At 64.9% G+C, this 57545-nt stretch carries 50 protein-coding genes and 3 pseudogenes (2 of these 53 cut by a window edge); 20 read left to right on the top strand and 33 right to left on the bottom strand.

What is annotated here, in order from left to right; genetic code table 11:
• The 11 genes from I5731_RS19300 to I5731_RS19350 form a co-directional block, all read right to left on the bottom strand.
• Window positions 1-1339, bottom strand: partial view of a sodium-translocating pyrophosphatase gene (locus I5731_RS19300; protein WP_197313045.1) — the 5' portion only. It extends 800 nt beyond the left edge of the window; 1339 of the gene's 2139 nt are visible here — the first part of the coding sequence; its start codon is at window positions 1337-1339; its stop codon lies beyond the left edge, outside the window.
• Window positions 1340-1549: 210 nt separating this feature from the next.
• Window positions 1550-2785 (bottom strand): MFS transporter, encoded by a 1236-nt coding sequence (locus I5731_RS19305; protein WP_197313046.1) that lies wholly within the window; start codon window positions 2783-2785, stop codon window positions 1550-1552.
• A 34-nt stretch (window positions 2786-2819) separates the two neighbouring features.
• Complete coding sequence (thiL, locus tag I5731_RS19310; protein WP_328839250.1) at window positions 2820-3824, bottom strand: thiamine-phosphate kinase; 1005 nt, start codon at window positions 3822-3824, stop codon at window positions 2820-2822.
• A complete protein-coding gene (gene nusB, locus I5731_RS19315; protein ID WP_197313047.1) occupies window positions 3821-4360 on the bottom strand; it encodes a transcription antitermination factor NusB in 540 nt (179 codons plus the stop codon). Before nusB ends, thiL begins: the two co-directional genes overlap by 4 nt.
• Window positions 4361-4365: 5 nt before the next feature.
• Window positions 4366-4818 carry a 6,7-dimethyl-8-ribityllumazine synthase gene (ribH, locus tag I5731_RS19320; RefSeq protein ID WP_197313048.1) on the bottom strand — a complete coding sequence of 151 codons (453 nt, stop codon included), beginning with the start codon at window positions 4816-4818 and terminating at the stop codon, window positions 4366-4368.
• A 120-nt stretch (window positions 4819-4938) separates the two neighbouring features.
• Window positions 4939-5571: a riboflavin synthase gene (locus I5731_RS19325; protein ID WP_197313049.1), complete on the bottom strand. Its 633-nt coding sequence runs from the start codon at window positions 5569-5571 to the stop codon at window positions 4939-4941.
• Window positions 5572-5575: 4 nt separating this feature from the next.
• Complete coding sequence (gene ribD / locus I5731_RS19330; protein WP_197313050.1) at window positions 5576-6745, bottom strand: bifunctional diaminohydroxyphosphoribosylaminopyrimidine deaminase/5-amino-6-(5-phosphoribosylamino)uracil reductase RibD; 1170 nt, start codon at window positions 6743-6745, stop codon at window positions 5576-5578.
• A 1-nt stretch (window position 6746) separates the two neighbouring features.
• On the bottom strand, window positions 6747-7244 hold the full coding sequence (gene nrdR / locus I5731_RS19335; RefSeq protein WP_197313051.1) for a transcriptional regulator NrdR: 498 nt from the start codon (window positions 7242-7244) through the stop codon (window positions 6747-6749).
• Window positions 7245-7271: 27 nt separating this feature from the next.
• Entirely contained in the window at window positions 7272-8570 is a 1299-nt protein-coding gene (gene glyA, locus I5731_RS19340; RefSeq protein WP_235981965.1) for a serine hydroxymethyltransferase, read from the bottom strand.
• 218 nt (window positions 8571-8788) lie between these two features.
• Complete coding sequence (locus tag I5731_RS19345; RefSeq protein ID WP_197313053.1) at window positions 8789-8980, bottom strand: DUF6898 family protein; 192 nt, start codon at window positions 8978-8980, stop codon at window positions 8789-8791.
• A gap of 247 nt (window positions 8981-9227) precedes the next feature.
• Window positions 9228-10496, bottom strand: a complete 1269-nt coding sequence (locus tag I5731_RS19350; RefSeq protein WP_328839252.1) for a L,D-transpeptidase family protein — start codon at window positions 10494-10496, stop codon at window positions 9228-9230.
• A gap of 280 nt (window positions 10497-10776) precedes the next feature.
• On the opposite strand from I5731_RS19350, the gene I5731_RS19355 reads away from it, so the two are divergent.
• Window positions 10777-11601, top strand: coding sequence for a DUF1295 domain-containing protein (locus tag I5731_RS19355; protein ID WP_197313054.1), 825 nt, complete (start codon window positions 10777-10779; stop codon window positions 11599-11601).
• A 96-nt stretch (window positions 11602-11697) separates the two neighbouring features.
• Here I5731_RS19355 and ldtR read toward each other — a convergent pair whose 3' ends face one another.
• Both ldtR and I5731_RS19365 read right to left on the bottom strand, forming a co-directional pair.
• Window positions 11698-12207, bottom strand: a complete 510-nt coding sequence (ldtR, locus tag I5731_RS19360) for a transcriptional regulator LdtR (protein WP_197313055.1) — start codon at window positions 12205-12207, stop codon at window positions 11698-11700.
• Between the two features lie 198 nt (window positions 12208-12405).
• Window positions 12406-12840 (bottom strand): DUF6163 family protein, encoded by a 435-nt coding sequence (locus I5731_RS19365; RefSeq protein WP_197313056.1) that lies wholly within the window; start codon window positions 12838-12840, stop codon window positions 12406-12408.
• Between the two features lie 252 nt (window positions 12841-13092).
• On the opposite strand from I5731_RS19365, the gene I5731_RS19370 reads away from it, so the two are divergent.
• Both I5731_RS19370 and copM read left to right on the top strand, forming a co-directional pair.
• Complete coding sequence (locus I5731_RS19370) at window positions 13093-13446, top strand: hypothetical protein (RefSeq protein ID WP_197313057.1); 354 nt, start codon at window positions 13093-13095, stop codon at window positions 13444-13446.
• A gap of 107 nt (window positions 13447-13553) precedes the next feature.
• Window positions 13554-13994 (top strand): CopM family metallochaperone, encoded by a 441-nt coding sequence (gene copM / locus I5731_RS19375; RefSeq protein WP_235981906.1) that lies wholly within the window; start codon window positions 13554-13556, stop codon window positions 13992-13994.
• Window positions 13995-14046: 52 nt separating this feature from the next.
• Here the strand turns inward: copM and I5731_RS19380 are convergent, their stop codons facing one another.
• The 4 genes from I5731_RS19380 to I5731_RS19395 form a co-directional block, all read right to left on the bottom strand.
• Window positions 14047-14631, bottom strand: a complete 585-nt coding sequence (locus tag I5731_RS19380) for a DUF2155 domain-containing protein (protein WP_197313058.1) — start codon at window positions 14629-14631, stop codon at window positions 14047-14049.
• 137 nt (window positions 14632-14768) lie between these two features.
• On the bottom strand, window positions 14769-15713 hold the full coding sequence (locus I5731_RS19385) for a nucleoside hydrolase (RefSeq protein WP_197313059.1): 945 nt from the start codon (window positions 15711-15713) through the stop codon (window positions 14769-14771).
• Window positions 15714-15817: 104 nt separating this feature from the next.
• On the bottom strand, window positions 15818-16204 hold the full coding sequence (locus tag I5731_RS19390) for an NADH:ubiquinone oxidoreductase subunit NDUFA12 (RefSeq protein WP_197313060.1): 387 nt from the start codon (window positions 16202-16204) through the stop codon (window positions 15818-15820).
• A gap of 75 nt (window positions 16205-16279) precedes the next feature.
• Window positions 16280-17146: a response regulator gene (locus I5731_RS19395; RefSeq protein ID WP_197313061.1), complete on the bottom strand. Its 867-nt coding sequence runs from the start codon at window positions 17144-17146 to the stop codon at window positions 16280-16282.
• Window positions 17147-17681: 535 nt separating this feature from the next.
• Here I5731_RS19395 and I5731_RS19400 point away from each other — a divergent pair.
• Complete coding sequence (locus I5731_RS19400) at window positions 17682-21428, top strand: vitamin B12-dependent ribonucleotide reductase (protein WP_197313062.1); 3747 nt, start codon at window positions 17682-17684, stop codon at window positions 21426-21428.
• Between the two features lie 301 nt (window positions 21429-21729).
• Here the strand turns inward: I5731_RS19400 and I5731_RS19405 are convergent, their stop codons facing one another.
• Entirely contained in the window at window positions 21730-21996 is a 267-nt protein-coding gene (locus I5731_RS19405; RefSeq protein WP_268926591.1) for a helix-turn-helix domain-containing protein, read from the bottom strand.
• Window positions 21997-22154: 158 nt separating this feature from the next.
• Between I5731_RS19405 and I5731_RS19410 the strand changes: the two genes are divergently transcribed.
• The 3 genes from I5731_RS19410 to I5731_RS20100 all read left to right on the top strand — a co-directional run bounded on the left by I5731_RS19410 (window position 22155) and on the right by I5731_RS20100 (window position 24488).
• A complete protein-coding gene (locus I5731_RS19410; RefSeq protein WP_197313064.1) occupies window positions 22155-22499 on the top strand; it encodes a DUF6634 family protein in 345 nt (114 codons plus the stop codon).
• A 9-nt stretch (window positions 22500-22508) separates the two neighbouring features.
• Complete coding sequence (locus tag I5731_RS19415) at window positions 22509-24053, top strand: AAA family ATPase (RefSeq protein ID WP_197313065.1); 1545 nt, start codon at window positions 22509-22511, stop codon at window positions 24051-24053.
• A 66-nt stretch (window positions 24054-24119) separates the two neighbouring features.
• Window positions 24120-24488 carry a metallophosphoesterase gene (locus I5731_RS20100; RefSeq protein WP_197313066.1) on the top strand — a complete coding sequence of 123 codons (369 nt, stop codon included), beginning with the start codon at window positions 24120-24122 and terminating at the stop codon, window positions 24486-24488.
• Window positions 24489-25244: 756 nt separating this feature from the next.
• Here I5731_RS20100 and I5731_RS19425 read toward each other — a convergent pair.
• The 11 genes and pseudogenes from I5731_RS19425 to I5731_RS19475 all read right to left on the bottom strand — a co-directional run.
• Complete coding sequence (locus I5731_RS19425) at window positions 25245-27077, bottom strand: DUF262 domain-containing protein (RefSeq protein WP_197313067.1); 1833 nt, start codon at window positions 27075-27077, stop codon at window positions 25245-25247.
• Window positions 27070-27561: a hypothetical protein gene (locus I5731_RS19430; RefSeq protein WP_197313068.1), complete on the bottom strand. Its 492-nt coding sequence runs from the start codon at window positions 27559-27561 to the stop codon at window positions 27070-27072. The genes I5731_RS19425 and I5731_RS19430 overlap by 8 nt, the downstream gene beginning before the upstream one ends.
• A complete protein-coding gene (locus I5731_RS19435) occupies window positions 27561-29492 on the bottom strand; it encodes a coiled-coil domain-containing protein (RefSeq protein WP_197313069.1) in 1932 nt (643 codons plus the stop codon). Before I5731_RS19435 ends, I5731_RS19430 begins: the two co-directional genes overlap by 1 nt.
• Window positions 29493-29675: a bromodomain-containing protein gene (locus tag I5731_RS19440; protein WP_197313070.1), complete on the bottom strand. Its 183-nt coding sequence runs from the start codon at window positions 29673-29675 to the stop codon at window positions 29493-29495.
• A gap of 2 nt (window positions 29676-29677) precedes the next feature.
• Window positions 29678-31600, bottom strand: coding sequence for a DEAD/DEAH box helicase family protein (locus I5731_RS19445; protein WP_235981907.1), 1923 nt, complete (start codon window positions 31598-31600; stop codon window positions 29678-29680).
• A 97-nt stretch (window positions 31601-31697) separates the two neighbouring features.
• A complete protein-coding gene (locus tag I5731_RS19450) occupies window positions 31698-32867 on the bottom strand; it encodes a cysteine desulfurase family protein (RefSeq protein WP_197313071.1) in 1170 nt (389 codons plus the stop codon).
• On the bottom strand, window positions 32864-33235 hold the full coding sequence (gene dndE, locus I5731_RS19455; protein WP_197313072.1) for a DNA sulfur modification protein DndE: 372 nt from the start codon (window positions 33233-33235) through the stop codon (window positions 32864-32866). The genes I5731_RS19450 and dndE overlap by 4 nt, the downstream gene beginning before the upstream one ends.
• Window positions 33216-35222 (bottom strand): DNA sulfur modification protein DndD, encoded by a 2007-nt coding sequence (gene dndD, locus I5731_RS19460; RefSeq protein WP_197313073.1) that lies wholly within the window; start codon window positions 35220-35222, stop codon window positions 33216-33218. Before dndD ends, dndE begins: the two co-directional genes overlap by 20 nt.
• The gene (gene dndC, locus I5731_RS19465; protein WP_235981908.1) at window positions 35219-36721 is read right to left on the bottom strand and encodes a DNA phosphorothioation system sulfurtransferase DndC; all 1503 of its coding nucleotides are present in this window, start codon (window positions 36719-36721) and stop codon (window positions 35219-35221) included. The genes dndD and dndC overlap by 4 nt, the downstream gene beginning before the upstream one ends.
• Window positions 36722-36960: 239 nt before the next feature.
• A complete protein-coding gene (locus tag I5731_RS19470; protein WP_197313127.1) occupies window positions 36961-37695 on the bottom strand; it encodes an SOS response-associated peptidase in 735 nt (244 codons plus the stop codon).
• A gap of 57 nt (window positions 37696-37752) precedes the next feature.
• A pseudogene (locus I5731_RS19475) lies at window positions 37753-40997 on the bottom strand (error-prone DNA polymerase); the annotation flags it as partial.
• 284 nt (window positions 40998-41281) lie between these two features.
• Here I5731_RS19475 and I5731_RS19480 point away from each other — a divergent pair.
• Window positions 41282-42790 carry an ATP-binding protein gene (locus I5731_RS19480; RefSeq protein ID WP_197313075.1) on the top strand — a complete coding sequence of 503 codons (1509 nt, stop codon included), beginning with the start codon at window positions 41282-41284 and terminating at the stop codon, window positions 42788-42790.
• Complete coding sequence (locus tag I5731_RS19485; RefSeq protein ID WP_197313076.1) at window positions 42787-43419, top strand: HNH endonuclease; 633 nt, start codon at window positions 42787-42789, stop codon at window positions 43417-43419. Before I5731_RS19480 ends, I5731_RS19485 begins: the two co-directional genes overlap by 4 nt.
• 249 nt (window positions 43420-43668) lie before the next feature.
• On the opposite strand, the pseudogene I5731_RS19490 reads toward I5731_RS19485, so the two are convergent.
• From I5731_RS19490 to I5731_RS19505, 4 genes and pseudogenes are all read right to left on the bottom strand, one after another.
• Window positions 43669-44297 (bottom strand): annotated as a pseudogene (locus tag I5731_RS19490) (hypothetical protein).
• 31 nt (window positions 44298-44328) lie between these two features.
• A complete protein-coding gene (locus I5731_RS19495) occupies window positions 44329-44694 on the bottom strand; it encodes a DUF4385 family protein (protein WP_328839273.1) in 366 nt (121 codons plus the stop codon).
• Window positions 44695-44853: 159 nt separating this feature from the next.
• Window positions 44854-46373 (bottom strand): annotated as a pseudogene (locus I5731_RS19500) (Y-family DNA polymerase).
• On the bottom strand, window positions 46288-47037 hold the full coding sequence (locus I5731_RS19505) for an ImuA family protein (protein ID WP_235981909.1): 750 nt from the start codon (window positions 47035-47037) through the stop codon (window positions 46288-46290). Before I5731_RS19505 ends, I5731_RS19500 begins: the two are co-directional and overlap by 86 nt.
• A gap of 143 nt (window positions 47038-47180) precedes the next feature.
• Between I5731_RS19505 and I5731_RS19510 the strand changes: the two genes are divergently transcribed.
• The 11 genes from I5731_RS19510 to I5731_RS19560 form a co-directional block, all read left to right on the top strand.
• Entirely contained in the window at window positions 47181-48044 is an 864-nt protein-coding gene (locus I5731_RS19510) for a DUF3883 domain-containing protein (protein WP_235981910.1), read from the top strand.
• 354 nt (window positions 48045-48398) lie between these two features.
• Window positions 48399-48929, top strand: a complete 531-nt coding sequence (locus tag I5731_RS19515) for a 3'-5' exonuclease (protein ID WP_197313079.1) — start codon at window positions 48399-48401, stop codon at window positions 48927-48929.
• Between the two features lie 560 nt (window positions 48930-49489).
• Window positions 49490-50161, top strand: coding sequence for a hypothetical protein (locus I5731_RS19520; RefSeq protein WP_197313080.1), 672 nt, complete (start codon window positions 49490-49492; stop codon window positions 50159-50161).
• Window positions 50162-50813: 652 nt separating this feature from the next.
• Window positions 50814-51248, top strand: coding sequence for a hypothetical protein (locus I5731_RS19525; RefSeq protein ID WP_197313081.1), 435 nt, complete (start codon window positions 50814-50816; stop codon window positions 51246-51248).
• 2 nt (window positions 51249-51250) lie between these two features.
• Window positions 51251-52705, top strand: a complete 1455-nt coding sequence (locus I5731_RS19530) for a hypothetical protein (protein WP_197313082.1) — start codon at window positions 51251-51253, stop codon at window positions 52703-52705.
• Window positions 52686-54107 (top strand): hypothetical protein, encoded by a 1422-nt coding sequence (locus I5731_RS19535; RefSeq protein ID WP_197313083.1) that lies wholly within the window; start codon window positions 52686-52688, stop codon window positions 54105-54107. The genes I5731_RS19530 and I5731_RS19535 overlap by 20 nt, the downstream gene beginning before the upstream one ends.
• Before the next feature lie 8 nt (window positions 54108-54115).
• The gene (locus tag I5731_RS19540) at window positions 54116-54724 is read left to right on the top strand and encodes a hypothetical protein (protein ID WP_197313084.1); all 609 of its coding nucleotides are present in this window, start codon (window positions 54116-54118) and stop codon (window positions 54722-54724) included.
• 133 nt (window positions 54725-54857) lie between these two features.
• Window positions 54858-55286: a hypothetical protein gene (locus I5731_RS19545; protein WP_197313085.1), complete on the top strand. Its 429-nt coding sequence runs from the start codon at window positions 54858-54860 to the stop codon at window positions 55284-55286.
• A gap of 702 nt (window positions 55287-55988) precedes the next feature.
• Window positions 55989-56258: a hypothetical protein gene (locus I5731_RS19550; protein ID WP_197313086.1), complete on the top strand. Its 270-nt coding sequence runs from the start codon at window positions 55989-55991 to the stop codon at window positions 56256-56258.
• An 85-nt stretch (window positions 56259-56343) separates the two neighbouring features.
• Window positions 56344-57009, top strand: coding sequence for a hypothetical protein (locus I5731_RS19555; protein WP_197313087.1), 666 nt, complete (start codon window positions 56344-56346; stop codon window positions 57007-57009).
• Window positions 57010-57194: 185 nt separating this feature from the next.
• A protein-coding gene (locus I5731_RS19560) for an antitoxin Xre/MbcA/ParS toxin-binding domain-containing protein (RefSeq protein ID WP_197313088.1) crosses the window boundary here: on the top strand, window positions 57195-57545 show its 5' portion. It continues 78 nt past the right edge of the window; the window shows 351 of its 429 coding nt (coding positions 1-351); it begins with the start codon at window positions 57195-57197; the stop codon falls past the right edge of the window.

Raw genomic sequence — 57545 nt, forward strand, 5'->3', positions numbered from 1 at the left:
CGGCCATTTCGGCGATGCCGCCGGCGTTGTCGGTGACCGGGCCGAAGGCGTCGAGGGCCACGATCATGCCGGCAAGGCCGAGCATGGTCGTCACCGCGATCGCGGTGCCGAACAGGCCGCCGAGCTGGAAGGTCGAGATGATGCCCGCGATGATGACGATCGCCGGCAGGGCGGTCGATTCCAGCGACACCGCGAGGCCTTGGATCACGTTGGTGCCGTGGCCGGTGACGGAGGCCTGGGCGATCGAGACCACCGGGCGCTTGCCGGTGGCGGTGTAGTACTCGGTGATCCAGACGATCAGGCCGGTTACGGCGAGGCCGACGAGACCGCAGAGGAACAGTGCCGTGCCGGTGACCGGAACGCCGTTCTCGGTGCCGATCTCGCCCCAGCCGACGAGGGCGTGGGTGGCGAGCGCGAGGCCGCCGATCGAGAGCAGGCCGGTGGCGATTAGGCCCTTGTAGAGCGCTCCCATGATCGAGTTGTTGCGGCCGAGCTTGACGAAGAAGGTGCCGGCGATCGAGGTGACGATGCAGGCGCCGCAGATCGCGAGCGGATAGACGATCGCGGACTCGAGGATCGGCTGGCCGGCGAAGAAGATTGCCGCGAGTACCATGGTCGCGACCACGGTCACGGCATAGGTCTCGAAGAGATCCGCGGCCATGCCGGCGCAATCGCCGACGTTGTCGCCGACGTTGTCGGCGATGGTGGCGGGGTTGCGCGGATCGTCCTCGGGAATGCCGGCCTCGACCTTGCCGACGAGATCGCCGCCGACGTCGGCGCCCTTGGTGAAGATGCCGCCGCCGAGGCGGGCGAAGATCGAGATCAGCGAGGCGCCGAAGCCGAGCGCCACCAGCGCATCGATCACGACGCGGTCGTTCGGGGCGTAGCCGAGGAAGCTGGTCAGGACGAGGTAGTAGACGGTGACGCCGAGCAGCGCGAGGCCGGCCACCAGCATGCCGGTGATGGCGCCCGCCTTGAAGGCGATGTCGAGGCCGCCGGCGAGGCTGACGCTCGCCGCCTGCGCGGTGCGCACGTTGGCCCGCACGGACACGTTCATGCCGATGAAGCCGGCGGCGGCCGACAGGATCGCGCCGACCGCGAAGCCGATCGCGACCAGCAGCGACAGCAGCCAGACGAGAAGAACGAAGATCAGGACGCCGACGATGGCGATGGTGGTGTACTGCCGCGACAGATAGGCCTGCGCGCCTTCCTGGATGGCGCCGGCGATCTCCTGCATGCGCCGGTTTCCGGCGTCGGCGGAGAGCACCGATGACGTTGCCCAGGCCCCGTAGGCGATCGAAAGCAATCCGGCCAGAATGATCGGATACAGTGGATTCATGTTCCCTTCCCTCTCCCTTCATGAACCCCGAAAGCCGTCGGGGTCCGCTGGGCGCTGCCGGCTGTTTTGTGATTTATGAGCAAGGCGCTGGGCGCTTGCCGCCGGTCGCGAGACATGCACGGTATCGGAGGGAAGTCGGCCGTCAAGCGCAGATGCGGCGGGCTGCCGCATCTGCTGCGAAAGTGGAAAACGCGGGCGCTGCGAGCCGGCTCAGGCGAGGCCGCCGCGGCGGCGCAGCAGGGTATGGACGGCGAGCAGCGCGAGGCAGAGGGCGACCACGGGGAAGACGATCATGTTGATCGCGTCCCAGCCCTGGCCGACGAGGATCTTGCCCGACGAGAAGGACGCGGCCGCGACCGTGCCGAACAGCAGGAACTCGTTGCCCGCCTGCACCTTCGCCGCCTCCTCGGGCCGGTAGGAATCCGCCACCATCGCGGTGCCACCGACGAAGCCGAGATTCCAGCCGATGCCGAGCAGGATCAGCGCGGTCCAGAAGTGGAAGAGCTCGGTGCCCGACAGGGCGACCACCGCCGAGAGCCCGATGATGACGAGCCCGGCGCCCGCCATCAGTTCCTTGCCGAAGCGCGCGATCAGGCTGCCGGTGAAGAAGCTCGGCGCGAACATCGCGATGACGTGCCACTGAATCGCCAGCGCCGCGTCGTCGTGGCCGTGATGGTGGTGGATCATGGCGAGCGGCGTCGCCGTCATGACGAGACTCATCAGCGCGTAGGACGCGACGGCGCAGGCGAGCGCGACGAGGAAGGCCGGCTTCAGCATGATCTCGGCCAGCGGCCGGCCTGAGGTGTCGCCGGGGCGCCACGGGGCGGGCCGCGGGATCGCGAGCGTCGAGATCACCGTCATGCCGATGAGGCCGAGCAGGATCACCAGGAGATAGGTGCCGGCGTAGTCGGCGCCCGGCACCAGGTGATGGCCGAAGATGATCGCCTGCGGCCCGACCACGCCGGTGAAGACGCCCCCGGCCAGCACCCAGGAGATCGCCTTCGGGCGGAACTCGCGCGGCGAGGCGTCGGCGGCGGCGAAGCGGTACTGCTGCACGAAGGCGTTGCCCATGCCGCCGATGAGCTGGGCGAGTGTGAACAAGAGGAACGAGCGGGCGAAGATCGCGGCGGTGCCGAGCACGCCGGCGACGACGGTGCAGCAGCCGCCGGCAAGGAAGCCGGCGCGGCGGCCGACGCGCGCCATCAGCAGGGCAGCCGGGATCGAGGTCAGCGCGCTGCCGAGCACGAAGGCGGTGACGGGGAGCGTCGCCAGCGACTTGTCGGCGCCGAGCAGCGAGGAGCCGAGGATGCCGCCGAGGCCGATCGCGATTGGCGCCACGGCGCCACCCGTCGCCTGCGCCGCCGACAGCGTCAGCGCGGCGCGGCGGCCGGCGGCGAGCGTCGGCTCCGGGGTGGCGGCAGTTCCGATCGTGGCGGTCGTGGTCATGGTGCTCTCCGGCCGGGAGATCGTCCGGCGGCGGCTAGAAGTGGCTGAAGGAACCGGGGCCGAGATCGAGCGGCATTCCGTCCGGGCCGGTAACGGTGAGGCCCTGCCCCGCCGTGACCCGGCCGATGATCGTGACCGGTACGCCGACGGCCTCGCCGGCCGCGACCAGCGCTGCCGCCGACGACGGCGCCGCGGCGAGTGCGAGTTCGTAGTCGTCACCGCCGGTGAGCGCCACGGCGAGCAGGTCCGGGTCCGCGAGGCAGGCGGCGCGGGCCGCCGGCGACAGCGGCACCCGCGCCGCCTCGATCTCGATCGCCACGCCCGACACCGCGGCCATCTTGGCGAAATCACCGGCGAGGCCGTCGGAAATGTCCATGCCGGCGCTCGCGTGCTGGCGCGCCGCCGCGGCGAGCACCATCCGCGGCTGCGGCAGCAGGTAGCGGGCGAGGAGATGCTCGCGGTCGGCCTCCAGAAGGCGAAGGCGCCCGGCGAGCTCCGGATCGAGGCGCAGGCGCAGGCCGAGCGCGGCGTCGCCGATGGTTCCGGTGACGAGGACGAGGTCGCCGACGCGGGCGCCGCCGCGGCGGACCATGCAGCCGTGCGGCACGCTGCCGATCGCCGTCACCGACAGCGTCAGCCGTTCGGGCGCGCGCACGGTGTCGCCGCCGAGCAGCGTGAGGCCGTAGTCGGCCTGGTCGGCGGCGAGGCCCCGCGTGAAGCGGGCGAGATAGTCCTCGGTCCAGCCATCGGGCAGGCCGAGGCCGAGCAGGTAGACGAGCGGCGTCGCGCCCTTGGCGGCGAGGTCGGAGAGATTGACCCGCAGCGCCTTCTGCGCGATCGCCTCCGGCGGGTCGTCGGCGAAGAAATGGATGCCGGCGACGAGGGCGTCCTTGGTGAGGACGAGGTCGCAATCCTCCGGCGGGCTGAAACTGGCGGCGTCGTCGCCGAGGCCGAGCGCGCCGGTGCCGGCGAGCGGGGCGAGATAGCGGGCGATCAGGCCGGCTTCGGAGAGCCGGTCCGCGGGCCCGCCGTCGCTCACGGCCGCTCGCGCGGCGCGGTGCCGCCGAGTTCGTCAGGACGAACGTCGCGGCCGATGCGGTCGAGCACGCCGTTGACGAGCTTGGGCTCGTCGTCCTCGTAGAAGGCGCGGGCGACGTCGATGTATTCGGAGATGATGACGCGGGCCGGCACGTCGGCGCGGCGCAGCAGCTCGAAGGTGCCGCAGCGCAGGATCGCGCGCAGCGTGGCGTCGACGCGCTTCAGCGGCCAGTCCTCGACCAGCGCGGTGTGGACCAGCGGATCGATCGCGCGCTGCTCGTCGACGACACCGGCGACCACCGACCGGAAGAACGCCGGGTCGGCGGCGCGATAGGACACGCCGTCGATGTCCTTGCCGAGCCGGTGCTGCTCGAACTCGGCGACCACCGACAGGATGTCGTCGCCGCCGATCTCAAGCTGGTAGAGCGCCTGCACGGCGAAAAGCCGGGCCGCGCCGCGCTGGTTGGCGGGCTTCGGCTCGGTTCGTCCAGCCTCAGTTCGTGACGATTCCGGGCGTTCGATCGGTGCGGCGGCCATGGCGGTCAGGATCCGAACTTGGTCCGGAGGTCGATCATGGCGAGCGCGGCCTTCGCGGCGCCGCCGCCCTTGTTCTTTTCCGAGCGGTTGGCGCGGGCCCAGGCCTGCGCTCCGTTCTCGACCGTCTGGATGCCGTTGCCGAGCGCGAGGCTCTCGCTGACGACGACGTCCATGATGGCGCGGGCCGACTCGTTGGCGACGATGTCGTAATGGGTGGTTTCGCCGCGGATGACGACGCCGAGCACGACGTAGCCGTCATAGTCGGCTTCGCCGGCGTCGACCGCGTCGAGCGCCATCGACAGCGCGGCGGGAATCTCGAGCACACCCGGGACCGAGACGCGCTCGTAGGTCGCGCCGGCGGCCTCGATCACCTCGAGGGCCCCGGCGGCGAGTTCATCGGCGAGATCCACGTAGAAACGGGCCTCGATCACGAGGATATGGGGAGCCGCTGCGGCCATGAGGTGCTGCCTTTTCGGGTTCGCGCTCGGTGCGGTGGAGAGACCACGGGGGCGCGGCTTTGTCCAGAGCCGCGGGCATGTGCCGGCGGCAGGCCGGCCATGCGGTTTTCCTCCCGGAGATCAGGCGGCGGCGGGCAGCCCGCCGCTCTCGACGAGACGGGCGAGGTAGCGCGCCATCATGTCGATCTCGAGGTTGATCCGGTCGCCGACCTTCGACGCGCCCCAGGTGGTGACGGTCAGCGTGTGCGGGATCAGCATCACCGAGAAGCGGTTGCCCTCCACGGTGTTGACGGTGAGCGAGGTGCCGTCGAGCGTCACCGAGCCCTTGGCGGCGATGAAGCGCGCCAGCGCGGCCGGTGCCTCGAAGGTGAGGCGCGCCATGTCGCCGACGTTGTCGCGGGCGACCAGCGTCGCAACGCCGTCGACGTGGCCGGTGACGAGGTGGCCGCCGAGTTCGTCGCCGACCTTCAGCGCCCGCTCGAGGTTGATGCGGGTGCCGGCACGCCAGTCGGCCATCGTGGTCTTGGCGAGGGTCTCGTCGGAGGCTTCCATGTCGAACCAGTGCCGCGCGGGATCGGCGGCGATGCCGGTGCCCTTTTCCACCACGGTGAGGCAGGCGCCGGCGCAGGCGATGGAGGCGCCGAGGTCGATGCCTTCCGGCGCGTAGACGGTGGCGATGCGCAGGCGGACGCCGGTCGAGCGCGGCTCGATCGCGACGATCTCGCCGACGTCGGAAATGATGCCGGTGAACATCGGGTCACTCTCCCTTGAGAAACGACGGACGAACGTAGCGGGTCATGAGGTCGTCGCCCAGCCGGCGCCGCTCGGCGGCGACGAGGCCGCCCGGGCCGGTTTCCGGCGTCGGACCCGGGAAGGCGACGACCGGGTCGGCGCCGACGACGAAGGGCGTGCGCACGATGACGGCCTCGTCGACGAGATCCGCTTCGAGCAGCCCCGCGGCGAGCCGGGCGCCGCCTTCGACCATGATGCGGCCGAGCCCGTGCTGGGACAACTGGAACAGCACGTCGGCAAGGTCGATGCGGCCGGCGAGCCGGTCGGCGACGCGGATCGCGACGCCGGCCTCGAACAGCGCGGCGACGCGCTCCGGCGGAGCATCGGAGCCGACGAAGACCATGACCGGGTGCTCCCTTGCCGACCGCACCAGAAAGGACGTCACCGGTAGCGCCGCCTCGGCGTCGATCACGACGCGCACCGGCGTGCGATCCATCATGCCGGGCAGCCGGCAGGTGAGTTGCGGGTCGTCGGCGAGCGCGGTGCCGATGCCGACGAGGATGGCGTCGTGCTCGGCGCGCATGACGTGGGCATAGGCGCGCGACAGCGCCCCGGAGATCGGCACCTGGCCGGCGCCCTGGCGGCCGATGGCGCCGTCGGCGGAGACGGCGAACTTCAGGCAGACGTGCGGCCGGAACCGGGTGACGCGCGAGAGATGCCCGGCGTGCGCGAGACTGGCGGCCGCGGCGAGCACGCCGGTGGTGACCGGGATGCCCGCGGCGGCGATGCGGGCGTGGCCGGCATCGGCGACGCGCGGATCAGGATCCGACATCGCGGTGACGACGCGGCCGACGCGGGCCGTGATCAGCGCATCGGCGCAGGGCGGGCCGCGGCCAACGTGGGCACAGGGCTCGAGCGTGACGTAGGCGGTGGCGCCGCGGGCCGCCTCCCCCGCCTCGGCGATCGCGACCGCCTCGGCGTGCGGGCGCCCGCCGTGGCCCGTGACGCCGCGGCCGACGACGACGGGAACACCGCCGATGGTCTGCACCAGGATCGCGCCGACGGAGGGGTTGGGCCAGGTGAGGCCCTGATTGCGCCAGCCGAACGCCAGCGCCGCTGCCATGAAGCGGCGGTCGCGCTCGACGTCCGCGGGCGTCCCGACGCCGCCGCGCAGCGCACCGGCTGGGGCCTTCATGTCACTCAGGATCCCGCTTGGCCTCGCGGATCGCGGCGATCGCCTGCGGATCGCCGGTCAGCTCGTCGAGAAGCGCCTCGAAGTCCTTCGCTTCCCGGAAGTTCCGGTAGACGGAGGCGAAGCGCACATAGGCGACGTCGTCGAGGCTTTTCAAGCCCTCCATGACGAGCTGGCCGATTTCCTCGGCCGTCACCTCGTTTTCGCCGATGCTCTCGAGCTGGCGGACGATGCCGCTCACCATGCGCTCGATGCGTTCGGGATCGACCGGGCGCTTGCGCAGCGCGACCTGGACCGAGCGGATCAGCTTGTCGCGGTCGAAGGGAACCCGGCGGCCGGAGCGCTTCAGGACGACGAGCTCGCGCAGTTGCACGCGCTCGAAGGTCGTAAAGCGGCCTCCGCAGGCGGAGCAGACGCGCCGCCGGCGGATCGCCGTGTTGTCTTCGGTGGGCCGCGAGTCCTTGACCTGGGTTTCATCACCGCCGCAATACGGGCATCGCATTCGGCGGTCTCCCAGGAATCTCCGACCTTACGAGTAGATCGGGAAGCGGTCCGTCAGAACCTTGACCTTGGCCTTGACCGCCTCTTCAACAGCGCCGTTCCCTTCCTCGCCATTCGCCTTGAGTCCGTCAAGGACTTCGATGATCAGCTCACCGATTTCCTTGAACTCGGCGAGGCCGAAGCCGCGCGAGGTGCCGGCGGGGGTGCCGAGGCGGATGCCCGAGGTGATGGTGGGCTTGGCCGGGTCGAACGGCACGCCGTTCTTGTTGCAGGTGATGTGCGCGCGGCCGAGCGACTGCTCCACGGCCTTGCCGGTCAAGTCCTTCGGACGCAGGTCGACCAGCATCAGGTGGTTGTCGGTGCCGCCCGAGACGATATCGACGCCGCCGCGACGCAGGGTTTCGGCAAGGATGCGCGCGTTCTCGATCACGCCCTTGATGTAGAGCTTGAAGTCGGGCTGCAGCGCTTCACCGAAGGCGACCGCCTTCGCCGCGATGACGTGCATCAGCGGGCCGCCCTGCAGGCCGGGGAACACGGCCGAGTTGATCTTCTTGGCGATGTCCTCGTCGTTGGTCAGCACGAGGCCGCCGCGCGGGCCGCGCAGGGTCTTGTGCGTCGTCGAGGTGGCGACGTGGGCGTGCGGGAACGGGCTCGGGTGCAGGCCGGCCGCGACGAGGCCCGCGAAGTGGGCCATGTCGACGAGGAAGAAGGCGCCGACTTCGTCGGCGATGGTGCGGAACGCCTCGAAGTCCCAGATGCGGCTATAGCCCGAACCGCCGGCGATGATGATCTTCGGCTTGTGCTCACGGGCGAGCGAGGCGACCTGGTCCATGTCGATGCGCTGGTCCTGCTGGCGCACGCCGTAGTGGATGGCGTTGAACCACTTGCCCGACATGTTGGGCTTCGCGCCGTGGGTCAGGTGACCGCCCGAGGCGAGGTCGAGGCCGAGGATGGTGTCGCCGGGCTTCGCGAGCGCGAGGAAGACGGCCTGGTTGGCCTGACTGCCCGAGTTCGGCTGGACGTTGGCGAACTTGCAGCCGAACAGCTTGGTGACGCGGTCGATCGCGAGGTTCTCGGCAATGTCGACGAACTGGCAGCCGCCGTAGTAGCGCCGGCCCGGATAGCCCTCGGCGTACTTGTTGGTCATCACCGAACCCTGCGCCTCGAGCACCGCCTTCGAGACGATGTTCTCCGACGCGATCAGTTCGATCTCGTGCTGCTGACGACCGAGTTCCTTGGCAATCGACGAGGCGATTTCCGGATCCGACTCGGCCAGCGAGCCCGTGAAGAAGGTCGGGAACAGGCCGCTCGCGGCGCTTTCGGTCATGGACATGCGTGGCTTCCGTCTGTTCAAGGTCGATGCCGTTCGTCGCCGGCCGGCTTCGCACATCGGAGGCGAGCGGGGCCGGAGACCGGTGAATCCGCACTTAGCATGGACTTTCGTCGCGGAACAACGGCAACACCGTCGCACCCTCGGAACGCCGCCGACATGGGCGGTGCACCCGCCGGGGCGATCGGCCGCCCTGCCCCGCCGGCCTTGCGCCGTCAGACCTTGCCTTCGCGCTGCCGGCGCATCTCCAGCTTGCGCAGCGCGAGGCGCTGCAGATCGGATTGCGGCGTCGCCGCCGGGCCGAGAACCACGGCTTCGAGCCCGCTCGCCGCGTCGATCGCGGTCACCTTGACCTGGCGGCCGACGACCACGAACTCGAAATAGACATCGCCCCCGGTGCCGGCCATGCGCCGTCCCTTTCGTTGTCGCCGCCGCACCGCTTTGCCGGCGCAGCGAAACAGTTTCGCCCTGGCGACCGGGCCGCGCAAGCACCCGGCCCCGCCCTGCACCGCGTGTCGGACGCCCTTTCCGCCGATAGCGCATCCGGCGGCGGAGCGCCACCGCAGAGCGGCGGCGACGCAGGGGCCGAAACGAAAACGGCCCCGCCTTGGAGGCGGGGCCGCTTGCAATGATTGTTCTCGAAGTCGCGTGCGCTCAGCGCAGCGCCACGTCGATGCCGTCGCGCTGGTAGATGTCGTCGCGGAACTGCACGACGCCGTCCGAGTTCGCCCAGGCGGTGACGTAGGTGAAGTAGAGGTTGACCGTGTCGGCCACCGACGCGTCGAGCCGCTCGCCCGAGCGCAGCGCCTCCTCGATGCGGTTGCGACCCCATTCCGGCGTGTTGCGCAGGATCCAGGAGACGTACTCGCGCACGTTCTGGACACGGACGCAGCCGGAGGATTCGAAGCGGTAGTTGGCGCCGAACAGCGTCTTCGACGGCGTGTCGTGCATGTACACGCCCTCGGGGCTCGGGAAGTCGATCTTCACCGCGCCCATCGAGTTGAGCTCGTTCGGCTCCTGGCGGAACATGTACTTCGCGGCTTCCTCGGTGCTCCAGTCGATCGTCGTCGGATCGATCTCGGTCTGGCCCTGGAAGATGCGGATCTGGTAGCGCGCGAGGTAACCCGGGTCCTTGCGGACCATCGGGATGATGTCCTTCTTGATGATGCTGACCGGCGCGGTCCAGTAGGGGTTGAACCGGATCGTGGTGATCTTGGTCGTCAGCAGCGGCGTCTGGCGGTCGATCTTGCCGACCACGGCAGCGTGGCGCGAGTGAATGATGCCGCCGTCGACGGTCTCGATCTCGGCCGCCGGCACGTTGGTGACCACGTAGCGATCGCCGAGGAAGCCCGACATCGCGCGGACGCGGATCAGGTTGGTCTCGAGCTGGCGCAGCCGCAGCTCGGCCGGCACGTTCATCATGGCGATGGTCTCGCCGTTCGGCGAGACGACGCCGTCGGCGCGGACGCCGTGGCGGGCCTGGAAGCGCTTGACGCCCTGGTCGACGAAGCTGTCGAAGGAATTCGGGTTGCCGCCCATCGGCGTCATGTCACCCGAAACTTCGAGGCGGCGGCGCAGGATGGCGACGGCCGGGTCGCTCGCGCCGATCTTCAGCGTCTGCGAGACGGGCACCGTGGGCCAGCCGCCCGAATTGACGATCGCCCAGTAGTTCTGCAGCGCCTGCTCGACGTAGGCCGGCGTCTCGGAATTCAGCGACGGGCGATTGTTGGTGACCTGGGTCTGGAACGGGGTCGAGGCATCGAAGCCGTCGCGCCATTCCGTCTGGTCGAGCGCGAACTGCTGCGCGAGAGAGGGCGAGGCGACGAGGCTCGCGGCACCGCCCATGCCAATCAGCAGCGCGCGACGGGAAATGCCCCGGTCGGTGGCGGCAGATCCGGTGTCTGCAAGGCTTCGTATCTTCACGACGGAACTCCAGTGCTCGGTCCGCTCCGCACCCGGAACGCTGCAAGGTATAACGCGTGGCGCGGCGCAACAACTCGTTGGCGATCACAACGGCCTGAACAGGCTTCGTCCGGCGAACCGGCCCTTTCGACGCCCCGGCCCGAGGGCCGAAACGCGCCGACTGCCCGTCAACTCGGAGCGACGCTTCGAAGTTCCGGCAATCGACCGCGGATCAAGCAGGATTGGAACCCACTTTGGTTAATGGTCCGATACCGAAGGCGCCGAAGGCGCTGCCAGCCCAATGACGTTCCCGTCATTGCCCCTCGGCGATGGGCCGGCGCTCGCCGCGTCGTTTGCCGCCGTGATCGTGTTGTTCACCGCAATATGGGCGATTCATGTCAAAATCGAGGACGCAAGCATCGTCGATTACGTCTGGGGCCCGGGTTTCGTGCTCGCCGGCGCCGTCGCGGCGCTGACGATGGAGACGCGGACATGGGTCGCCGTCTCCCTGCTCGGCGCGGTGGCGCTGTGGGCGATCCGGCTCACCGTGCACCTCGTCGGACGGCATCAGGGCAGCGGCGAGGATCCGCGCTACCGCGCAATGCGGGAAGCCGGCGGCGCGACGTTCTGGCGGCGGGCGCTCTGGTCGGTGTTCTGGTTGCAGGCGGTAATCCTGTGGCTGCTGGCGCTGCCGCTGGTCGCGAGCTTCCGCTGGGCGGCGGCCGAGCCGGTCACGGCGGCGGTCATCGCCGGTTTTGCGCTGTTTGCCGCCGGTCTCGTCATCGAGACGGTCGCCGACCGGCAACTCGCGACCTGGCGCCGCGATCCGCGCAACGCCGGCAAGCTGCTGACGCGCGGCCTGTTCGCCTGGAGCCGGCATCCGAACTATTTTGGCGAGGCGCTGCTCTGGTGGGGGATCGGGCTCGCGGCGGCGGGCATCACGCGCTCCGCCCTCCCCCTGCTGTCGCCGCTGGCGATCACCGCGCTGCTGCTGTTCGTTTCCGGGATCCCGCTCGTCGAACGGCGCATGGCTGCCGCGCGGCCGGACTATGCCGCCTGGCGCGCCGCGACCAGCCCTTTCGTGCCGATGCCGCCGCGGCTGTGGCGGGCGCTGCGCGGCAAGTAGCGCGCCGATCGCCCGCAACGCGACGCGGGCCGCCGCCGGTTTCCCGGCGCGGCCCGCTCGATGTCGTGATCGCCGCCGCAGGACGCGGCGGAGCGCTCAGAGGCGGTAGAGGATCTGGTCGGTCCAGAACCGCTCGAGGCGCTGCAGCGAGCGGTTCAGCTGCTGGAAGTCGCCGCGGGCGACGCCGCCGATCTGCTCGATCGACTGCATGTGGCGATTGTAGAGCTGCTCGATGATGTTGGCGACCTCCTGGCCCTTCGGGGTCAGGCTGACGCGCACCGAGCGGCGGTCCATCCGCGAGCGCTGGTGATGGATGTAGCCCATCTCCACCAGCTTCTTCAGATTGTAGGAGACGTTCGAGCCGAGGTAGTAGCCGCGGGTGCGCAGCTCACCGGCGGTGAGTTCGGCGTCGCCGATGTTGAACAGCAGCAGCGCCTGCACCGCGTTGACGTCGGTGCGGCCGGCCCGGTCGAATTCGTCCTTGATGACGTCGAGCAGCCGGCGATGCAGACGCTCCACGAGGCGCAGCGCCTCCATGTAGAGCGGCTGGATTTCCTGCGACTCCGGCGCCGGCGGAGCCTCCTGAACGCGCTTGGCGTTGATCATGACATCTGCCTCTCTGTCGAATTTTGCGCGGATCTTGCGTCCACATTGACGAGAAATGTAACGGAGAGGCTTGAATCCGACCTTAAAGACCAAGATGAAAAATGAATTAAATGCGAGTTTCAAATCCAGACGAGGCGTTAGTCTCTCTGTTAATCGAGAGTCTTCTTATGATTAATTTCTAAATTTCAAATAAAATTGTCAGGCCTCCTCAGACGAGCGGTCGACGAGGTAGGTGAATACGGCGTAAACGACGATCGATCCGACATGGAATCCGACCGTCAGCCATGCAAAGCCGAAGGTCTCGGGGAAAAGACCGTGCAGGGCGGACTCGGTGAGCGCCGCGATCAGCCAGACCACCGCGCCCCAGGAGGCGAGCAACCACAGGCCGACCGCCGCGACGAGATTGCAGACGGCGAAGAACACCGTCGCGACCTTGAACTCGACCGGCAGCGACAGGAAGCCGCCCCCCGGGGCGGCCGGGCCGAGGATGATGGCCCATTCGAGCAGGCCCGACGCGAGAAACACCAGCGCGAGCAGCCGGACGAAGATCGTCAGCAGCAGCCGCGGGTTGAAGCGGCCACCGGCCTCGGTCGCGGCCGAGCCGGTCATCGACATGGCATCGTCGTCGCGCATCCTGCCCGCCTTCGCTCGTTCCCGGCCGCGGCGCGGCCTCGCGGACCGTTTCTCGCCGATCCCGGCCCGGCTGTCGAGGCGACGGCGGCCGCGGCGCCCATCCGGCATCGCCCGACTGGCGAATCCACCCGGCGCACGCCACATGATGGCGACGGCCAAAGGCGGGAGCGCGAGGGGCGCATGACCTCGACATTACTTCGGCGACGGCGGGCAGGTCCGGGACGGGCAAGCTCCGCAACGGGCCTCGCCGTCTTGATCATCCTCGCGATCGTCGCCGCCGCCGCGCACGCGCCGGCGCTGGTGGCGGCGCGGCAGGTCGCATCGATAAGTTCCGCCGAGCCTTCGCCACCCCCGGCGGCCGCACATCGGCACGGTGATCCCGCCGCCGCACCGGCGACGCATGCCGGCGACTGCCACGGCGCCGACGCGGCCGAGCGGCTCACCTGCGCCGCGGTCTGTGCAGCCGCCTGTTTCGCCGGCCCGGTCTCGGCGCCGCCGTCCCTCGCCTTGCCGCCGCGGGCAGGAATGCCGGAGCGGGCCGGAGCGCCCGCGCTCCTTGCCGTCACCTCGCCGCCGGACCTGCCCCCTCCCCGCCGCATCGTCTGAACGTCCTCCCTCCGGAGCGGCGCGACGGAAGGCGGTGCCGACGGACCGAGGTGGTCCGCGCCGCGCTCGCCCGCTTGCTACAGACTTCAGACCGAAGGATTTCAAAAATGAGACACAAAATGACAGCCGCCATGCTGCTCGTGGCCGGCCTCGTCGCCGCCCCGTTGGCGGTCGGCGCGCAGGACCAGATGCACGGCGCCGATCACGGCACGATGGATCACGGCACGATGGACCACGGTGCGATGGAACATGGTGCGATGAACCACGGCGCGGCCGCACCTGCGACCGGCGACGCCGCCACCGACGGCTACCGCGCCGCCAACCAGCGCATGCATGCGGACATGGAGATCGAGTACAGCGGCGACGCCGACATCGACTTCCTGCGCGGCATGATCCCGCATCATCGCGGCGCGATCGACATGGCGAAGGTGGTGCTGGAGTACGGCAAGGACCCCGAGGTGCGGGCGCTCGCCGAAAGCGTGATCAAGGCGCAGGAGGCCGAGATCGCGCAGATGGAAGCCTGGCTCGCCGAACGCGGCGCCAACTGACACGGCCGAGGCCCCGTCGGCGGAGACGCCGGCGGGGCGGGCGGCGGGCGCCTCAGTCCTCGACGGCGTCCATGTCGGGATCGAGCGGAACCTCTTCCTCGAGGGCCGGCGCCGGCACGCCGGGCTTCGGCCGCGGCAGCGGCACGGCGCCGTCGGCCGCGACGGGCGGCGGCTCGGCATCCTCGACGTTCGCCTGGGCGGCGCGGCCACCCTCGCCGTCGCGGGCGCTCGGCGGCGGCACGTCGCTCTCCTGCCGGCAGTCCTTCAGCCAGACGTCGTAGACGGGGTGCTCGATGGCGTTGAGGCCGGGGCTCGCGGCGTACATCCAGCCGGTGAAGATGCGCTGGATCTTCTGCTCGAGCGTGATCTCGTCGACCTCGACGAAGGCGTCCGTCTGCGGCGCCTCGGTGGGCGAGCGGGTGTAGCAGACGCGCGGCGTCACCCGCAGCGCGCCGAACTGCACCGTCTCGTCGATATAGACGTCGAAGGTGATGATGCGGCCGGTGATCTTGTCGAGGCCGGTGAAGACGGCGACGGGGTTGGCGATCCGGTCGGCGGCGGCCGGCGAGGCCGCGGTCAGCGCCGACGTGGCAACGACGGCGGCGAGCACCGATCGGCGGGCGAAATCCCTTGTCATCTTGCTCCGTCTTCAATGCGGCGGCCGCGCAGAGGTGCGGCGCAGCCCTTAGCACTTCGGCCGCGTGAGGCAAAGGGCGAGGCTGGCCGGCGAATGCGGCAATCCAACGACTGTGGCAAGGGCGCCGCGCCCGCGCGTCAGGGCAGCCTGGCGAATCGCTCGACGAGCAAATCGTAGAAGCCGTCGTCGTCGACGTCGCGCAGCACGAGGGCATTGGCCGGGCGGCCGGTCACCGACCACCAGTCGATCACCGTCATGCCGCGGGTCAGCGGGCTCGCCGTCTCGATCGCGACATTGACGGTGCGGCCGGAAAACAGCTCGGGCTGCAGCAGCCAGGCGACCGTCATCGGGTCGTGCAGCGGGCCGCCGACGCTGCCGTATTTCTCCTCGTCGAAGCGCTTGGCGAAATCGAGCAGCCCCGCATAGGCCGGGCCGCAGCGATTCGGCAGCGCCCGGAAGCGGGCGATCCGCGCCGGCGTCGTCGGCGCCTTGTGGGTGACGTCGAGCGGCAGCACCACGAGCGGGATGCCCGAACGGAACACCAGCGCCGCCGCCTGCGGGTCGACGTAGATGTTGAACTCCGCGGCCGGCGTGACGTTGCCGCCCTCCGACATCGCGCCGCCCATCAGCACGATCTGGCCGATGCGCTCGGCGAGCCGCGGCTCGCGCGCCAGTGCGATCGCGATGTTGGTGAGCGGGCCGAGCGCGCAGATCGTGACGGTCTTCGCCGGCCGCGCCATCACCGTCTCGATGATGAAGTCGGTGGCGTGGCCCGGCTGCACCGGCATGGTGGGCTCGGGCAGGTCGAAGCCGTCGAGGCCGCTGACGCCGTGGACGTATTCGGCGGTCTCGAGCGGCTCCAGCAGCGGCCGGTCGGCGCCGGCATAGACCGGCACGTCGGACGCGCCGCAGAGTTCGAGCACCCGGCGCGCGTTGTCGACGGTGCGCGGCAGCGGCACGTTGCCGGCGACGACGGTGACGCCGAGGATCTCGAAGACCTCCCGCGCCGCCGCGGCGAGCCCGATCGCCACCGCGTCGTCCTGGCCGGGATCGGTATCGATGATGATCGGCAGGGCCGCCATGCGGTGCTCCGGATCTGGATGTCGGGAATTTTTGGCTACGGCGGCGCGAACGGCGACGGCCACACCGTCAGCCGGTGCGGCTGGTCACTTTGCAGTGCTGCAGATCAGCCGCCGGGGGTCCAGGCGTCGTAGTCGCCGGTCGCCTTGGGGCGGCTGCCGCTGGCGAGGATCGAGCCCTGCGGTCGGTAGGCCGCGGCGGAGCCGGTCGGATTGGCGCGGTGCGGCTTCTGCCAGGCGCGGGGCTGATAGGTCTCGTCGACCGGGGCGACGTCGACGCGGTGATGCATCCAGCCGTGCCAGCCCGGGGGAATCGCGGTCGCTTCCGCGACGCCGTTGTAGGCGACCCAGCGGCGGCTGCCGTCGGCGGTCTTGTAATAGACGTTGCCGAACTCGTCTTCCCCGACGCGCACGCCCTTGCGGGCGGTGAAGACGCGCGTGCCGATGGTGGTGCCGTTCCACCAGGTGAACAGCTGCAGCAGAAAGCTCTTCATGATCCGCTTCTTTGCCGGTGACGTCGGCGGGACTATGGCGAGGCGGCGCCGCGCTGTCCAGTCGGCGCGGCGGGGTCAGTAGCCCGTGCGCACGGCGGCGAAGGCGCTGCTGGTCCGGTGGGTGCGGCGGCGGGCCGGCCGGAGCGCGGGCTTCGGCAGCGGCTTGGGCAGCCGCGCGGCGGTTCCCGCCGCCTGGCCCTGCGCCTCCTTCTTCGCCGCCGGCTTCGTCTCTTTCTTCGTCGCCGGTTTGCGGTCAGCCGAAACGGCCTCCACGGCAGCCGGCGGCGATGCGGCCGGAGCGCCGTGCGGCGGCGGCGACGCCGTGGCGGGTGCGGGCTCGTCCCCCGTCGCCGGGAGCGGTCGCTGCAGGATGCGGTCGACTGTCGCCTGCGCGCTGACGATGCGGCGGAAGCTGCGGTCGTGGAAGAGGCGGGCGTTCTCCAGCGTCTCGGCGCGCACGCGCTGGGCGTCGAGCGCTTCGGCGACGCCGGTGATGACGTAGTGGCCGTTCTCGGTGAGCTGGTACTGCCGGCTGTCGCGCAGGATCCGGTGGACGCGGTCGGTCAGCACCGCCGGCGACACCGGCTTCACCAGGAACTGCTGCGCCCCGGCGAGCAGCGCCCGCTCGACCACCCGCCGCGTCGCGTCGGACGAGACGAACAGCACGGGCACGAAGGAGAGCGGCGCCATGTGGCGGAAGCGGATGGTGCGCAGCAGCTGGTAGCCGGAAATGCCGGCGAGCTTCCAGTCGGTGATGATGAGATTGGGCGGCTCGATCAGCATCGCCTCCAGCGCGTCCTCGGCGAAGTCGAAGAAGCGGATGCGACGCGCCTTGAGCCCCGACAACATGGAGCGCATCATCATCTGCATCGGTTTTGACGCGTCGACGACGACGATGTCGAGGAGACTGCTCGGCAGCGCGTAGCAGCTGTGGTGACTCATGCCGGCGCGCCTTTGCTGTGGGCGATCTGGGCCTGAGCCTAGTCGAAAATCGATGCGGCCCGGTTCACGCGGCAGGGCGGATTCGACTGAAACTTTAATCTGATTTTAAAGAATCGCTCCGGTGCAGATCGGGCGTCAGACACCATATGTAGATTCAGTGGTGCTTCTGGCATCAATGTATTGTGTCTGCGTTGACTCTCGAGGTGCGACTCGCCTAGCCTTCCAGGGGTCGGAGCGAGGCAATGCGGCGTGGCCGCGAACCGGGGTCTCGGCGGGCGACAGCGCCCGTCGGCAGCCGGCTCCCCGGCACTTCGAACGAATCGGCCCTCGGGCCGCTGCCTGAGGCGGGCGGCATCGTCAAACGGGAATCGTCGATCACGGACACGAAGCCAATCGTCCGTGGAAAAGCTTCGACGGCTGTTGATGAGTGCCCTGCCCCCGATTGGCTGGCGGTGCTTTGGCCGCCATATGTAGCTCAGCAGTTTACGGCGCACACAATATCTGGCGCCGTCCATATTCCGGAAGGGTTGAGACGATGCGGGTCGAACGGAGATTTACGAAGGACGGCCAGTCGGCCTATGCGGACCTCGCCTTTCGCGCGACGATCAGCGAGATCCGCAATCCCGACGGCTCCGTCGTGTTCCGCGCCGCCGACCTGATGGTTCCGGACAGCTGGAGCCAGGTCGCGAGCGACATTCTCGCCCAGAAGTACTTCCGCAAGGCCGGCGTGCCGCGCGTGCTGAAGCGCGTCGAGGAAAACGACGTGCCGTCGTGGCTGTGGCGTTCCGAGGCCGACACCGCGGCGCTGGCCGCCCTGCCCGAGGCCGAGCGCTTCGGCGGCGAGACCGACGCGCGCCAGGTGTTCGACCGGCTCGCCGGCACCTGGACCTACTGGGGCTGGAAGGGCGGCTACTTCGACAGCGAGGCCGACGCGCACGCCTTCCACGACGAGCTGCGCTTCATGCTCGCCACCCAGCGCTGCGCGCCGAACTCGCCGCAGTGGTTCAACACCGGCCTGCACTGGGCCTACGGCATCGACGGCCCCGGCCAGGGCCACCATTACGTCGACTATCGCACCGGTGAGCTGACGCGCTCGAGCTCGGCCTACGAGCACCCGCAGCCGCATGCGTGCTTCATCCAGTCGGTCGAGGACGACCTCGTCAACGACAACGGCATCATGGATCTCTGGGTGCGCGAGGCGCGCCTCTTCAAGTACGGCTCGGGTACCGGCTCCAACTTCTCCAAGCTGCGCGGCGAGGGCGAGAAGCTGTCGGGCGGCGGACGGTCGTCCGGCCTGATGAGCTTCCTCAAGATCGGCGACCGCGCCGCCGGCGCCATCAAGTCGGGCGGCACCACGCGCCGCGCCGCGAAGATGGTGGTGGTCGACGCCGACCATCCGGACATCGAGCAGTACATCAACTGGAAGGTGCGCGAGGAGCAGAAGGTCGCCGCTCTCGTCGCCGGCTCCAAGGCGTGCTCGAAGCACCTCAGCGCCATCATGAAGGCCTGCGTCAACTGCGAGGGCCCCGGTGACGACTGCTACGACCCGGCGAAGAACCCGGCGCTGAAGCGCGAGATCCGCGCCGCCAAGAAGGCCGCGGTGCCGGAGAACTACATCCGCCGCGTCATCCAGTTCGCCCGCCAGGGCTACACCTCGATCGACTTCCCGGTGTTCGACACCGACTGGGATTCGGAGGCCTACCTCACCGTCTCGGGCCAGAACTCGAACAACTCGGTGCGCGTCACCGACGCGTTCCTGCGCGCTGTTGAAACCAACGGCGACTGGAAGCTGACCGCCCGCAAGGACGGCAAGGTGATGAAGACGCTGAAGGCGTCGGACCTCTGGGAGCAGATCGGCAACGCCGCCTGGGCCTCGGCCGACCCCGGGCTGCAATTCCACACCTCGATCAACGACTGGCACACCTGCCCGGCGTCCGGCGAGATCCGCGCCTCGAACCCGTGCTCGGAGTACATGTTCCTCGACGACACGGCCTGTAACCTCGCCTCGCTGAACCTGCTGCAGTTCCGCGGCGCGGCCGGCACCGACGGCGCCGAGCGCGTGTTCGACGTCGCCGCCTTCGAGCACGGCGTTCGCATCTGGACCATGGTGCTCGAGATCTCGGTGCTGATGGCGCAGTTCCCGTCGAAGGAAATCGCGCGGCTCTCCTACGAGTACCGCACGCTCGGCCTCGGCTACGCCAACATCGGCGGCCTGCTGATGTCGTCGGGCATTCCCTATGACAGCGCCGAGGGGCGCGCGATCTGCGGCGCGATCACCGCGGTGATGACCGGCGTCTCCTACGCCACCTCCGCGGAGATGGCCGGCGAGCTCGGCCCCTTCCCCGGCTACGGCGCCAATGCCGAGCACATGCTGCGCGTCATCCGCAACCACCGCCGCGCCGCCCGCGGCGAGAGCAGCGGCTACGAGGCGCTGTCGACGCCGCCGGTGCCGCTGGACCTTGCCTCCTGCAAGGACACCGCGCTGGTCGCCGCAGCCTCCGCCGCCTGGGACAAGGCGCTGGAACTCGGCGAGGCGCACGGCTTCCGCAATGCCCAGGTCTCGGTGATCGCCCCGACCGGCACCATCGGCCTCGTCATGGACTGCGACACCACCGGCATCGAGCCCGACTTCGCGCTGGTGAAGTTCAAGAAGCTCGCCGGCGGCGGCTACTTCAAGATCATCAACCGCGCGGTGCCCGAGGCGCTCAGGGCGCTCGGCTATCCGGAAAGCCAGATCGCCGAGATCGAGGCCTATGCCGTCGGCCACGGCTCGATGGAGCAGGCCCCGGCGGTCAACCCCGGCCGGCTGAAGCTGAAGGGCTTTTCCGACGCGGCGCTCGACAAGGTGCGCGGCGCGCTGAAGGCCGCCTTCGACATCAAGTTCGTGTTCAACCGCTGGACGCTGGGCGACGACGAGCTGAAGGCGATGGGCGTGCCGGCCGAGAAGCTGGACGACCCGGCGTTCGACCTGCTCACCCACCTCGGCTTCTCGAAGGCCGAGATCGAGGCGGCGAACACCCACATCTGCGGCGCGATGACGCTCGAGGGCGCGCCGTTCCTGAAAGTCGAGCACTACGCCGTGTTCGACTGCGCCAACCCCTGCGGCCGGCTCGGCAAACGCTACCTCTCGGTCGAGAGCCACATCCACATGATGGCGGCGGCGCAGCCGTTCATCTCGGGTGCGATCTCGAAGACGATCAACATGCCGAACGAGGCGACCGTCGAGGACTGCAAGAACGCCTACATGCTGTCCTGGCGCCTCGGCGTGAAGGCGAACGCCCTCTACCGCGACGGCTCCAAGCTCAGCCAGCCGCTGAACAGCCAGCTGATCGCCGACGACGAGGATGACGCCGAGGACGCCGTCGACGCGATGATCGCCGAAAAGGCGATCGCCGCCCGCGCCGCCGTCGCCGCCGAGAAGATCGTCGAGCGCATCATCGAGAAGCGGGTGCGCGAGCGCGAGAAGCTGCCGAACCGGCGCAAGAGCTACATCCAGAAGGCGATCGTCGGCGGCCACAAGGTGTATCTCCACACCGGCGAATACGACGACGGCCGTCTCGGCGAGATCTTCATCGACATGCACAAGGAAGGCGCGGCCTTCCGGGCGATGATGAACAACTTCGCCATCGCGATCTCGCTCGGCCTGCAGTACGGCGTACCGCTCGAGGAATACGTCGAGGCCTTCACCTTCACCCGTTTCGAACCGGCGGGCATGGTGCAGGGCAACGAGGCGATCAAGAACGCGACGTCGATCCTCGACTACGTGTTCCGCGAGCTCGCGATCTCCTACCTCGGCCGGCACGACCTCGCCCACGTCAACCCCGACGACATCGGCAACACGGCGATGGGCTCGGGCGTCAACGAGGGCAAGGGACCGGAAGGCGTCGTCAGCCACGGCCTCGTCCGCGGCCAGACCCAGCGCTTCAAGGTGCTGCCCGGCGAGGCCAAGGGCGCGGCCGGCGGCGCCGCCCCCACCGCCGCCTCCAACGTCTCGGCGTTCGCCCGCGCCAGCGCCTCCACCCCGGTCACCGCCCTCGGCGGCGGCGCCGCCACCGCCCTGAAGCGCGACCTCGACACCGACCCCGCCCGCGAGGCCACCGTCGGCCACGCGGAGGCGACCCCCGCCGCCAAGGCGCAGTCGGAACTCGCGGTGAAGGTCGCGAAGGCCCGGGCTCAGGGGTATGTGGGCGAGAGCTGCAACGAGTGCGGAAACTTCACGATGGTGCGGAATGGCACGTGTCTGAAGTGCGACACGTGTGGAAGTACTAGTGGTTGTTCCTGATACTAAACCTACTCGCACCGCATAGGATGTGGGTTTGCACGGGCAAATGAGAGCTATCGGGGGCGGCGCGCTACCAATCGGCGCTGTAGCTGACCCCGACAGCGTCTCCAGTAAGCGCCCGGACCACCCGACCGTAGGTCGTGGGCGTTGGGCGGCCCAGGTTAGACATCGAGGCAAAGCCCGCACTGGACAATCCAATTCGGAAGGGTGAGCCGGCGCTCCTGCGTCGCGCTGCCTTCCGCGCCGTCGGAATGCACGACCGACGCGTTGCAATGACACTCAAGCAGCCGCTGTTCGGCTCTCAATCGCCGATCTGGAAGCCCACCTTTCGGACTTGGCCCTTTCGCACGAATACGCCTGGGCCTTTCGTCTCCGTCTCCGGCACGAACTCGATGCCTTCCTGCTCCAACGCCTTCTGCACGCGCATGGAGGTCTCAAGCTCGACCGGCTTGCATGCCTCGATCCGCACTAGGGAACGTTTGCTGACGCCGGCTTTCCTGGCGAGGTCGACCGCGCTCATGTCCAGAAGAACTCGCGCCGCACGGAGGAGGTCATAGGAGGCTTGCATACGCGACCTCTACTCGGTGTGGCGCCGTTCTTCCAGCTGAGTTCCAGTGGCGCCACCCGTGGCGCCTCGACGCCACCCTGCGCGACGCCGTATGCAGAACCCCTCCGGCGAGTCGCACTGAGTCGCCGAACCCTTGGTCGGCAGAAAGGGCCAGCGGCATGGTCGTGCAGTTGAAGCGTGGCGGCGGGAACAGCCCGGGCTTCGAAAGGCTCCTTCGGAAGCTGGACTGTCTGGTTGCCGACATGAAGGCGCTCCGGGATGGAAGCCTGCCGGAAGCGCTGGCAGGCGTCGAGCCTCCCATCCTGGATCGCTGGGCACCGGCGTTCGGGAACAATGTCTATCTCGTCGGTCTATCGACCGGCCACCCGAGGCTGATCGGCGAGAACAAGCTGATCAGCACATCCGAACTCATGCTCGTCTCAGAAGACCGGGCATGGGCGCGGACTCTGTTGCGCTGGTATCGCCTCGGCCGCGAGGTGAGCCGCACCGAACTGGACGAATGAGGACGCTTCGTGGCCCGCGCCTCCCGCCCCTCAGCCGACCTTCAGCAGCTTCACTTCGAGCGCCGCAGCAAGCAGGTGATTGCCGGGACTCGTCTTCCGAGCGAAGCCGACCTGTTGCGGGGCATGCCCTTCTATCGTGACGACGTAAGCGAGGACATCCGGGAGTTCACAGAGCGTGCCGCCGAGCATATCCGCGGCAGCGAAATGGCGGGGCTCGATTCCTTGCTCAGTATCCTAGACAGCCTCGCGTTGGCTCCCGGCGCCGAGGCACTCGCGCTGTTGGAAGCCGAGTTCAGGGATTACTCCGGTGTCGCAGACCTTCCCACCGACGCACGGCGAATGCGCTGCCGCATCTACCGAGCGGCGTGTGGCGATGCCGATGCGTCGGCGCTCGTCGCGGCGGAGATCGCCGCGCTCGGTCTCGAGGACATCCGCCAGGGGCACGGTCGAGACCTCGTATGGCGCTCGCTTGGCTGGGCCGTGCATTCGCGCCGCATGGAGGACTGGCACGGAACCGGCGCGCGCGTCAGCTTCGCCGGAAAGCACTACCGGGAGGGCGTCGGCGCCTATGCGAAGGAGTTCAGCAAGGCATTCGACCCGACCTCGGAGGTGCAGGGAAGATCGACGCCGAGCGGTAGGGCGGCAGCGACGTTCGACGAGACGACGTACGGGTCCCGGTCTGGTTCCGGCGAAGAAGGTATTGTGGTCTTCAAGACGATCGGCAAGGTGACGACCAAGGGAGGCGCAGAGGTCGGCAAGGACTATGGGCGCCTCGTCGGCAACGCGTTGCCGCTGTCGCCTGTCCCGGACATCCACCTGGTTCGAGGAGTCCTGCTCGAAGAGTTTCCCTACGCGGCGTCGGTGATCGAAACCGTCCTGCGTGATCTCGACGGCCGAGACGGTGTCCACGTCGGGCCGACGCTCCTGATCGGCCCGCCCGGGTCGGGCAAGAGCCACTTCGCGCGGCGGCTCGCCGAGGAACTGAAGACCCCGTGGGAGATGATTCCTTGCGGCGGCCTGTCGGACGGCATGCATGGCGGCGCAACGCGGAAGTGGGCGACCGGCGAACCGAGCCTGCCTGTGTCGGTGATCCGCACGCACCGCCACGCCGGTCCCGTCATCATCCTCGACGAGATCGAGAAGGCTGGCACCGGCCGCCACAATGGAACCCTTCATGACGTCCTGCACGGACTGCTCGAGCGCGAGACGGCCGCGCGCTGGCACGACCCCTACATCGACGCTTCCTGCGACCTCTCGCACATCTCCTGGATCATGACGGCCAACACCGTGGAGCCCGTGCCGAGATCGCTGCGCGATCGCTGCCGCTGTATCCGCTTTCCCGAACCCGGGCCCGAGCACCTGTCCGCGCTCGCTCAGCGGCTTTTGGCCGAGAAGTACCGCGACAAAGGATTCGATCCGAAGTGGGCGGTTCCGCTCGATGGGGTCGAGCTTGAGGCGCTGTCGGCCGCATGGCCGGGCGGCTCGATCAGAACCCTGCAGCGGATCGTAGAGCGCCTCATCGACGTGAGGGAGGCGAGCATGACCCGCTGCTAGCGCGCCCGTGAAACCTTCAGCACCCCGTCATTGGATGCCCCTGGACCTGCCAGTATAGGCATTCGATTGCTTCGAAACCTTCGCGCCGCCGTCCTGCGAGTAGGCGGCAGGGATTCGACGTGCCGTGGACATCGCCGACGCTCCCTTGGAGATGACATTAAGCTCTGGATCTTCTCGGACCTGCACCTCGAATACGCGCCGCTGCGTGAACTGCTCGCAATCCCCGATGCCGACGTCTGCGTCGTCGCCGGAGACCTTTGCCGCGGCCCCGCCAACAGCGTGCGCTGGCTTGCCGAGCACATCGCGCCGTCGATGCCGTGCGTGTTCGTCGCCGGGAACCACGAGTTCTACAAAGGCTCGATCCGCGAGGGACTGGAGGAAGGCCGAAGAGCTGCGCAGGAATCCCTGTCGTGCATTTCCTGGAGAGCGACATAGTCACGATCAACGGCGTCGCGTTCATCGGCGCCACGCTCTGGACCGACTACCGCATCGAGGGCCATCAGCTTCTCGCCATGCGGCACGCCCGTGGGCGCATGAACGACTACCGCCAGATCGTGCTCCAGCGGAAACCATGGCAGCGCTTCTCGTGCCGGAAGCCGCGGCGCGGATGCACCAGGATTCGCGACGGTTCATCGAAGACGCCTTGGGGGCCGCACGCATTCCCACGGTGGTTGTCACGCACCATCTGCCGCACGCGGCGTCATTGCCCGAGCGCTTCAGGGGACCTGCTCAACGCCCGACTCGTCCGAATTCACGAAGATCATCCGGTCCGGCCGTCTGGGTACACTGGCACACCCATGACAGCTGCGAGCATCTTGTCGAGATGACCCGAATAGTCTGCAATCCGCGGGGATATAGTGACGAGAACGGACGGTTCGAAGCGGGTAAGGTCGCGAAGATTTCCGCTCGAGGTCTCGGCATCGGTACATCTCTCGAGCCCAATCCTTGGTGAACTCGAAGGGCAGTAACGAGCCCTCAATCGCGAATCCGCTTCGCTCGCCTCCCGAGATGACGTCGTGTTCGTATGCCGCTTCGCCAGCACATACAGCACGACATGCTAATGTGGGGTCTCGCCCCCTCGCAGAGGCACGGACACATCCAATTTGCAGACCGCGGCACCCCTTGCTTGAAGCCTGATTAGCCCACGGCAAGTTCCGAGGTGAGAAGCTCGCTGTTGACGAAAAGGCACCTTCAAATCTGAAAGATGCGCATGGCCATGGCCACGAGCTGGGCCGCGCGTTCCTCAATGGCCTGCACCGTCCAAGCTTCGCGCTGACCGATCCGCCGGTTCATTGTCAGGCCGCTTTCCTGGAAAAGCGGGCGCTTATGGGCGAAGGCGCGCGAGCCGAGCCGGTCGTTTTCGGGCCCGCTCAGGAAAGTAAGGTTGCCGAGCGTGTCGACCATCGCGTCGAGCGCCGGATCTTGGTCATCAGCATGCTGGGCGTAGACATGCTCGATCGTACCGCTCTCGAAATCGAGAATGCGTGTCTCGTCGCGGCAGACAGGGTCGCCCTGTGGGTTGTCGTCAAACCAGCGATGAAAATCCTCCAGCGTCATAAGCAGATACTTCAGCGGCTTGTTGCCGAACTGGCCACGCGTGTAGCGCAGTTGCTCGACAGCTGCCATGAAGGTCGCGTCCGGAACAAAGCGTTCGACCAAAACATGCAACTCACCGCGTAACGCCGCCATTTCAAATGCTTCGGCGTTGCGCCGGATATCGACAGCGAAGCGGTTGAGAACGGCCTGCGCGCGGTCGCGGGGCCCCTCCCCGATCACATGGTAGCGGAAGGCGAACCGCTCGAGCAGAACTACCAGGCGGGTAAAGACGGCGCATGGCAAGTTGGTTGCGGCGATTAGCAGCGAGATGCAGTCGGTGTAGCGAAGATGAAAGGTGAGCAGCCGCAGCCGATTTCGTTGCCAAGAATTGCTCCCGGCTGCCGAAATCGGCCAGTCTCCGGCGGTGAGCGACTTAATGCCGCGAAACTCGGTAGCGAGCCTTCGCATCTGCTCGACAAGCTCGCCTACGCCGCGGGTGTCGAGCCGCGTATCGCGCGAGACGGCCGGAAAGAAGGCGAGCATATAATCGTCCAGCGAAGTTCCCCGGCTTGGCCACTGGCCGATCTGAGACGCGTATAGCCAGCCAATCGCGTTGCGAACGATGTGTGGCTCTTCGGCCAACACTTCGTCCCAGAGTTCCTCGACCTCGCTGATCTGACCGAGGCCTGCAGCTTTTTCCATCGCCTCGAGGGTTGCCGATCGCAACAATTCGCCCTCGGTGAGGCTCACGCCGCGGTCATTGAGGACCTGAAAAAGCATGTAGGCGTCGTCCTTGTCGGTCGCCGCCATATGGATGATGGTCCAGTCGGTTTTGAGAACCTCGTGGAGGTAATGAAGCCGCTCGGCCTTAGCGGGCGCGTCGGCGACGGAATCGATCAGCTCACGAACATACTCGCCGATCTGCTTATAGGCGTCGGCCAAGAGACGATGCGACTTGCGCTCCTGCGCGGGGGTGCCGCCAGCGAGCAGGGCGGCGAAAAAGGGTTGATCGGGCGCGGAGAGCTGGACGCGGGCGACCTCTATATTCTCGAGCTGAATCTCGTCCTGCAGTACCTCGTAGCTGGTCGCGATCATTGCGGCGCGCTGTTCGAGGACCGGTTTCAACTTGTCGCCAGTCTCCAAGGCGGAGGCGACCGCGACGAGCGCGTGCCGTATCTGGCTGATCAGCATGGCGAAGGTAGCCAACCGCTGCTGGCCGTCAACGACCTCGAGATTGGAGCGTGAAGAGGCGGGAATTGGCGCGTCGACGGTGACGAGGCCACCGAAGAAATGATGCTTGCCTTCGCCGCCGGCAAGGCGGCTTTGCAGACAGTTTGCCATGTCCCGCAGGAACGTGGAAATCTCGTGGTTCCCCCAAGCGTAGTTGCGCTGGTAACGCGGTGCCTGGAAGGTTTGCTGAGCGCCGAGCAGCCGCGCCACCGACTGGTGGCGGGGGGCGATCAGGCGCTTTGCTTTCTCGTCAGGCATTTGCCGACCAGAGCCGATGATAGCCGACGAGGAAATCCTCAAGCGTGTGAGGTGCGGGCATGCGATCGTCCATTCGCTGGAAACCAGCCGCGGCATAGAGGTTGAGCAACTCGTCGCCCTCCTGACTGAGGCGCGTCTGCGACTTTAGGTCGAGGAGCCGGACCATCTCCGCCTCGATACTCTCCTTGTCGTCCGGTAGAATGTCCTGACGCCGCAGCTCCGCGTCGACGAGGAGGCCGGCGATCAGCTCGGCCTGACCGCGATAGCTCTCGGGATACCCACGGAAGAAGTCGGTCGGTTCAAGATCGGCCGCCCGTCCCTGACGTCCTCCGTCCAGTCCGACCAGCAGGCAGCAATAGAAGGCGTCAAACATGAGGAAGCGCGGGGCCGCCTCACGTTGGGCGGGAGTGAGACTGCGAGCGAAGGCGCGTGCATCAACGACGTCGAACCAAGTCCGTGCCCGGCTGTGGAGTTTGAAGGCCATCACGCGGCGTCCCGGTCCTGGAACGTTCGGAAGAAAGGAAGTCCGGGAACGACCGAGGTTTCTCCGTCTTCCCGCGAGATTGTCAGAAAACGGACGTCGTCGCCTTTCTCGTAGAAAGCCTCCGCGAAACCTTCCCGCTCGGTCGAGATAACGAACATAATCATCTGATCGAAGAAACCGGGAATGAGTTCGCCGACTTCGCGTCTGTTCACTGCATCAAGCGAAACCGCCGGGCTGTCGACCACGAAAGGGAGCCGATATGGTGCATCCGACAGGAGCGAGGTGAGGAAGGCATAGGCGACCGACAGGCTTTGCCCCTCGCTGATCTCGGGTTTCGTGCCAAAACCAGGCGTTGCAATCTCGAGAAATCCTGCGATCCGCGAGACCTCCAGCCGCTCGGTCCGGGCGATCCGGACCAGCTTCTCGTTGGTGCGCAACCGGACGCGCTCGCGCAACCGGTCCAGCGATAACCGATCGACATCGTCGATGAGCGATTTGAACGCTTCGGCCTTGAGCTTGAATGTGCGGGTGTTCGTCGCGATAGACAGACGATCTTCCCGTTCGCCGAGTTCGGTTTCGCATTGCGGAAGATTTGACTCCCAGGTCAGCCGCAGCGCGCGCTGACGGTGGCTGTCCCGGGTGGTGAGCCGCTCCAATTGAGCTTCAAGCCGGTCGATGTCCGAGCGCGCCGTGGCGAGCTCCTGTTGGAGGAGTTCGAGCTCGTCGTCGCCCTGGTCGACGCGCTCGATCTCGAGGCGTTCACGCTCGGTTCTGAGGCGCTGCCTATCGGAGAGCTTGCCAGACAGGCGGGTGATGCTCTCCGAAAACGCCTGCGCGTCCCCTTCGGTCGAGCGCAGTGCTAGCTTCATCTGGTTGATGATTGAAATCTGGTCTTGAGCTAGGTAGCGGTGTGCGCCCTCAATAATATGCTCGCGTTCGTCGTGGCCGAGCTCCCGCCCGCAGATGCAGGTGTCGCGAGTTGCGAGATCTCGGAAGAATTCAGCGGACATAGTTTCCGGCAACTTCAGTTCGAACAGCCGGCCGCCGAGCGATTGCAGGCGCTCAAGTAAGCGGGGATGCACGCAGGGCGGGCGACGCAGCGCGGTAAGCACTTCGACGTTCAGCTCGTTCACATCAGTCCTGAGCTCGCGCTCGCGATCATCGAGCGCGCGGAGGCGCTCGCGTAAGCCCTCGTCCTCGCTGATATGCTCCTCAATCGCCGCCTTGAGCCGGGCTGCCTCGGCGCGGCGGATTTCGAGCGATGTCGATGTCGATGCGGCTTCATTCTCCAGGCGGCGCTTGACCGCGGACGCTTCATTGCGGGCATTGCGCAGTCGTGTCAGGCCGCGCTCCTCGCTGGCCGAGGTCATCGCCGCAGCCCGCCGCTGCTCAAGATCGACCAGCTTGTCAACGGATGACTTAAGTCCTGAAATCTGGCTCAGCCGGTAAAGTGACCGTATCGCTTCGTCGGCGGCTCGCTGCCGCAGGTCGCGGATTGCCCTTGCCAACTCACCATCGAAGACGAAGAGCCTCGCCATCTGCGGCGTTAGCAGGTCTGACAATTCTGTCGGGAGCACGCGCCCCGCGACATGACCACCGTCGCGCGTATCGGCGCGCACGGTGTAGCGCGTCGCGCTGCCATCGCGGAAATTGAACTCGAACCCGAGCCGGTAAGGGCGGTTATCGATCAGCAAACGGAGTTCGAACGATCCGGTGGCCTCATCACCGCCGCGAAAGGACTGCACCACCGAGGGCGGGATTTCCTCGTCCGTGAACGCGTAGCGCAACAGCGTCATGGTCGTTGTCTTGCCCATTCCATTGGCCATCTGGATCAGCGTCCAGCGATTCGGCTGCTCGCCAAGGTCTATGTCGAGGTGACGCAGCCCCCCCCGCAGGTTGCGTGCGCTCCAGCCACGGATGAGAACCTGCACCTAGGACTCTCCTTCCGTGTCGATCGTGACGAGTTCGAGCACCCGCCGGACCTCGCTCTCGGCATGGTTGGAGATCAGCGCATTCTCGCAAAGTTTCCGAAAACGCCGGCGAAACTCCTCGGACGGTTCAGGCGACATGCTGTCGAGTGCCACGGTCAAAGCAGTCTCGATGTCGGGGTCCATGCTCATATTTCCAAGTCCTCTTCCGCGCGGCGGACTTGCGCGAGAGTCTGAAACCAAGCCCGGCGGTCCTCGTCGGCGGTCGTTTCCGGATTGATCTCGGACTCCTCGAGATCGTCGGTACGGATAAAGTCGACGACCGCCGCCCGCTTCTCGGGGTCTGCAGGGTCGATGCGAAGGCATCGCCCCAGTCGCTGGACGGTCTCGAGCCGCGAGCGTGCCGAGGCGAACAACACGATCGCGCCGACCGAACTGATGTCGATACCTTCCGAGATCCGCTTACAGGTCACCAAGCACTCCAGTTCGCCATCCGCGAACCGACGCAGATTGGCCCTATCATCGTCTCCATAGTAGGTGTGGAAGTCCAACCCCATGTCCATCAGAATCTGCTGGACGAGAAATCCGTATTCCGCGGTTTCCACAAAGATCAGCGACCGCCGAAGGATGTCGACATGGTCAGCGGCATAGGCTCGAAAGGGTGCTAGCTTCTGCTGCGAAAGCTTGCGAATACGGGCGAGCTCCTGGAATAGCTGTTCCTGTGGCTGCGGGTCCGGTCCGTTGGCGCGGGCGAAGTGTTTCCGGATCGCCTGCCGGACGGCCGCTTTATCGTCTTCGGAGAATTCATACTCGAGATCGACATAGTCGAACTCGCACAAGATCCCGCGCAAGATCGCCTGCTCCAGGGTGAAACGATAGATCACAGGGCCAATGTTGGCTTCGACGAAATCATTGCCAGCGGCATCATACGCACGCTCGGGCGTGGCACTGAGGCCAAGGCGGTAGACGAAGCCATCGAGCCGCGCGGTGAGCGCCTCGACTATGGCGGACGAGCCCATGCCGTGTACCTCATCGCAGATGAGCAAGCTCTTTTGCTGACGCTGCGCTGGTAGCTTGGACAGTACATTGACGAGGTTCTGCCGCGAGATCAGGAGCACAGACGCATCGTCGCCATTCAAATAGCCGAGGCCTTCGCGGTGCTCGGCATACTCCCGATAGATCGGCAGGTCAGTGCGGGTCAGTAGCTCGCGATACCATTGATCGAGCAGGTCGGTGCCATAGGCGCAGACGATCGCGCCCGTGATCGCGTCGCGGCGCCTTAGTTCCTCGACGATGCTGAGCGCAGTGCGCGTCTTGCCCGTCCCGGTCGCCATCTCCAAGACGCCGCGCTGCGCCTGGAGGAACGCGGTGATCGCTTCGCCCTGATGACGCCAGCGGTAGCTACGCCCGTCGCGGGGGAGACGGTAGGGACGCTCCAAACGGGTGGTGAGTTGTACGAGATCACGACGGATGGCGTCGGGAATTGTGTGGACGCGTAAGTTGGGGTCGCGGTTTTCCCAAATGCGAACGAACCGCTCTTTCTCTTCAAGCGCGCGGGCGGCCTCGCGCTCGTCGACCCACGAATAATAAACGCTAATCGATTCATAGTTGCGGAACGCGCGTTCGCTGTCGTTCGGTGACCCGCGAAACGCGACCATGTCGCTCCCACTGTCGATGAAAATCCCGAACTTGTCGTGGAAATCGCCATCGAGTTCGGCGGCGGGGATGGCTATTTTGAGATCGAGAAGGCCATCGGCGACCATCCACGCCAGCGTCGCGAGCGTCTGGGTCCGCGACCCGGCTTCGAGTTCGTGGAGCACTGCCCGCATCGCCGCCGCGAGCTGCGTATCTGCACGTGCGTCATAACCTTGGACGAGCGCGTTCCAGTCGTCTTGATCGAGCTTCGGACTGGCAACGATCCTGGCCTTGCCGCCAGCCGATGCTAAGGCCGCCAGCCCCGTCGCCGCGAGACGCACCCACTCCGACGTAAAGAAACCAACGCCGCGATCATATTGGACCGCCCGGCCGAGCGCGGGAATGATAAAGCTTTCGAGGATCTGGTCCGTCGATGTGTTGAAGCTTGGCTTGATTGGAAGGTCGCGCAGTGACATGCCGGTATTCGACTCCCCTCCCTAGTGGTCGCCACCAACAGTAGCGCGAACGAACCTGCAAGTCAGTTGGAAGGCGAGGATGTTCGCCGGCAACGGCTTACGCTGCGAAGCGTCGCAATTCCTGCGCCGCGGAGATGAGCTGGGCGGCAAACGTGGCAAGGTCATCAGCTGACGTGCCCCGGCCGGGTGACACACGGAAAGCCTGCCGTGCACGCGGTGTGTCGCCGAACATCGCGATGAGCACGTCGCTTGTCTTGACCTTGTCGGTCGCGCACGCGCTTGAAGCGGAGAAGCTCGCCACCGCGTTCAACCGGTGCATCAGCGCGAGCGGCTCGACGTCGGCAATCGACAGCGAGACGTTGCCGGGGATGCGCTGGAGGGGATGACCATTGTAGGAGACCCCCGCCAGTGAGGAGGAAACGTGCGCCACGAAGTCGGCGCACAGAGCAGTGAGCCGTGCGCTCTCGCTGCGGCCCTCTCGCCCGACAATCTCGAGCGCCGCGCCGAGTCCGACAATCAACGGCACCGCGAGCGTCCCCGAACGAAGACCCCGTTCCTGACCGCCGCCCCATACCGTCTGTTCGAGCTTCACGCGGGGGGAGCGGGAGCGGACGTAGAGCGCCCCCACGCCTTTGGGCCCATAGGCCTTGTGCCCGGATATACTGGCGAGGTGGATATGCTCCGCCTGAACATCGAGCGCGCGATGCGGAAGCAATTGCGCGAGGTCGCTATGAAAGATCACGCCGCGCGCCTCGCAAACCGCACCGATCGCACCGATCGGCTGCATAGTACCGACCTCGTTGTTGGCGGCCATGATTGACACAAGCGCGGTGTCGTCGCGCAGCGCCCGCTCAACCTCGCCGACGTCGACGCGTCCATCTTCGTCGACGGCAATAACTGTCAGCTCGAAACCTTCGCGCTCCAGTTGCCGCATTGGCTCCATTACGGCCGGGTGCTCGACGGCGCTGGTGACAAGATGACCCTTGCCGGGTCGCGCCCGGGCCGCGCCCAGAATGGCGATATTGCTTGCCTCAGTACAGCTCCCGGTAAAGATGATCTCGTTCTCGCGGGCGCCAAGATGCGTAGCTACCTGCGCGCGGGCTTTCGTGACCGCTGCTTGAGCCCGATTGCCGTGGACATGCTCGACGCTCGATGCGTTGCCATAGATTTGCGTGAAGTAGGGCAACATAGCATCAAGCACGCGACGATCGACCGGCGTGGTCGCGTTGTGATCGAGATAGAGCGGATCGGCGAGAGCGTCGTTCACGCGGCTGCCGCCAGCCTGGCGATGTCGGCGGGCGCCTTCGCTCGCACAGACAAGGTAGCGACGCCGCGGTGAATATGGGCGCGAAGCCGTGCGACGAGCTCATCGTTGGCAAGCGCGCGGCCGTCCGCCTCTTCCTCGACCATCCGGAGCATCGCGGTGATCAGCCCATTGTGGTCGCCCATCAGCGTGTAGGCGTTGAATTCGCTTCCGCCCTCGTCTGTCACCGGCGCAGGTCCAACCGATCCCTCCTCCAGCGACAGCATCATCGCCATCCGGCAGAGCAGGTTCGGGGTGAGCCCTGTCCGCTGGCGAAGGGAGCGCAGCCGGCTTTCGGCATCGGCGGAGATCTTAAGCTTGGTGAACCGCATCAGCGACCTCCTCATCATAGAAGTAGCCGGCGCGCGCCAATGTCGAACGTTGTTCTGAGTCGTAGTCGAGGAGATACGTGTGACTGACCGCGGGCATCAGTTTGCGGAGCAGCGCTCGATCGACCTCGGTATCAGTGGACAGCACGATGACCTGATGGCTCGCTTCGGGGAAATAGCGCTGGACCAGCGCCGCCCGATGTTCGGAATCGAGCCGCGCGAGCGGTGTGTCGATAATCATGGGGAGCGCGCGTCCGCTGGTACGAGCGAGCGCCCACAGCATCGCGATCGCATAAATCTGCTTCTCGCCCGCAGAAAGCGTCGACTTGGCGATCTCGTTGCCATCGCGGTCGATCAACGTGGTCACGAAGGTCGCCGGATCGATGCGGACATCGGCGACGAAGCCTTCCTTGCGCGCCAAGTAGTTGAAGCGATTCACGAACTCGGAACGCAGCCGGGCGAGCTTCGCAGCGAGCAGGCGCTCTTCATACTGCTGGAGCGCTTTGCTGATCCGACCGGCGAGCGCGGCGCGGTCGTGCGAGGCTTCGGCTTCGGCTTGCGCCTGGAGCAGCTTCTCCCGCTCGCGCATGAGGGTGGCCCGGCGGAACCGTAGTGCCTTGAGCTCCTCCGAACGCGCGGCAATCTCGGCCTCGATCGCGACGACCTGCTTCTCGGCGACGAGCAGCTCGTCGAGAACGACGCCGCTTCCCTCGCCGGACGCTCGCACGAGATTGGCCTCGGCGTCCTTTAGGCGGGCGTTGAGCCGATCGAGCTCCGATGCGATCAGGGCCGCTTTGGCGACCGTGGTCTCTCGGGCCTCACGAAGCTGGTGCAGCAGATTCGCGCGTTCGCGTGCCTCGATGTCTGCGAGCAACTCCGTTTCGCGATTCGCTGGCGCGAGCGAGTCGGCGGCAAGGAAAGTTTCAAGATCGCGCCAGTGATTGTCTTTCCAGGCCGCTGAGCGCGCGGGGTACCCGGTCGCGCGCCAAGCGAGGAGGCGCTCACGAAGTGCAGCGGCCTCGGCGCCGCCGCCTCCACTAGTCTGGGTCAGCACCTTGGTCAGCCTTGCAGCGACGCGAGGGGCCATGGCAAAGGGTAGAAGCCCGCCCGCCAGATCCCGCAGTTCGGCTTCCCGTCTGGCGAATTGGCTCTTGGTCTCGTCGCGGGTAGCCTCGAGCGTCGCGCGCTGGTTTGCGGCGTTCCCGCCCTCGGACGCGAACCGACGGCGCGCGGTGTCGGCGGCCCGGGCCTGACCGGCACGGCGCGAATTAAGCTCGGCGATCACTTCCTGGAGCGCGGCTATTCGTGCATCGAGTGCGCGCTCCTCATCGACGAGGCCCTGAAGACGCACCGCCGATTTCGTAGCCTCGCCTTCGGCGCGCCGCGCTATGAAGAGGCCGAGGTCGGTTCGCAGCCGTCCGACCAGCTCGATGCCAAGCAGGCCGCGCACCGCGTCGGCCAAACCGTCATCGATATCGTCACGGGCGATGTCGGCAATCTTCTCGCCATCGAAGAAGAATAGCTGCGAGACGCCCGGTGGGATCAGTTCCTGCAGGAAATGGTGCCACTCTTCTCGGGGAACCGAATCGACGGGCTTGCCGTCCTTCTCCAGCACGATTGTTTCGGGGGCGCGCGTGCCCTTGGCGGCCCATCGACGAATTACCCGATAGCGGTGGGTGCGGCCGGCTTCGGCATAGTCGAACTCCAGCCCGACCGAGGCGGCACCGGCGACCCGCCCCCCCGGGCCGACGTGGAGGCGCGAACGAATATATGCCTCATACTCGCTCTGTCCAATGCGGTGACCGAGCGCCAGCCGACCATAGAGCGCCAGACGAACCGCCTCTAGCAGGGTAGTCTTGCCAGAACCGTTGCGCCCGCCGAACAGCACCACAGGCGTTTCGCGGCCAGAACCGCGCCTTGGTACCAGATCGAGCACCTGTCGCCCGGAATAGAGCCCGAAATTTTCAATCTCGATAGTGCGCAGGATCATCGCGCCAGTTCCTCGCCGTCGAAGGGCAGTTCAAGCTCTTCGTCGACCTCCGCCTCACGAGCCAACCCATTCCAGGCGACACCGAGCGCGTTCCTGCGTTCGGCAACCACGGTCTCATAGTCGCGCCATTCAAGCTTGAATGCTTCTTCGATCCGTGTGTGGACGGCATGCCGCCGCTTGAGGCCATGTGAGGCCCGCTCGATGTCGAGGAGCCGCATGACCAGTTCCGGCGGAACGTCATTATCCGAACAGATCATCTCCAGCAGTTCGCCGTCCTCCGCGGTGAACGCGACGGCGTCTTCGTTGATCCAGTCGGGCTCTTTGAAATCCGGATCGCGGCCCAGCGTCTCACGTACAATGCGAGGAACGGAATCCTCCCAGTCACCGCGTTCGGTGCGCCATAAGCGGCGGATCTCCTGCAGTTCGGCCTCGTGTATGAGGATCGGTGCTTCGCCAGCCGGGGCCTCTCGCGCTACCTGCCTCTGGGTCTCGAGTAGCTCCCGCAGCAACTTGCGCCGAAAATCCATCGTATACGGCCCCGGCATAACCCGGTCGGTACCCTTAATGAAGGTGACGCCGCCAGCGCGGCGGCGGAATTCACGAAACTCAAGCTTGCGCTTGGGATCTTGAGTTTCGGAGAGCTTGTCCCGAAATTCGAGCAGGGGGGTGAGCCATTCCTCGCCCGAGTCGATCATTGCCTCCATGGCTTTGTCCCGCTCAACAACCGTGCAAACCCAGCAGCCGAAGCGCGAGTTGCCGCACGATGGCGTCGAGGTGTCGACCACCAGCGGACACTCACCCGACGCAGCGTTGCGGTACATAGCAACCAGGTCGCGATTGTCATTGCCCCAAGGCGACGCGTTCTGGAGCAGGTAGGACCACACCTCGTCGGTCGAAAACTCAGCAATCGGCGCATAGACGTAGGCGTTGAGCAGCGAAGAGTGCTTCAATAGGCGGGAGCCCTCGATGCGGTGAAGCGACATCACCTGCGCCCGCGTGGCTGATTCCTGACGGCGGACTCCGAGCACCATTATAATTTCGCCAAACTCGGCGACGCGGCTCCGGATAAAGTCGTTGGCCGGCTCGATCTTGAGCCGCTCGGTACACCAACGGAAACGCCGGGAGGGGGCCGGATAGCCACGGCCGATCAGATTGACCCAGAAACTCCTGTCGACATCAGGCACCACCTTGCGGGTGATCACCGGCATTGACTGTTCGACCGCCGCCTCCGCGATCCGTTTCAGCGACACGTCGATGTAGTTAGAAACCACCGGCGTCTCCACCAGTGTATCCGAGCTAATGACGAAGATGGTCTTTGTGCGCTTCTCGGGTGGCAGCGCGCTGATCGCTGTCCAGATGATCTGTAACGCGGTCGTCGAATCCTTGCCGCCCGAATAGCCCACGACCCAAGGCCGCGCATCGCTCAGATAAATGTCCCGCACGTCGCCATACAGGCGCTTCAACCGCGCCGCCTGGTCGCCCGACTCGATATTTTTCATTCGCATCCACCTCGATCCGCATCCCTATCTCATCTGCTTGCTGACGTCAGCGACTTCCAGTGGACTGGATCGCAAAAATCAGTTCGGACGTGAGTGCGACCCTGGCGCGCGAGCGGTTGATTCTACTATTGGCCAGCGCGCAACTTCAGTCGGCTTCGGGAGGGTAGCCAAAAATCTGGCGGTCAGAAGACGGTCCCGGGACGGTGGGCGTTGCATCAGCCAACGCGGACGCCTGGTTTCTATGCCTCCGGAGACGCCGGCCGCGGCACGATCTCAAGAACTCCATCCGGCAGCGGCCGCTGCAGAGCCTTCGCGTCATCCCACGGCGCGGTCAGCCAGCGCTCGACCTCACCGGGCGTCGTGAGCAGCACGGGCATGGCTTTGCTATGTACTGCGCCGACGACGTCGTTCGGCTCCGTCGTCAGGAAGGCGAAGAGGTCGTTCTTCGTCAGGCCATCCTTCACCTTGCGTACGCTCTCCCAGCCGGGCACCCAAAGCCCGGCGAAGAACATCAGCGGGCGGGTAGCGTCCAGTGCGAACCATGCGTTCGGCTTGAGACCATTGTCGACCTTGCTGGCCGGGTCGGGCTCGGCGAAGGAGGTGACGGGAACGACGCATCGGTGCTCGACGCCAAGCCACCGCGCCCAGTGGCGCAAGGACGTGTTGCGGACATTCGTGGTGCCTTTGTCCGGCTCCATGCGCAGGAGTTCCTTGAAGTCGAAGGGCGTGCCTTTTGCCTTCAACTTGTCCGCACGCTTCTGCGTCGCCTGCATCAGCGCGAAGGAGGACGACGGCAGGCCCCATCGCGTCCGGACGGCCTCGCGCCTTCCGGACAGCCCGTTGCGGATGATCGGCGCGGTGCGGTCGGGCCACACGTCGATCGACGGCTCCAGGTTTCCGAGTAGGTCGTCGAAGGAACTGACCAGAGCGCGAAGCGTCTCCTGGTTCGTCGAGATGTTATAGAGGTTGCACATGGTCCGCGAGACTAGCCCCGCATCCGGCGTTGGCAAGCGGGCGCCGCCACCGGTCTTGCGGAAGTTCTTCGCCTGAAACCGCAGGCGATCGATGTGCAGGTCGGGAATGTAGATGTCCCTCGGCCTGGCAGCGCCGCGGGCATCCGGTGTGGGGCTCCCGTGATGAAACTCATCGCCGCGGCCGTGCGGGAGGGGAAACGGCGCGTCGCGCCTTCCGATCCCGGCCAGCGCCTCGGACATGTCCGTCAGGTGGTGTGCAACGAGGTGGACGACGTCACCCTCGCGCTGGATGCGTCCGCGAACTGCGAACATCGTGGAGCCCAGCACCACTCGGCGGAACTTCTCGAACATCTTTGGCCAGACCACTAGGTTCGCGATCCCGCTCTCGTCCTCGATGGTGATGAACATCACGCCTTTGGCGCTGCCCGGCCGCTGCCGGACGAGGACGAGTCCTGCTGCCTCCAGCCAGCGGCCGTCCCGCGCACGCATTGCCTCCAGGCAGTTCACGATACGGCGCTGCGCCAGATCGGCCCTGAGGAAGGATACGGGATGCTGGCGCAGCGACAGCCCAGTCTGGTCGTAGTCGGAGACGACCTCGCTGCCCTCGGTCATCCGGCGGAGCGCGATGGCAGGCTCCACCTGCTCCGACACTGTTGAGTGCTCGCGCGTGGACGCGGCGGCGAAGAGCGGCAGGGGCTCGTCCCGCAAGCCCTTGATCGCCCAGAGCGCCTCGCGCCGTGACATCCCGAGCGAAGGACGGAAGGCGTCCGCCTCCGCGAGCTGCTCCAGGACGTGAGACGGGACTCCAGCACGGCGCCACATGTGGTCGATCGAGGCGAAGGATTCCTCGCCTCGAACGGCAGCGATGCGAGCGGCATGGCCGTTGGCGAGTCCTCTGACCATGCGCATGCCGAGCCGGACGGCGAAGCATCCGTCGTCCGTCTCCTCGAGGGTGCAGTCCCAGCGGGAGGCGTTCACGCACTCCGGACGCACTTCGACGCCGTGGTCGATGGCGTCGCGGACGATCTGGGCCGGGGCGTAGAAGCCCATGGGCTGCGAGCTGAGCAGTGCCGCGCAGAAAACGTCGGGATGCCAGCACTTGAGCCATGCCGACGCATAGGCGATCAGCGCGAAGGAAGCCGCATGGCTCTCCGGAAAGCCGTAGCTGCCGAATCCTTCCAGCTGCGAAAAGGTCTTCTCGGCGAAGTCCCGTTCGTAGCCACGCTCGACCATGCCCTCGATCAGCTTGTCCTTGAACCGGCTGACCCCGCCGGTAAACTTGAAGGTCGCCATGGACTTGCGCAGCATGTCGGCTTCGCCAGGCGTGAAGCCCGCGCATTCGATGGCGACGCGCATCGCCTGTTCCTGGAACAGCGGCACGCCGGGCGTCTTGCCCAGCACCTTCTCAAGTTCCGGCTTGGGATAGACGACTGGTTCCTTGCCTTCGCGGCGGCGGAGGTAGGGATGGACCATGTCGCCCTGGATCGGCCCGGGACGGACGATCGCCACCTGTACGACGAGGTCGAAGTAGGTCCGCGGCTTCAGCCGGGGCAGCATCGACATCTGCGCCCGGCTCTCGATCTGAAAGGTGCCGAGCGTGTCGGCCTTTCGGATCATCGCGTAGGTGCGGGGATCCTCGGCCGGGATCGAGGCCAGGTCGTAGGTGATGCCCTTATGCTCGGCGAGCAGGTCGAGCCCCTTTTTCATGCAGGTCAGCATGCCGAGCGCGAGCACGTCGACCTTCATGAACTTCAGCGCGTCGATGTCGTCCTTGTCCCACTCGATGACCTGGCGGTCGGCCATGGCGGCTGGCTCGATCGGCACGAGATCGTCGAGGCGGTCGTGCGTCAGCACGAATCCTCCGGGGTGTTGCGAGAGGTGGCGCGGGGCGCCCATCAGCTGGCGAGCAAGGTCGAGCCGCGAGCCGCAGCCTGCGGTCGCCGAGGTTGAGGTTCATGTCCTTGACCTGCTCGTTGGTGGCACCTTCCTCCGACCAGCCCCAGACCTGCGAGGACAGCGCCTTGATCAGGTCCTCGGTCAGCCCGAGCGCCTTGCCGACGTCGCGCAGCGCGCCCTTGGTGCGATAGCGGATGACGGTCGAGCAGAGCGCCGCGTGGCTACGACCGTAGGTCTCGAAGATCCACTGCATGACGAGCTCGCGCCGCTCGCGCTCGAAGTCGACGTCGATGTCGGGCGGCTCGCGCCGCTCTTCGGAAACGAAGCGCTCGAAGAGGAGGTCGTTGCGGCCGGGATCGATGGAGGTGATGCCGAGCACGTAGCATACAGCGGAGTTCGCCGCCGATCCGCGGCCCTGGCAGAGGATGTCCTGCGAGCGCGCGAAGCGGACGATCGAGTTCACGGTGAGGAAGTACGGCGCATACTCCAGCTTCGCGATCAGGCGCAGCTCATGCTCCAGCGTCGCGCGCACGCTGTCCGGAACTCCTTCAGGGTAGCGCAGCTCGGTGCCCTCCCAGGTCAGCCGCGCCAGCATCTCCTGCGGGGAGATCGTCGGGTCGTCGCGCTCCTCCGGATACTGGTATTTCAACTCGTCGAGCGAGAAGCGGCAGCGGTTGGCGATCTCGATCGTGCGGGCGAGGCCTCGGGGTAGCGGGAGAAGAGACGCTGCATCTCCTCAGCCTGCTTGAGGTAGCGATCGGCGTGCCGCTCGCGCCTGTGGCCAAGCTGGTCGATGGTGACGTTGTAGCGGATGCAAGTCACCACATCCTGCAGCATGCGCCGCCCGGGCTCGTGGAACAGCACGTCGTTCGTCACCACCGTCGGCACGCCGTTCGCCTGCGCCATCTGCGAAAGCTCGTGGAGCCGGAGCTGATCGTTAGGCCGGCGGCGCAGGGTCAGCGCGAGGTAGGCGCTTCCCGCGAAGACGTCGCGCAGGCGGCGAAGGTGCAGCGCTGTCAGATCATCCGCCTCGTCCGGCACAAGCACGGCGACGAGTCCATCCGCGTAGGCCGAGACATCGTCCCAGTAGAGGACGCACTTCGCTTTGCCGCCGCGCTTCTTGCCGACCGCAGCAGCCGACACAGTCGGGAATAGGCGCAGCGGTCTGTCGGGTAGACCAGGATCAACATGCCATCGCCGAGATCGAGCCGGCATCCGATGACAAGTCGAATCCCTGTCGTCTTCGCCGCCTCATGCGCGCGGACGATCCCCGCCAGGGAATTGCGGTCGACGACACCCAGTGCTTCGATCCCGCAGGCATGCGCCTGGGCGAACAGCTCCTCGGCCGACGAGGCTCCGCGAAGGAAGCTGAAGTGCGAGGTGACCTGAAGCTCGGCATAGGGCAAAGCGAAACACCTTCGGATTTTGCGAAGGATGTTCCTATTATGTTCTAATTGCGCTGTCGACGCCTAACCCTTCGGCTGGTCGGCGGCTTTGGCCTGGAAAACAGCTCTTCCGGTAGCGAGCAAGCGGCCTCAGCTTGGCGTTCATAAAGCGGACCCTGATTTAGTGAGCAGAACGGCCGGGCTATGTCCCAAGTGCCAATGCGAGATTCCGGCCCGCAATAGCTCGACACCTTCGCCGAAAACACTCAAGAATCGATCAGCTCTACTGAGGCGATTCGAAGCTTATGTACGCCGAAGAGGATTTTCAGCTGCTCGAAGCACGCACTGCGGATGTGCGCGTGGACATGCCGTGGCGACGCGAGCGACCGTACATGAATCCCCACGCCGTATTCAGCCGAAAGCGCTCTCCTGTCGCAGCTGACCAGCACGAATACATCACAGCCGTGATCGGAAAAAACGGTACCGGCAAGTCCCATCTGCTAGGAGCCATTGTTCGCACGTTCATAGCGCTGGACGAACTCCGGTCCGGGAAGAAGAAAAGCTTAAAGGAGCTGCCGCTCAAGTACCTAGAATATATAAGCGATGGCAGTCACTGTGTCGTGGAACAGGACCAATTTCGCGGCATAAATGCCTCCATGAATGGACAAGCTGTTCTTGCGAGGGATCTACCACTGCCTAAGCGAGTGGTCGCGCTTACCATCAGTCCATTCGATAAATTTCCTGTGCCGCGAACCTACCCCTACTCTGTCGTTCCAATTGAAAGTTCAATGTACCAGTACCTAGGCCTACGCGACCGCTTTGGGAAAGCGTCGATTGAAACGCTGCTCTACAGGTCGCTGAACAGCCTGTTTGACCGCACTGAGAACGAAGCATTGAGGCGCAGCAATATTGGCGCGGTCTTTGATTTCCTGAAGCTCAAACCCACAGTGAATGTTATCTACCGGCTGCGCGACACCCAGCGCCTTCGTAATGCAGTCAACCGCAGAATGCATCTGGTCGAAGACAACGTCCTCAGTCCGTCCCAGCAGCGACGTGTCGAGGAGGCCGAGCGGAGCGGCATAAGCGAAGGGGAGCTCAGGATGCTTCTTGAGCTTGCGTACGAACGCTCTGTCCGGGGCCGCATCGAGACGCGGGCTGATTTCGAGAATGGCGGCATTCTGGATGATCTATTTCAAAAGCTGCAGCCGATCCGGCGTGCTGGCTTCCTAAACCTTACGGGTGTTGAGGTAACGCACCATTCCGGGCTGTCTTCAGACCTGAGAAGTGCAAGTTCCGGCACAATCAGCATGGTCTCTGCGTTGGTGGCGCTCGCCTCGGTCATCAGCAACGGAAGCCTCGTGCTGATCGATGAGCCCGAAATCAGCCTGCACCCCGAATGGCAAGTTAAGTACATTGACCTACTGGTAAAGACTTTTGGGCGATACCGCGGGTGTCACTTCATCGTGGCGACCCATTCGCCGATGGTGATTTCGGAACTGCCATCACATGCGCAAGTGATCTCCCTGGATCAGGCGGACTTACCACCAGCGACCGAGCTTCAGGGGCAATCCGCAGACTTCCTGCTTGCGGAGGCATTTGGCGTGCCGACGAACGGTAATCTTCACGTCAAGGAGCGCATCGTCGAAGCGTTGCGGCTCGTCGCTATTGGCAAAGCTCGATCTATCGAATTCAGAGAAATAGTCGCGGATTTGCAGAAATTCAAAGCGATCCTTGATGACGATGATCCCTCCAAGACGATCATTGCCAGCCTCGACGAAGTTGCCGAACATGCTGGCAGAAACGTGCGGCCATGACGCCAATCCAGTATTCTGCCCTAAGCAAACTCATCGTGGACGCCTTCGATGCGCGAGAAGAAATAGACAAGGATAGCAAGTACTGGAATGATAAGAGCGTAGATCTCGTGCGCGCTGAGATAAAGGATCACTACATCGATGACCAACATTTCAAATGCGTCTACTGCGACCGCGAGATCGTGACCGCCAACAAGAGCCTTTGGGACGCCGAACACGTGATCTCAAGAGAGAAGGCCGCCCGATTCATGTTTACGCCGAGGAACCTCGCAGTCTCCTGCCGCGACTGCAACATCGCCAAAGGGCAGAAGGAAGTCAGGACCACGACCCGACAACAGTTTCCCGATGAATCAAGGCACTACACGATCGTTCATCCGCATTTTGATAATTACGCCGATCATATCAGGTGGGTCGGAGACATCTGTGTCCCTATCTCTGACAAGGGTGAAACAACCCAGTTTGTCTGTAGACTGACGCGCTTCACGGCGCAGCTCCTCGGCGTCAGCGGGGTGCTCGATGATCCTGGGTTCGATCGCTATGTTGGCGAGCTATTCAAGGCTAAGACAAAAGCCGACGCGAAGGCAGCACTGGCAGCGGTGAGCACGTATGTGGAGGATATCCCCCAAGCCTAGACTTCGCTTGCTTCGACGTTCAGCGCGTAGCCGCGACGGATTTGTGGATGAATAAGCGCTGTGCCGACGCTGGCGCTGGCAACCCGCACGCAGGAGTTAAATCAAAGGACCGACTAGGCAGGAAGCGGACACATTGAGCACGAAGCGCGAATGACTAAAATAGCGTCGGGTGCTGCTATTGAACGTCACGCTCGTTCTACACCTGCTAGTCGATTTCTGGACTTGCCGACGTCATTGTCCAGGAAGCCCTCAACCGAGCAATCCGTCCAAGTCGAAGTCGTCCCACCCCTTCAGAGCTGTTGCTGCGTCGCCCTCCCGTCCGGCATTGCGCCTGGCGGCGTCCGCACCCGCGAGCTTACCCGCCTTCCTCAGTGCAGCCTTCTGTGCGCCCCGCCGCCTATTCTCGGCAGCGGTGAGCTTGTCCTCCTCGCGCCAGAGCTCCGGCAGGTCGCGATCGAAGACGTCCTCGATGTGGCGCGGTGGAAAGTGATCTTCCGCGCCCGGCCCCTTAGCTTCACTGTGCGGGTGCCCGCACTCTGCAGCCGGCCGTCTTTTAGTCAGCGATAACGCTCGGCCTGCTTGATCGACAGGATGTCCTCTACCTCACGCGGGATGACCGGCAGGTCCTCGATGCCGGCGAGCTTGCGGGTGACCGCATCCACAGTGACGTGGTGATCGTCTAGGTCGTCCTCCGGCACGCGGAGCATAAGGGCGCCGGTCTCGACCTGCAGGAGCCTGCGCTCCGCGAAGGGGAGATGAGCGCGCACTTCGAGCAGGATTCCCCTCGCGCGCACTGCCGAGCCTAACGTTGCCGCAGGTGACAGCGGCCACTCCTGGATGAGCCTGGTCGGCGGCGTCGGTTTCGGGGATTTCGGCATGGCGCTCAGATGGCGTCCGGCAGGGCTGCCTTCAACCAAACCTCTGCTTCCAGTCATTCTTCCGCGCGGCGTAGTCCTCGTTTGCCTCGGCCGCCTTCCAACTCTCATGGAAGATCTCCGCGGACCTCGCCTTCTCCGGCTCGCCCGTGCCGCGTGGGAGTTTGTGATGGTCCTCCCCAGTATACTTCCGGCCGCCGCGATAGTTCGCGTAGCGACGGGCGCGGGTGAATCCCATCTGCAGGAACGTGCGAGCCAGATCGGCGCCGACGAAATCGCCTGCGTCGAGGTAGGCCTTGAATTTCGCCTTGATCGCGGCGCTGCTCGTCTCTGCCTCGTCCGGCGTCTTGAACCGCCACAGCGGCACGAGTTCGTCCTTGTAGGGCTGGCAGATCAGCACGCCCTGTTCGCCGCGCCCGACGCGGTAGAGCTCGGGGTGGGCGCGGTAGTCGACATCCGGTTCCCACCCGTAGCGGGATTTGTCGAAATCGAGCGTGGAGGGTCGTCTGGACATGGTCTGCAAAGGCGGATCGGTGCCTTCCGTTTCCGTTCGGCCGCGTCAGCCGAAGATCCCATGCATGAACCACCGGTGCGATCGGTCTGGGGGTCTTCACCATCGCCCGTGCGATAGACCCAGTAGCGCTCGCCCGCCTCGTCCTCGACCCGGAAGTAGTCACGAACCGCCGACAGCTCGGCGTCCCGGGTACACCATTCGCCGAAGACCCGCTCCGGCCCGTCCGCCCGTTTCACGCGCCGACGGACGCCACGCCACGTGAAGAAAGCTGGAGGATGATCGGGAAGGAGGGCCACCGTCTCGATCGGCTCCGGACGCGCCAGCAGACGCGAGGGCCGTGGCCAGCTGGCAGACCAGGAGGAATCGCGATCAGGCGAAAGCGCGGGAATCCTTTCGACGCTCCGTTCCTGCACATCGCTGGGAACCGGCGCTACCCGGTAGAGGCGGTCTTCGCCGACACGGCTGGCGAGAATGTCGACAAGGTCGGACACGTCCGGCGTCGAGGGATCGATCAGGGGTGAGAGGCCCTGGGTAGGCACGGTGGCTTGGGTCCAGGTGGCCGCCAGCGCCATCAGCTCGATGCCAAAACCTGGCTCAATCTCTGCCACCTTGTCGGAGAGCATTCGCACGAGACGCTTTCGGTCCCGGGTGGGGATGGCCGTCGCGATCCGCACGGACTGCTGCTGGGCATCGACGCGGTAACAGACGAGGTCTAGGCGACGAGCGCGTTGCCCCCGTTCTTCCAGCCTCGCGCAGAGCTGTTCGACGAGCTGGGCGATGTACCGCTTGATCGTCTCGGCTGCGCCGATGGGTTCCGCAAAGGCGCGCCGCACCTCGATCAGGTCGGCCGGGCGCACCGGATCGATCGGTTCCGGCACCGACCCCAGCGCCTGGTCGATCCGCCGCCAGATCTGCGGGCCGAACCGCAGCGTCAGTGGCGCCCGTGGCTGTGACAGCAGGTCGGCGATTTGCTCGAATCCTAGAGAGTGCAGCTCGGCAAGCAGCCCCGGCTCAAGCCTGAGTGCTGCAATCGGCATCGGAGCAAGGACTCGTCCCAATGAACTACCGTGGACGATGCTGATGGGGTCTCGTCCAAAGCGCGCCAGCGCGTGCGCAGCGCCCCATGTAGCAGCGATCCCAACCCGGCAGGTGTACCCCGCGACGCTGAGGCGTTGATGGAGATCCCGCGCGAGACCTTCGTCTCCGCCCAGCAGGTGCGCCGCGCCATCGATGTCGAGGACTATACCGTCCGGCGAGTCCGCAGCGACGACGGGAGAGTACCGCAGTGCCCAGAATGCCAGACGTTCCAATGCGTCGATATCGCCAGCGGGATCGGCATCCTCGATCGTCAGACCCGGTACCAGAACCTGCGCCTTTGTCAGCGGCATCCCCGAGCGGAGTCCTTGCCGTACCGCCACGTCATCGGCAGTCATGACGACCCGCCGGCGTCCATCCGAGCCTGCCAGGACGAGCGGCGCGCTATCCGGCTGCGTAGCGCCGCCCGAGGCCCGTTTGTGCCGATCGATGCTCCACCTGGGAAGGAAGACCGAGACGACCCTGGTCATCGCACGCTTCCAGTTCGAAGTCGGCGCTCTCGCCTGCGCGCGCCCGGATCAGCTCGACCAGCCAGCGATGACGGCCGACGCCGAGGACGGGCAACGGCCGCGACGGCAGGACCGAGACGCGCCAGCGGGTCGACGCTGCCGTCGGCTGACCGAAGTCCGACGCTTCGGACTGTCGCCGCCACCGCCAGACCGTGAGGCCCATGGCGCTCGATCCCTCGGCTGCGAGCTGCAGACGGCGTGAGGCGGTCATCGACAGATGTGCCACCTTGGCCACGACGCAGCCCAGGCCACCATGGCGCAGGCCTTCTTCCATGCACGCCAGCACCGCCTTCTCGTCTCCGGCCTCGACGTAGATCACGCGATCCGGAGACAGGCCCGCCTGGGCGATGGCCGGAGCAAAGAGGTCGGGTCTCGTGAGGCACCATAGGATTCGTCCGTTCGTTCTCGCCGCGATCCCTGCCGCGAACAGAGCCGCCGCGGCACCGTCCACCGCACCGTTTCCGCCACCCGCCACCTCATGCAGCGCCCCAAGCGAAAGCCCGCCGCCCGGGAGCTTCCCGTCGACCTCGTTCAGCCCGAACGGCAGGACCTCCCGTGCCTGCCGTGGGCCGGCCTCGAGCGCTGCGATCGTCGAACGCAGCGCTGCAACGTCCGCCTTGGACATCGCGCTCACCATTTTTGTTGCGGATAATGTTCCTGTTTCGTTCTTGTTCGGACGTCGAGTCAAAATCCTCGCTCGGAGTTGGCACTCGCGCGCCGCCCCCGCGAAGCGATCTGCGCAAGCGAGGACAGGAATTCCCGAAGCGCTTGAGTTTCTATAGGGTCACGGGCATGGCAGCTGGGGAATGGTCAGATGAGGAGAACGCGGCGATCGTCGCCGACTACTTCGGTATGCTTGGGCTCGAGCTTGCGGGGAAGTCGTTCAGCAAGGCGGAGCGGAATCGGGCGCTGCAGAGCCTGACCGGACGCGGCCGAGGATCGATCGAGTACAAGCACCAGAACATCAGCGCCATCCTGAAGGGCTTGGGCGAAACATCGATCGACGGCTACAAGCCCACCTTCAACTACCAAAGATCGCTCGAGCTTGCCGTGCTTGACTGGCTTAACGCACATCCGGACTGGCTTGTGCGCCCGCCAGCCAGGTCTTCGGACGTCGATGTCGGGCTATACGAGCCGCCGTCTCTCTGGATCGGGCCCGCGCCGACGCTTTCGAACCATCCCGATCCGACGGAGTTGGCACAGACCATGGCCATCGCCAGGCGGTACGACGTGGCGGAGCGCGACGAGCGGAACCGCGTGCTAGGCCGTCGCGGTGAGGAGCTTGTGGTCCGACATGAACGGCAGACCCTTACTCAATCTGGCCGAAGCGATCTAGCCGATCGAGTCCGGTGGGTTTCGCATGTAGATGGCGACGGCGCAGGCTTCGACATCGCCTCGTTCCTCCCCGACGGGCGGGAACGCCTGATCGAGGTGAAGACGACCAATGGCTGGGAGCGAACGCTCTTCCACATCTCGGGCAACGAGCTCGCCGTGTCGGAGCAGCGGCGATCCGACTGGTGCCTCCTGCGGCTCTGGAATTTCTCTCGGGAGCCGAAGGCGTTCGAGCTCTATCCGCCGCTGGAAAGCCACGTCGCACTGACACCGACCAGCTTTCTGGCGACGCTGCGATAGGTCGGTCAGGGTACAGCCTACCTGCCTCGTTTCGCGTCCGCGACTTCGTTCCATGGAAGGCGAAGACGCCCATCCCGGTTCCTACGCGGGTTTCCACACATCCTAAGATCTCAGGCCGCCCGGGAGGAAAAGCCTTACCCACATTGTGGTGGACGAGGCCCAAGACCTCGGTGTCTCCGAACTCCGCTTCTTCGCCGCGATTGCCGCGACAGTTTCGACGCGCTGTTATTCGCCAGGGACATCGGCCAGCGCATCTCCTAGAAGCCCTTCTCCTGGCTCGGTCTCGGCATCGATGTGCGCGGGCGGTCGGTCACGCTGAAAGTCAACTACCGCACCTCGCAGCAGATCCGGCAGATGGCGGACCGGCTCCTGCCCCGAACCGTCCGAGATGTCGACGGGCTCGAGGAAGACCGTCGCGGCACAGTGTCGATGTTCAAGGGCATCGAGCCCGAGGTCGTGATCGCCGAGGACGAGCCTGCCGAGCGGAACGCAGCGGCTGCCTTCATCCGGCGGGCGCTGGATGACCACCTCGCGCCGCGCGAGAGCGCGATCTTCGTGCGCTCGGCCGAGCAGCTGCCGCGTGCGCGCAGCATAGCCGAGACGGCAGGGCTGCCGTTCCGGACGGCGACGACTGGCCGGCACGATGAGGACAAGGCACTCGTCGGCATCATTCATCTCGCGAAGGGCCTGGAGTTCCGTGCCGTCGCCGTCGTCGCCTGCGACGAGAACGTCCTCCCGCTGGCGGCGCGTGTCGTCGACGCCTTCGAGCTGGACGAGGTGATCGCGACCGAACGACAGCTCCTCTACGTGGCCGCGACCCGGGCTCGCGACAGGTTGTTGGTGTCCGGAATCAGCCCCGGCTCGGAATTCATCGAGTCGCTTTGAGGCCTGCTCCGCTGCCCCGGTAGCAGCCCCGGCACCGGCACCCCCCCTCCCGCCCGAAATACGGCATGCCGGACTATCCAACACAAATGGTCGCCATCACCCAGTAGCGAGTGTCTCTCGCGGGGAATCCTTGAGGCGCGTTGATTTTGCCGGGGTTTTCTTGGGCGAGATCGCCGTTCCCCTCCAGACCCAAAGTTGGCGAATCCTCGACGGAATCCTAGAGTAGATTTGCGGGAATCCTTGAGCCGTTTAACGTCGAATCCTTTAATATTTTCATGTGATTACTGGCTTTTTCTCGCTTGCCATCCCGGTGGCCGCCGGTCAGTATTATGGGAGAATGGCAAGGGAGCGAGGCTGGATGCCCGACAAAATGAATTGAGCTTCCTGCGATGTAGGCACGAGCTGCACGCGACCCTGGTTGCCCACCTCCTGCGTGGGGGTCGGTTCGACACCGTCCTGAAGTACGGGCGGTGCAGCCCGCCTCGGGCCACGTCCGGCTGTCACTCACGAGAGTGCGTCTCGTGCACGCACCGTGTGACAACGCCGCAAGAGACGTCGCGATGACATGGCGGGTATTCGTCCCGGATGCGGATCGGCTAACCGAGCTCGGCTACCCGGCTCTCGCCGGGTGCTGTTCTCTGTTTCACGATGCAAAAGGCTACGAACACGAACCGAACCGATACTTGAGAGACCGTTACCGCGCTCGCTGGGTCCCCGAATACAAAGAGGGGCCGACCGGCGCGAAGCGCGAAGGGAAGCGCCCGACCACCAGCAAAGGTGAGGCCGACAGGCTCACGAACTTTCTTAACTGGGCGGAGGCCGGCGGAATCGACGTCGACCGGATGAATTATGAATGCGTCCTTTCTTACCAGGACAACATGATCGCCTTTCGACCGTCACAACAGCGGCCGACGGTCGGTGCTGCAACTCGAAACCAAAGAGCGGACGTAGCGACCTTCTACCTTATGTGGCGGGCTGAGCAGGGTCTTCGCTGGGCATTCGATGTGCCAACGAAGCTGGTCAAGGTACCTTACCGAGACATCCGGGGAGATGTGTTCGTATATTCACGCACGGGCCGTCTCCGACAGTCTGCTGCTCAGCTTCCGACACTGAGTCTGCCGACCGCTGCGCAGAAACTGGCCTGGTACTCGGCGGTCAGGACCCGGTTGGGAGAGGCCAAGATGCTGGCGAGCAGATGCATCGTTGAGATCGGCGTAAGGGCTTTCGAATAGGCAGCTTTGCGGGTCGAACAATGGCCATCACGAAGCGCGATACTTGAGGCCCAACGGCCCGGGCGGCGCGACGTGCCCATGAAGCTGTACGGGGGGAAAGGCGACAAGGAGCGAATCGTCGCCATTCCCCTCAACTTCGCGCTCATGGTCAGGGAGTGGATCGATGAGCGGCGGTGCCATCTGGTCCCCCCTTCTCGTCGGGATATTGGGACCCCTGTTCGTTTCCGATTCGCGTGGTGTTGAGGGCACGACTCTATCTCAGGCGACCATCTACAGCTGCTTCAAGATCAAGACGCAGGGCGGTCCGGTCGTCTGATATCCCCATCTCGCGCGGCATGACTATGCCTGCAATTTCGTTCTCGCAGGCTTGCGTCATGACGCTGTGATCGCCGGCAATACCCTGCACAGGATGAAACCAAGCTGGGTAACTGACCGGACTTCGTTCTGGATCAATATGCTACGCAAGAGGCTCGGGCACGTTTCGGAAACCACGACCGACCGATACCTCACATGGATCGCGGAATCGTACCAGCTGGTCGAGGTGGCCGACAGCTACGCCGCTTTCCTTGACGGGGACGAGTGATGACCAAGTTGACGAACTCGATCTCCATCGGCCAGCACTTCGCGAACATCCGTGATCCGGCCGGGGATCGTGTACCCATACGACATCGCCGAGTTCTTCGTTGGGGGAACCGCTCGGAATGTGGCCCGGAGGTGGTCAGGCGACTTTGAAGGGCGCCCGCACCTTGCCTTGCAGTTCAAGCACTTCCTTGAACGGGACCAGTTGAGCGATGCTAGCCTGGACAAACGCGTCGGATGCGCTCGTCATTTCTTTCGGTTCGTGGACGAGCGTCCCGATCTTCCTACCGTGAGCGAACTGGCGGAATTGACCGAAGAGCACGGTCCGCAACTGAAGCGCTGGCTGAGCGATCGTGGAATAACCTCCCCGGACGTCTACAAGAACATCAAGAAGTTTGTTGTTGAGGGGCGGAACTCGCAGGCCTGCCACGTCTCATCTGGCCAGCACGCGATCCCGATCGACCATCGGAGGTTCCGGAGCCAGACTAGGTCGGCATACAAAGGCTGAGCATGGCCCTGCGCAAAGAAGCGCGTGAGGTCAGCGCAATGTTCCGGGAGGGGACGCGTCTAGCAGATGATGGCCGCGACCCCCGAGTAGGTGATGATCGTGCTGCGGCATGGTCGGAGCCAAGGAACCATGCCTGGCTGGTCCGTGAGCTAACCACCGAGACGATTCCGTTTCAGGGTGAGCTTAGCACCTACAACGCCACGGGCCTTTTGTATTCATCCAACGGGATTGTGTCTGGTCCCTCATATCTGCCGCCGACGATGTCCTCTCGAGGATCGGAAGGCTATGTGGGGAAACTTCGATGGTTCTTTCCGGGGCTGTACGACACAGCAATCTACTTCTGGCTTGTCGCGCTACACACGGGCTGGAACCTGGCGACCTTAGTCGGCATCGATGTATCGCGGGAAGAGACGTGGCGAGAAGTCCATCCCCATGCACCCGACCGGGTGTTGATGCATGCATGGAAGAAACGCGCGGATCGACACCAGCAAGTGATCTGCAATCCCAATGCCGAATTTCACCCTCCTTCCATCATCCAGATGCTCGTCCAACGGACCGCTCCCCTGCGTCGTACACTTGTTAGGCGTCTTGAGGCGCTCCGCGAGCAGTATGCCCAGAAACCGAGCCCTACTCTGGCGAGGCAAATCAACAATCTGGAAGAAGGTACGAAAAGCCCTTGGTTGTTTGTATCCCTTGGAAAAGGCGGTGAGATTGGCTGGTTCAGCTCGACGAAGACGGTATCAACACTGAATACATTCATTCGTGCTGTCGCTCTGAAGCACGGCCTGATCAGCGATCATCCCTATCTTGGGACAATCTCAACATCACAGGCGCGCGATGCCTGGATAAACTATACCCACATAACAACAGGAGATTCTATAGTTGCGCAGTATGCGGCTAACCATCGTAACTCGAGGAGCCTCCGCTACTACCTCGCTCGGCATCGCTATCAGCGCAGCAGTGAGAGCAAAGTCCGTGAGCTTCAGACATATGCATTCTCCGAAATCCAAGAGGGTAGACTTAATCCTACGCGGCTCAGAATACTCATAGAGACGGGGCGCTTTACGCAGGAACAGGCCAACTTGCTGAGCGATATCCGGAATCGGACGCGCCTCAACATGGGTTGCTTGGGCCCGTATGAACCCTCGAAAGGGGTCGATCCGAATCACGCGAAGGGGGTGCTATGCCGGGTGCAACGGTGCACGGGTTGTTCCCATGGGATCGTCTTCGAAGACAGCATGCAGCGCCTCGCCACCACGTTGGCTGACCTCCACCATGAAAGGTCAACGAGGCCGCTGGCGGCGTGGAAAGGCACCTCTCTTGAGGATGAAGAGCGATCGATTTCCGCGACCTTGCGGCAGTTCGATCCGGAGCGTGTGCGGCTCGCATACCACGCCCGTGAGCGCGCATTGCAGGCTGGAGAGGTGATGGTGTTCGATGGCTACCCTGTCTACTAGAGACGTCGCTGAAGACGGACTGAACGCGTGGAGGAATGGTCTCCTCGAGGCGACGGGTCACTTCAGCCAGCTGGCGAAATTGGACTGGCCCAAGCTGTGCGAGATCGAGCTATTTCCGGGATCCAGACTTGGCGACAGGATCATAGTCGTCCCGGAAAAATATCTCCCACCCGAAAATATGCGCCGGATCAGTTCGCGACAGCGTGACCCACTTCTCGGCGATGCGCTCGTTGCTGGCGTCCTATCTGATGCCGTCGCTTCACAACGCGAGGAGAGCATGCGTCGAGCCCTCCTGGTGCTTGGGCTCCCGCATGATGGCAAGAGAGGCGACCAAGGCTTGGGGCCTTCAAGCTGGCTTACGACCACTGGGATAATCTTGCGGACCATCAAGCATCTGTTTGCAATGGCACCGCCTTCCCTAGGCAACATCTGGCAACTAGAGAAGCACCTTCCCGCGTCTATTCCGCTCATCTCAAGATGTGAGCGGACACGGGCTAATATCAACACGATCTTCAGGCGTTTACGGCTTGGCGCAGGGCGCGGGTTGATACCTGACCTTGCCAAAATCCAATACCCTCCCAAGCTCCAGGTAAACGCGATTGAGGGAAGTCACAAGGAAAAGAGCGATAATCAACAGACAGCACCCCAAATCAGTTCGCGATCGAAATCTACCGACGAACAAAAACACTTCGACGATAGATTCGTCGTATCCATAATACGCCGCGCAAAATGGATATTCGAGAACACTGCTGAACAATTAATCGCGTGCTGGCTATTATTAGAACAGCTCGAAAATAACTATCCTGAGCTGACCGACGAGCAGCTAAAGCTGCGAAAGAATAGGTTTATCTCTGACTTCCGATGGAAAAGGGACACTTTTCAGAAGATGCCGTTCCTAATCAAGCAGAGAATAAATCGCCAGAGCTACGAGTTCTCTGATCAATGGCCGCCCCCTAACCTAAGCTCGCTCCTTCTGATCATTGGGGTGATTCAAGCTCTTTCGTTCACACTTGACGCATTCTGCACTGCAGCTCGCCACAATGAGATTGCTGGCGCCGAGCACAACACCGCCTCCATTGCGAAAGACCGGATGCGGGGTGTTCTACGGAAGACAGAGCGAGCTTTTGGAGGACGGGCACGAGACTGGCCACTGCATCCCCTAGCTACCAGAGCACTGGATCTGCAGGAAAAGCTCGCCTCCGTCATCAGACCGGAAGGCCAAAGCCACCTTTGGGTGCAGCTCCAGGACCACAAGGGCAGTGGGAGAGGTGGTCCTATGGCCAACATGCGGAGCCAATGGTCGCCGCAGTCGAACACCTGGGTCTCGAGGGTGTTTGCAACGGGCGTCCTCACGCTCATCGCTGGCGACATACACTGGTGCGGCTGGTGGCCTTGGCAATAGTCCAGTCCATGCAGGTACTCCAGGACTTGCTTGGCCACGACAATCTCGAAGCACTGCTTCACTATCTGCTTTCTGTCGAGGACCTCGTTGGGGAAGTGATGAAGGTTGCGGAAGAGGCATCCCAGTTGCTGGTCAGGACTGCGGTCGAAGACACCGTTCAGGGCCTGGCCGGCGGCGGAGCTGCGCAGCCGCTTCGTGATGGGCTCACTGAAATGGAGATGCGCCGGGGAATTGACGTCCTGGGCACCGACAATATTGATGAAGCCGTGCGTATTCTTTCCGGGCGCGGTTTGCAGTGCACACTCGTCCGTCCTGGTGTACTTTGCACGAAAGCGCCCGGACAGTTTGGCCGGTGCACGAAAGGGCGCGGACTTCCAGACACCGGGTCTTGCCGCTCGACCTGCGAAAGTCGGCTCGAACTCGCCTCCGCCCGCATCGAATGTCGCGATCAAATCGTCGGTTTGCTGCGCGAGTATGCTGAGGTGTCGGAGATGCCTCTTGCCTCCCAGCACATTCGAGGGAAGATCCTCGCCAATCTCCACAGGTGGCCAGATGTTCGCGACGAATTCCTAGCTTCCAGCTCTATAGCGGCTGAAATCTGGAGCAACCGACGCTGACTGAGCGGCCAAATAAATCCCGCGGGGCATCCGCACCGACGAAGGGCGCGCAACGTATCCATCGGGTATTCGTGCCTGTCGCGCCATCGGAGCTTCCAGCACTGAGAGGATTCGATGGGCACTGAGGAGGATTTTGGCCGAGGTGAAGCAGCACAGTGGCACCTATCCATTCTCTGCCGGCGCACCAAAGATCGCGGATGTCCTAAAGCGAGCCGGACTCAGCGAGCGCTTTCTCGAGAAGAAGGGTGGCAACCTCCTCCGCGAAAGGCAGAAGGCACACCATAAGAAGCTGATAAAACGCGTTCTCCGCCGGGTGAAGTCCGGCCGCTATTTTCCTATTAAGGACCGTGGTGGACAACAGCATACTGAGCGTTTCGGCGATTGGTCGGCGATAAGTGCGCAACTTGTGGGCATCAAGCAGGCCTGGGTCGAAGCCGAGCTTGAACATATCGAGGCCCACAACCGTGTCGTCGAGCTTGAGAACCTCGCGAATGACTTGCGCGCCGAGAACGATCGGCTGCTTGGGCTACTGACGGACGCAGGCATCCACTTTCTGAGCTAGCGACGCTCATCCATCCTGCAGATCCGCGCAGGTCACTGTACTCCCACCTTCGCCACTCCTGCCGTCCCCACTCGCCTATCAAGCGATGGTGTCAACCGAGATCCATATCCCCGATGCGATCGCGAGTAGTTTCGCGAGTAGGAAGAGCGCAAAGCCTTTCCGCGCCTGGCTTCCAGCACCTGCCTATGAATGGAATACAGGGTCGACAAGAGGGTGTAGCTGAGGCTGGCTTAGCCTCTCGTCGTCCGTGAGACGGTAGCGACCAGTGACGGGGCGAGGTCGGTCGGTTGCTCAACCTCTCCCCGTCATCCCCGCGAAAGCGAGGATCCTTGAGGGTCGGAAAGCATCCCGTCGTCCCTGCGACGGAGCGACAGATGACGGGCGGCGGTCTTTCGCTCGACCTCTCCCCGTCATCCCCGCGAAAGCGGGGATCCAGCGATCGGCCGGGGATGATCATCGTCGCCTGGCACCGTCTTGCCGTCCCACCGAGGTCGCTCCCGCGGACAGTTGGATCCCCGCTTTCGCGGGGATGACGATCTGAGGGGGGTGGAGTGGGGTCGGCCCTTGCAGCGTCCCGATCCTGACGCCGCCTGTCACTGCGTGAAGATGCACTGGGCAACCCCGGCACAGCGGCCTCTTGCGCCCCCATGATCGAAAGACCGCCCGCTTCGAACTCCTCCAAGGCAACTGGTCGGCCAAACCATGCCCAGGAACCTGCTGATCGCCTTCGACGCGGCCCGAGCACATGAGCTCGGCTCCCAGATCTGGCACTTCGGCGAGGATCTCTACCGGACGCTGGAGAAATCCGGCTTTGCTTCGGTCTCCCTCGAAGAGGTCGATGCCGTTCGGGATCGGCTCGTGGTCACAGTGCGCTCGAAGCAGCATGTCCGGCGCACGATCGCGCTGATCGGTGAGGTGCTCGACCGACATTTTCTGGCGAGCTTCGCAGTGGTCGGCGAAGTGGAAGATTAGGCTGCCGCCGATTGGACCAATAGCGAGCAGATATGCGAGGTTGCATGGTGGGCGTATGCCCAACTCTCCCATGGAACCGCCGCACATGTCGGAACTCGTCGAAACGCTGAAACGCTTCAACCGGAAGGAGCGGAACTGGCTGGTCAGGGATGCCCTCGGCGAAGGCGCCGAGAAGCTGTCCCCAAGCTTTCGAAACAGGCTCAACGAGAGTATCCGCCCCATCAAGAACGACATCAATGTCCCCGACGACGCGTGGTGGTGCACCGACTTTCATATCGACTGGCTGATCGGCGCACTGACGATGCTGCAATCCCCGACCACCGACAATCATGTCGTCGGCGTTGCGCCTTTCGAGAAGCCGCCGAGCAAGGAGCGGATGATCGTCACGGGCAACCAGCAGGATATCGATCTTGTCGTCGCCTGGGGCACGACGCTGGTTCTGATCGAGGCCAAAGGCGTCGGATCCTGGAAGGGTAGTGGCACGACCGGCAAGCTGCAGCGTCTTTCGGCCTTGCCGGGCACGCTGTTCGAGGGGATCGAGCCGTACCTGATCTTCTGCTCACCAGAAGACAATGGGCCTACCGACGGCCTGCCTACCTGGACGAAGAACGATCAACGGCGGCTTCATATCAAGCTGGAGCCGCCCCCATGCAACGGGCCACGGCTTCGCGTCGAACGGTGTGGCACGAAGAACGGCAAGCTGAGGCCGGACGCGAACGGGACGGGTTGGCGGATCCTGGCCACGAAGTAGCACCGGCGTCTTCCCGATCCACCGCCTCGATTTCGAGGCGATTGACCATGGACGGGGCGACATCCCTTGCTGCCTTCGTCGCCCCCTCGTCAGGATCGCCGCCGAATCCGAAATCCGGCGGCGCCCCTTGATCCCCACCTCACATGAGCCTAAATTCCATCTCATCTGAGACGGAAGGATCCCCCATGCACGCGCTGTCAGGCGTCGCCGAGGTGCTCGGCCTTCCCTCGCGCAAGCACGACCCCTCCCCCTTCGCCCTGATGGCGCAAATCGAAAAAGGGTTGGCGGTCGAGGCGCTGGACCGGGTGGCGGCGTTGCTGGCGCCGGGCGACAGCGGCTTTCGGTTCGACATCGTGCCGCGGGCGACGCTGGCGCGGCGCAAGGCGGGGGGGCTGCTGTCGGCGGACGAGGGCACGCGCGTCGCGCGGCTCGCCCGGGTCTGGAGCCTCGCGCTCGACGTCTGGGAGACGCCGGAGGCGGCGCGCGGGTTCCTGTTCCGGCCGCATGCGATGCTGGAGGACGGCCGGCCGGTCGAC

The organism is Methylobrevis albus (assembly GCF_015904235.1).
Classification (GTDB): domain Bacteria; phylum Pseudomonadota; class Alphaproteobacteria; order Rhizobiales; family Pleomorphomonadaceae; genus Methylobrevis_A; species Methylobrevis_A albus.

Excerpts from the sequence above, each read along its gene's own strand:
- I5731_RS19305 (WP_197313046.1), bottom strand. The coding sequence starts at position 2,785 with ATGACCACGACCGCCACGATCGGAACTGCCGCCACCCCGGAGCCGACG.
- nusB (WP_197313047.1), bottom strand. The coding sequence starts at position 4,360 with ATGGCCGCCGCACCGATCGAACGCCCGGAATCGTCACGAACTGAGGCT.
- ribH (WP_197313048.1), bottom strand. The coding sequence starts at position 4,818 with ATGGCCGCAGCGGCTCCCCATATCCTCGTGATCGAGGCCCGTTTCTAC.
- I5731_RS19325 (WP_197313049.1), bottom strand. The coding sequence starts at position 5,571 with ATGTTCACCGGCATCATTTCCGACGTCGGCGAGATCGTCGCGATCGAG.
- ribD (WP_197313050.1), bottom strand. The coding sequence starts at position 6,745 with ATGAAGGCCCCAGCCGGTGCGCTGCGCGGCGGCGTCGGGACGCCCGCG.
- nrdR (WP_197313051.1), bottom strand. The coding sequence starts at position 7,244 with ATGCGATGCCCGTATTGCGGCGGTGATGAAACCCAGGTCAAGGACTCG.
- glyA (WP_235981965.1), bottom strand. The coding sequence starts at position 8,570 with ATGACCGAAAGCGCCGCGAGCGGCCTGTTCCCGACCTTCTTCACGGGC.
- I5731_RS19345 (WP_197313053.1), bottom strand. The coding sequence starts at position 8,980 with ATGGCCGGCACCGGGGGCGATGTCTATTTCGAGTTCGTGGTCGTCGGC.
- I5731_RS19355 (WP_197313054.1), top strand. The coding sequence starts at position 10,777 with ATGACGTTCCCGTCATTGCCCCTCGGCGATGGGCCGGCGCTCGCCGCG.
- ldtR (WP_197313055.1), bottom strand. The coding sequence starts at position 12,207 with ATGATCAACGCCAAGCGCGTTCAGGAGGCTCCGCCGGCGCCGGAGTCG.
- I5731_RS19365 (WP_197313056.1), bottom strand. The coding sequence starts at position 12,840 with ATGCGCGACGACGATGCCATGTCGATGACCGGCTCGGCCGCGACCGAG.
- copM (WP_235981906.1), top strand. The coding sequence starts at position 13,554 with ATGAGACACAAAATGACAGCCGCCATGCTGCTCGTGGCCGGCCTCGTC.
- I5731_RS19380 (WP_197313058.1), bottom strand. The coding sequence starts at position 14,631 with ATGACAAGGGATTTCGCCCGCCGATCGGTGCTCGCCGCCGTCGTTGCC.
- I5731_RS19385 (WP_197313059.1), bottom strand. The coding sequence starts at position 15,713 with ATGGCGGCCCTGCCGATCATCATCGATACCGATCCCGGCCAGGACGAC.
- I5731_RS19390 (WP_197313060.1), bottom strand. The coding sequence starts at position 16,204 with ATGAAGAGCTTTCTGCTGCAGCTGTTCACCTGGTGGAACGGCACCACC.
- I5731_RS19395 (WP_197313061.1), bottom strand. The coding sequence starts at position 17,146 with ATGAGTCACCACAGCTGCTACGCGCTGCCGAGCAGTCTCCTCGACATC.
- I5731_RS19400 (WP_197313062.1), top strand. The coding sequence starts at position 17,682 with ATGCGGGTCGAACGGAGATTTACGAAGGACGGCCAGTCGGCCTATGCG.
- I5731_RS19405 (WP_268926591.1), bottom strand. The coding sequence starts at position 21,996 with ATGCAAGCCTCCTATGACCTCCTCCGTGCGGCGCGAGTTCTTCTGGAC.
- I5731_RS19410 (WP_197313064.1), top strand. The coding sequence starts at position 22,155 with ATGGTCGTGCAGTTGAAGCGTGGCGGCGGGAACAGCCCGGGCTTCGAA.
- I5731_RS19425 (WP_197313067.1), bottom strand. The coding sequence starts at position 27,077 with ATGCCTGACGAGAAAGCAAAGCGCCTGATCGCCCCCCGCCACCAGTCG.
- I5731_RS19430 (WP_197313068.1), bottom strand. The coding sequence starts at position 27,561 with ATGGCCTTCAAACTCCACAGCCGGGCACGGACTTGGTTCGACGTCGTT.
- I5731_RS19440 (WP_197313070.1), bottom strand. The coding sequence starts at position 29,675 with ATGGACCCCGACATCGAGACTGCTTTGACCGTGGCACTCGACAGCATG.
- I5731_RS19445 (WP_235981907.1), bottom strand. The coding sequence starts at position 31,600 with ATGTCACTGCGCGACCTTCCAATCAAGCCAAGCTTCAACACATCGACG.
- dndE (WP_197313072.1), bottom strand. The coding sequence starts at position 33,235 with ATGCGGTTCACCAAGCTTAAGATCTCCGCCGATGCCGAAAGCCGGCTG.
- dndD (WP_197313073.1), bottom strand. The coding sequence starts at position 35,222 with ATGATCCTGCGCACTATCGAGATTGAAAATTTCGGGCTCTATTCCGGG.
- dndC (WP_235981908.1), bottom strand. The coding sequence starts at position 36,721 with ATGAAAAATATCGAGTCGGGCGACCAGGCGGCGCGGTTGAAGCGCCTG.
- I5731_RS19470 (WP_197313127.1), bottom strand. The coding sequence starts at position 37,695 with ATGTGCAACCTCTATAACATCTCGACGAACCAGGAGACGCTTCGCGCT.
- I5731_RS19480 (WP_197313075.1), top strand. The coding sequence starts at position 41,282 with ATGTACGCCGAAGAGGATTTTCAGCTGCTCGAAGCACGCACTGCGGAT.
- I5731_RS19485 (WP_197313076.1), top strand. The coding sequence starts at position 42,787 with ATGACGCCAATCCAGTATTCTGCCCTAAGCAAACTCATCGTGGACGCC.
- I5731_RS19505 (WP_235981909.1), bottom strand. The coding sequence starts at position 47,037 with ATGTCCAAGGCGGACGTTGCAGCGCTGCGTTCGACGATCGCAGCGCTC.
- I5731_RS19515 (WP_197313079.1), top strand. The coding sequence starts at position 48,399 with ATGGCGGACCGGCTCCTGCCCCGAACCGTCCGAGATGTCGACGGGCTC.
- I5731_RS19520 (WP_197313080.1), top strand. The coding sequence starts at position 49,490 with ATGACATGGCGGGTATTCGTCCCGGATGCGGATCGGCTAACCGAGCTC.
- I5731_RS19530 (WP_197313082.1), top strand. The coding sequence starts at position 51,251 with ATGGCCCTGCGCAAAGAAGCGCGTGAGGTCAGCGCAATGTTCCGGGAG.
- I5731_RS19535 (WP_197313083.1), top strand. The coding sequence starts at position 52,686 with ATGGCTACCCTGTCTACTAGAGACGTCGCTGAAGACGGACTGAACGCG.
- I5731_RS19540 (WP_197313084.1), top strand. The coding sequence starts at position 54,116 with ATGCAGGTACTCCAGGACTTGCTTGGCCACGACAATCTCGAAGCACTG.
- I5731_RS19550 (WP_197313086.1), top strand. The coding sequence starts at position 55,989 with ATGCCCAGGAACCTGCTGATCGCCTTCGACGCGGCCCGAGCACATGAG.
- I5731_RS19555 (WP_197313087.1), top strand. The coding sequence starts at position 56,344 with ATGTCGGAACTCGTCGAAACGCTGAAACGCTTCAACCGGAAGGAGCGG.